Source organism: Dechloromonas sp. H13 (genome assembly GCF_009469615.1).
In the GTDB taxonomy this organism is placed as follows: Bacteria; Pseudomonadota; Gammaproteobacteria; order Burkholderiales; family Rhodocyclaceae; genus Azonexus.
In genome coordinates this window covers 57,279-113,443 of sequence record NZ_SSXX01000006.1, presented here as the reverse complement: position 1 = coordinate 113,443, position 56,165 = coordinate 57,279, and the positions used below count along the sequence as shown (strand labels likewise).

Genomic DNA, 56,165 nt, shown 5'->3' with positions numbered 1-56,165 from the left:
CGCTATCTGCACCATTTCATTTGAATGACTGGTGTTAGCCGGCAACCGGATGAAGGACGAAAAGCTGTTTGCACAAAATTCTGTACATGCTCAACCTTCGGGTTGGCCGTTTTGCTTTTCCAGCGGAATGAATCGCCACGGTTTGTCTAGACACAAAACGACTGCTTTTCCCAGTAACCTGCCCCTGGATCATCGAGACGATGGATGTCTCTTGTAGGTCGATACCACCCGGTGACACCTGTCCGGGTCAGGTATCGCCCGGACAAATCCGAATTTTCTCGGCCAAGGCAAGTGTCGTTCCCGGCGAACCGGAAACGACATTGTCGAATCAGGCTGCCTGCTGCCGGTGAGCAGCGAACTCGCCGTACCAGGCGAGGCATTCCGGGTTGGCCAGGGTGTCCGGGTTGACGACCTTTTCCAGCGGCTGGCCGAGCAGCAGCTTCTTGATCGGCAGTTCCAGCTTCTTGCCGGTCAGCGTGCGCGGGATGGCGGGCACCTGGAAGATATCGTTCGGCACGTGGCGGGCCGAGAGGGCAACCTTGATGCGTTCGCGGATGGTCGCGGTGAGTGTTGCGGTCAACGTCTCGCCGGGGCGCAAAACCACGAACAGCGGCATGTAGGATTCCTTGCCCAGGTATTCGAGGTCGACGACCATGCTGTCGAGTACTTCCGGCAGATCCTCGACCGCACGGTACAACTCGCTGGTGCCCATGCGGATGCCGTGGCGGTTGATCGTCGCGTCGGAGCGGCCGTAGATGATGGCGCCGCCGCGCGGGGTGATGCGCAGCCAGTCGCCGTGGCGCCAGATGCCGGGGTAGGTGTCGAAGTAGCTGTCGATGTAGCGCAGGTTGTCCCTGTCGTTCCAGAAATAGAGCGGCATCGACGGCATCGGGGCACAGCACACCAGTTCGCCGACGGCGTCGGTCAGCGGCTGACCGGCTTCGTCGAAGGCTTCGATCTTCGCGCCGAGACAGCGGCACTGCATTTCGCCGGGATACATCGGCAATGTCGGGACGCCGCCGATGAAGGCGCTGACCAGATCGGTGCCGCCGGAGATCGGGTTGATCCACAGGTCGTTGCGCACGTGGTCGAGCAGCCAGCGGTAGTTTTCCGGCGACAGTGGCGAGCCGGTCGAGCCGAGGCCGCGCAGGCGGGAGAGGTCGCCGGCCTGCGTCGGCTCGATGCCGGCCTTCTGGCACGAGGCGTAGAAGGCGGCGCCGGCGCCGAAGAAGTCGATCCGCTGCTCGGCGACGAAGCGCCAGAGGGCGTTGAGGTCGGGGGTGCCGGGGTTGCCGTCGAACAGGCAGATGGTGCAGCCGGCCAGCAGGCCGCCGACCTGGAAGTTCCACATCATCCAGCCGGTGGTCGAATACCAGTGATAGCGGTCGCCGGGGCCGAGATCGAGGTGGAAGGTGATCGCCTTCAGGTGCTCGATGACGACGCCGCCCTGCGAATGCACGATGGGCTTGGGCAGGCCGGTGGTGCCGGACGAGTACACAACCCAAAGCGGATGGTCGAAGGGCACGTGTTCGGGCGCCAGCGGGGCATTGCCGGCAGTGGCGTCGGCCCAGGTTGTGGCGTTGGCGAAGCCGGTGGTGCCGGCGGCAGGGTCGAGCTGGGACAGTAGGATCAGGTGCTCGACGCTCGGCAGTTCGCCCAGCAGTTCGCCGACCAGCGCGCGGCGGTCGTGCGCCTTGCCGCCATATCGGTAGCCGTCGACGGCGATCATGACCTTCGGCTCGATCTGGCGGAAGCGGTCGAGGACGGCGACACGGCCCATGTCCGGCGAGCATACCGACCAGATGGCGCCGAGGCTGGCGACGGCGAGGAAGGCAATGACCGACTCGGGAATGTTGGGCATGAAGGCGACGACGCGGTCGCCACGGCCGATGCCCTGCGCGCGCAGCGTCGCGGCCAGGGCGCCGACCTGGCGCTGCAGTTCGGCCCACGACACGTCGCGCTCGGCGCCCGACTCGTCGCGGAAGACGATGGCCGGCCGCGCGTCGGTCGCATGGCGGAAGACCTGCTCGATGTAGTTCAGTTCAACGCCGGGGAACCACACCGCGCCGGGCATGCGGGCATCGGCCAGGGCCTGGCCGCGCGGCGTCGCCGACGGGATGGCGAAGTAATCCCACACAGCGCCCCAGAAGGCGTCGATGTCGGTCACCGACCAGCGCCACAAGGCGTCGTAGTCGGCGAGCGCGATGCCGCGCTCGCGGCCGAGCCAGTCGATGAAGGCGGTGACCTTGGCGTCGGCGATCGTTTGCGGCGAAGGGGTCCAGGCGGCGACGGGGTTTTCCATGAGTGTTCTCCTTTGATATTGATGGCGCCGTCTCGGGGTGGGCGGCTGATTCGGTTAAACGGGGTGGGCGGTGGCGGTCGGCAGCAGCGCCTGTTCCATCGCCGCCAGCAATGAGGCCGGTGGGTGGGCGCCGGAAACTGTGAGGCGGTTGTTGAAGACGAAGAACGGGACGCCGGAAATGCCGCTGTCGGTGGCGAGCCGGGCGCGGAAGCGGTCGCCGGCTTCCGGCGTGGCCAGGCGGGCCTCGATGGCGGCGGCCGGGAAGCCCGCTTCGGCAGCGATCGCGAGCAGAACCGGGAGGGCGCCGATGTTGCGTCCTTCCAGAAAGTAGGTGGCGAACAGGCGCTCGATGAGGTAGGCCACCTGTTCGGGGCCGCCGAATTCGCCGGCGCAGTCGATCAGCCGGTGCGCCAGCTGCGTGTTGGGCATCAACGCGATGCGCTCGAAGGCGAACTCGATGCCGGCTGTCCGGGCGGCGGCCTGGACCTGGGCGCGGCGTGCGGCGACGGCCGTCGGGCCGCCGAGGCGCCGTTCGTAGAATACCTGGTAGGGGATGCCGGCGGCAGGAATGTCGGGCAGCAGCTGGTGCGAGCGCCAGGCGACCGTGATTTCCACGTCCGGGTGCAAGGCGCGGAACTGCTCGATGGCGGTGCGCAGGTGGCGCTTGCCGATCAGGCACCAGGGGCAGATCAGGTCGAAATGGACGTCGATGGCGAGGGTGATGGACATGGCGTGGCGGTCAGGTAGTCGGGCAGGGGTGGGCGGGGCGGCGGCGTGCCTCGTAGAGCACGCATCCGGCGCCGATGGCGGTAAGGGTGCCGGTGCCGAGCGCCAGCAGGAACAGCGAGTCCCACAACAGCGGGGCGAGGACGCCGGCGCCGAAGGCCATCACGGCGAACTGCATGAAGGTCTGGCACGAGGCGGCGACCCCGGCGTGTTCGTGCACCGGCGCCAGCGCGCGGTCGATCAGGATCGGCAGGGCCAGCGCCATGCCGTAGGAAAAGACGATCAGGGGGAACAGCTGGAGCGGGCTGGGCGGCAGCAGGCCGCAAAGGACGAGATTGAGCGCGACGGCCAGCGCCAGGATCCGGTAGGCGCGCCCGAGAAGGGCGGCTCCCGCGAGGCGTTTTGCCAGGCGCGGGAAATGGATGAAGCCGGAAACCAGCCCGCCGGTGATCGGCACGAACACCATCCAGACATCGGTCGTTGCGCGTCCGAGATGGTGGATGACGATGGCGGGGGCCGAGAAGGCGTACATTGCCATCGCTACCCAGTTGGCGACGTGGGCCGTCGACAGCCGCAGAAAGCTGCCGTTGCGCGCCACGCCGGCGTAGGCGTGCCAGAGGGCGGCCGGGCGCAGCGGGCGACGCTGCGCGGCCGGGAGCGTTTCCGGCAGCCAGCGCCAGCATACGAACGCCAGCGCCAGCATGAGGCCGGCGATGACGCCGAAGACGGCGCGCCAGCCCCAGGCTGCGGCCAGCAGCACGCCGATCACCGGCGTCGCGACCAGCGACAGCGTCTGCACCATCATGATGTTGCTCAGCAGTTTCTGCGCCGTGGGGCCGATGTGCAGGTCGCGCACGACGGTGCGGCTGATCACCAGGCCGGCGCCCGAGGCCATGCCCTGCAGGGTCCGCAGCGCCCACAGGTGCTCGATCTGACGGACGGCGAGGCAGCCGAGCGCGGTGACGGCGACCACCAGCAGGGCGCCGAGGGTGACGGCACGGCGACCCCAGGCGTCGGCCAGCGCCCCATACCACAGGGACATGAAGGCGCAGGAGCCGAAGAAGAACGAAATGGTCTGCTGCGCCTGCCAGTTGCTGACTTGCAGGTCGTCGCGCAGCGAGGGCAGGGCCGGGATCACCATGTCGGAACAGATGGAGTTCAGGAGGCCGATCACCGCCAGCAGCGCGGTCAACGCCACTGGAGAGAGCGTTTTCACGGGTGGATTCCGGGCGGCGTTCAGCTCAGTTCGCGGATCAGGTCTTCGCCCTGCGCCCACGGGCCGAAACCGGCCGGCGGATTGATGTGGCCGACGGCGCCGACATCGAGCAAGCGGCTGCCCCAGGCGCGGGCGAAATCCTCGGCGCGGGCGAAACTGCACAACGGATCGTTGGTCGAGGCGGCGACGATGCTCGGGAAAGGCAGCGGCCGGCGCGGGATCGGGGTCCAGCCGGCAGCGGCGAGCTGGTCGACGCTCGGGTAGCCGGCGGGCATCGGCGATTCGACATCGGCCGGGGCGGCGAGCAGGGCGCCGATGATGTCGGCGCGGCGGTATTTCTGCGCCCACTGGACGACGATCATGCAGCCGGCGCTATGGGCAGCGAGGACGACAGGCCCGTCGATGTCGGCCAGCGCCACCTGCAGCGCCTCGACGCGGGCGTCACGCGACAGCTTGTCGTGTTCGAGCGGGGCGACGCAGCGGGCGCCGGGGATCTTTTTCTGGGCGTGGGTCTGCCAGTGGTCATCGACGTGGTCGCGCAGGCCGGGGACGAAAAGGACGGTCGGGGTGGGGGATCGGGACATGGGAACTCCGTTGAGGTCTATTGATTTTCCTGCGCCTGCTGGGCGCGGATGCGCGCCAGGTCGCTGGCGTAGTTACGACGGCCGAGGGCGAAGACGGCGGCGGCGGTGAGGCCGACCAGCGGCATCCACTGCAGGGCGCCGAGCAGCCCGATGCGATCGGCGAGGGCACCGGTCAGGAATGGCCCCGGCGCCATGCCGATCAGGTTGTTGGCTAGCGACCAGGTGGCGAAGGCCGTGGCATGGATGGCCGGATGGGTCAAATTGGCGACCATGGCGCCGACCGGTCCGGTGGTGCCGGCGACGAAGAACATGCCGACGGCGAGCAGGGCCAGCTGGGCCGGGCCGTTGGGCAGATGGAAGCCGACGAAAAGGGCGATCGACGAAATCAGCGAATAGGCCATGGCAACGGACCACTTGCGCGTCGCGAAGTCGCGGCTCAGGCGGTCGGTGATGATGCCGCAGCTGGTCATCCCGACGGCGCCCACGAGGACGAAGACGGCGGCGAACAGGCCGGCACGGTCCGCCGGCAGCTCGTAGTAGCGGTTAGCGAAGCTGGGCAGCCAGGCCATCATCGAACCCATCATGAACAGCTGCAGGCCGCTGCCGACATAGGCGCAGCAGACCGAGATCGAGGAAAACAGGCCGGCGAGCAGTCCGCGCAGCGAAGGGAAACGGGCGTTGCCGGCTTTTCCGCCCGGCCGGGCAGGGCCGTCCGGATTGAGCCGCTTCTCGGTCACGACCAGCGCGTAGAGGATGACCAGTGCCACGCCGAACAGCGCCATGGCACCGAAGGCCCAGCGCCAGCCGAACTGGGCGCCGATGACGCCGCCCAGCGCCATGCCGAGCACCGAGCCGAAGGCGCCGCCGGCCAGAAAAGCGCCGCTCAGCGTCGAGCGCATGTGCGGCGGGAAGACGGCGATGATGACGGCAATGCCGACGCTGCCGTAGGCGGCTTCGCCGACACCGACGAAGAAGCGCGCGGCAAACATCTGCCCATAGTTCTCGGCGACAGCGCAGGCGGCGGTGGCCAGGCTCCATAGCGCGGCCATCAGGACGATGCTGCGCACGCGGCCCCAGCGGTCGGCGAGCAGGGAAAGTGGAAAGGTGAGCAGCCCGACGAGCAGCGAGACGATGCTGTTCAGCGAGCCGAGCTGCGTGTCGCTGAGGCCCCATTCGGCCTTGAGCACCGGGAACACGGCGTTGAGGACCTGCCGTGACATGTAGTCGGAGAGCAGCAGGCCAAAGGTGAGGGCGAAGACGATCCAGGCGAAGGTGCGTGACACCTTCGGTGTATATCGGATGTCGATGCCGGCATCGGCGACATGGATGGCCACTGCGATCTCCTCGAATTCTTTGGTCAGGCACCGGCCGGCCGCGTCAGCGGCTGGCCTGGGCCATTTTAGTTATGTCTGGTTGCGGGACGGGCAGTGTTCGCTGCCCGTCCCGAGGGGATGCCGCTCAGGCGGCCTTGGCGTAGTGCGTGAAGCCAATCTGACCCGGCTTGCGGTTCGGCGCGAAGCCGTTGGCCGCCAGGGTCTCGTCGGCGTCCTTGTAGAAGGTGCCGATCTTGTAGATTTCGCGGGCTTCCTTGCCGTTGGCGACCGGACGGCCGAATTCCTTCGCGATGCGCACCAGTTGCTCGATCTGCTCGACCGTGGTCATCTTGCGCGAACGGTCCTGGGTCCAGATGTTGTCCTCGATGCCGCAACGGACGTGCAGGCCCATGGCGATCGCCATCATGTTGATCGGCAGGACGTTGAGCATCGAGGTTTCGAGCGTCAGCACCGAGCCGTCCGGACAGGCGCGGACGAAGTTGGCCAGGTTGTAGATGTTCGGGGCATCGAAACCGCCGCCGATGGCGACCCAGGTCAGGATCAGCGGCACGTTGCAGACATTGCGGCGCATCATGCGCTCGACGGTTTCCAACTGGGTGATGTTGGCCAACTGGAAGTGCGTCTGGATGCCCTTGGCGGAGAGGCGGCGGATATGCTCCTCGACCCACTCCGGACCGGCCGGGATGGTCATCTCGCGGTAGGCGCGGTACATCTCCGGTTCGCCCAGCGAGGTGCCGGCGACGTCGGCTTCGCACATCTGCTCGACGACGTTCATCTGGTTGCTGTTGATGGCGATGGTGACCTGGTCCGGCGTCGGAGTCAGCTCGGCCAGCATGTGGCGAGTGTCGTCGGACAGCCACTTGGCGGCCTCGCCGTCGCTTTCCGGCGCGAAGGAGATGGAGCCGCCGACCTGCAGGATCATGTCCGGCACGCGGGCACGGATGCCGGCCAGCAGTTCGTTGAACATGGACAGGCGCTTCGAGCCCTTGCCGTCGAGTTCGCGGCAATGCACGTGCAGCACGGTGGCGCCGGCGTTGTAGCAATCAACCGCCTTCTGGATCTGCTCTTCCATGGTGACCGGGATGTCCTCCGGGAAATCGGAAGGCATCCACTCCGGCCCGTAGGGGGCGCAGGTGATGACGAGCTTTTGCTGGTTTTCGGGGAAGAGGGAACCGTCGAGGAAATTCATGTGTTGCTCCTTGAGATGATCTTGATATGGATTTGGGTGGTTTTGCCGGGTCGACCGCAACAGCCGGCCCGGGTGTCTGTTTAGAAGGGCTTGTCGCCGATGATGGCGGCGCGTTCCATCTTGCGGTGGCACGGCGGGTAGTCCATGACCGCGTAGTGCTGCGTCGAGCGGTTGTCCCAGATCGCCATGCTGTATGGCTTCCAGCGCCAGCGCACCTGGTACTCGGGGTTGTAGGCCTGGCTGATCAGGTACTGCATCAGGTCGGAACCGCTCTTGTTGTAGTCCTGGCCGAAACGGACGCGCTTTGGGGTGTGGTAATTGACGAAGTGCGTCGTGAAGGCATTGACGAAGAGGACCTTCTCGCCGGTCTCGGGGTGGGTGCGCACGACCGGATGTTCGGCATCCGGATACTGGGCCTTCATCGCCAGGCGCTTGTCCTGCGGCATCGCGGCGGCGAAGGAGGAATTGAAGCTGTGGCTGGCGATCAGGCCGTCGATTTCCTGCTTGACCGATTCCGGCAGCTTCTCGTAGGCCAGCACCATGTTGGCCCACATCGTGTCGCCGCCGACCGGCGGGCACTCGATGCAGCGCAGCACGCAGCCGAGCGCCGGCGTCTCGCGCCAGGTGCCGTCGGTGTGCCAGGCGTTCTCGTAGCGGTCCATCGGGCTGTCCGGATTCTTGTAGATCTGGACGAGGCCGGGTGCCTCCGGATGGCTCGGGGCCATCGGGTGCGTTTCGAGTTCGCCGAGGCGCTGGGCGAAGGCCATGTGATCGACGCGCGACAGCCTGTCCAGCGTCTGGTCGCGCAGGAACAGTACCTTGTGCTTGAGCAGCGCGGCGTAGATCTCGTTGAACAGGCCGTCGTCGCGCACGGCATCGCCGAGATTGACGTCGATCAGTTCGGCGCCGACGGCGCAGGTCAGTTGTTCGATTCTCATTGTGTGTTGTCTCCTCGTCCTTAAATTACGAAAATTGATGACCCGGTCGTCTTGCGCGATTCGAGGTCACGATGGGCTTGCACGGCGTCTTCCAGCGCGTAGCGCTGGTTGATCTCGATCTTGATGCGCCCGGCTGCGACGTGGCCGAAGATCTCGCCGGCCAGCTCGGCCTTCTCGGCTGGGTCGGCGATGTAGTCGGCGAGCGCCGGGCGGGTCAGGTAGAGCGAACCCTTCATCGCCAGCAGTTGCGGGTTGAAGGCGTCAATCGGGCCCGAGGCGGTGCCGACGCAGACCAGCAGGCCGCGCCGCTTGAGTGAATCGAGCGAGGCCATGAAGGTGCTCTTGCCGACGCTGTCGAAGACGACATTGACGCCGACGCCGTCGGTCAATTCGCGGGCGCGCTTCGCCACATCCTCGTGGCTGTAGTTGATGATCTCGTCGCAGCCGTGGGCGCGGGCAACGGCTGCCTTCTCCTCGGTGGACACGGTGCCGATGACGCGCAGGCCGAGCAGCTTGGCCCATTGCGAGACGATCAGGCCGACGCCGCCGGCGGCGGCGTGCAGCAGGATGGTGTCGCCGGCCTTGAAGTCGTGGATGCGGCGCATCAGGTAGGCCGAGGTCAGGCCGCGCATGGTCATGGCGGCAGCGGTTTCGCAGCTGATGCCTTCCGGCAGGCGGATCAGCGGCGCGGCGGCGATGATGCGGGAGGTGCTGTAGGCGCCCAGGGTGTTGAGGAAGCCGGTGTAGGTCACCTTGTCGCCGACGGCGACGTTGCTCACGCCCGGGCCGACGGCTTCGACCACGCCGGCCGCCTCGACGCCCATGCCGGCGGGCAGGGGGATCGGGTAGGTGCCGTTGCGGAAGTAGGTGTCGGCGAAGTTGAGGCCGACCGCGACGTGGCGCAGGCGGACTTCGCCCGGTCCCGGCTCGCCGACGCTGACCTCTTCGAGCTTGAGGACTTCCGGGCCGCCGGTCTGATGGAAGCGTATTGCTTTTTCCAAGGTGTTCTCCTGTTTATGGTCTATGTATATTTGTGCGGTACAGCGCGTCAGTTCGCGGATGACGGGGCCAGATTGACGATGCGCGAGAACAGCCGCTTGAATTCGGCGTCGGTGTCGCCGCCGAAACGCGGGTCCATGTTCTTCTGGAAGGCCTCGTTGATTTCCGTCCAGTCCTCCACCGTCAGGTAGCGTTGTGCCAGCGGCAGGATCACGCCTTCCTCGCGGCCCATGTGTTCCCAGATCGCCTGCGAGTAGTGCGAGACCGCCTGTTCGACTTCGGCGACGGTCGCCGCGCCGCTGGCGTAGCGGTCGACCAGCGCTGCCAGTTCGATGACCTGCTGTTCGTCGCGAACGTGCTGGCGCTCGAGTTCGTCGAGTTCCGGGTTGGCCTCGGCGGTGCGCTCGCGCAGCTTGCGGAACAGGTAGTCGTCTTCCTTCGGGTGGTGCAGGGCGACCGGGAAGGCCTGGATGTAATGGACCATCGCCTGCATCAGCGCCGCATCGGGCTGGACGCCCTTGCCCTGCGCATCCTTGAACAGGTGCTGCCAGGCATGCAGGACGGCGGCCAGCGAACGGTGCTCGTCGCGGATGATGCCGATGGCCTGGGCCGGAACCGGCGGTTCGGCCATCGCCGAGACGAGGACCGGGATTTCGGAATGGGTGAGGACCTTCAGCGTCTGCGAGCCGAGCATCATGCCGAGCGTGCTGCGCCGGCCGTGCGACGCCATGAAGATGAGGTCGCAGCCGGCGGCGCGCGCTGCGGCTACGATCGCGGTGTAAGGCGAATCGCTGACCGTGCTCGCCGACGAACAGGGCACGCCGCGGGCGCGCGCCGCCGATTCGGCCTTGGTCAGCAGTTCGCGGGCGCGGCCGGCGAAGTTGTAGGCGTAATCTTCCGGCGCCGTCATGCGGACGATCTCGGCGTCGCCGGTGATCGACGCCGAGTGATCGGCGCTGGCGTGGAAGAAGGTGATCCGGGCGCCGAGCGCCAGGGCGAACTCGACGGCGCGGCCGATGGTCACGGTGGACAGATCGGAGTTTTCGATGGGGACCAGCAGATGTCGATACATGGCGATTCCTGTAATGAGTGGCGCGATACCGGGTTCAGTTGCCGATGGTGACGAGGACCCTGTCACCGGAAATCTCGACCGGGAAGGACGCGACGCCCAGACACTGCGAACTACCGAGCTTCCCGGTCGTCACGTCGAAACGCCAGCCGTGCGCCCGGCACGTCACCGTGTGGCCGCACAGCTGGCCGCCGCTCAGCGCGGCGCCCTGGTGCAGGCAGCTGTTCTCGATGGCGTAGACGCGACTGTCGACGTTGAACAGGGCGATATCCCGGCCTTCGGCACGCACCGCGCGTGACTTGCCCGGCGGGATCTCTTCCACTGCGCAGACATCGACAAGTTTCATGACTGGTGCTTCCCGGACGAATTGGTATGGAGCGCATGGTAGGAGGTCCGAAGGCCTTTTTCCCCCCTCGAAAAAGGGGGGGATAGGTTGTCGGAAAATCGCGGCCTGTGTTTAAATTTGCCAACCAATTCGGGGTGGTGCGGGGCCGTCGTCGCAGGGGCTTCCGGCCGCAGCCACCGCTGGAATCCTCCAACAACTGGCGCGAGCCAGGCATGAACAGCGGGCATACCGATGACCACCGCACTCCGCCAGGCCGGCGCCATGACGTCCGGACTCGTTCTCCGCACCACGCCGCCAAGGGCGCCGCGGCACCAGTTGTTGCGGCCGCGCCTCGGCCTCGACGCCGAGCAGTTCCGCGATCGACCGGTCCTGGTGGTGCAGGCGCCGGCGGGGTTCGGCAAGACTTCGCTGCTCGGCCAGTGGCGGCGCGAGCATCTGGCGCGCGGGGCGGCGGTGGCCTGGATTTCCGCCGACGATCACGAGGACCCGCAGCATTTCCTGCACGCCCTGACCCTCGCAGTGCGTGTCGGTTGCGGTCGACCGGCCTTTGGACGCTATTTTCTTGAAGGCGGGGGCGCCCCGGGGGGCGAGCTGGAGGGCATTACCGCGTGGCTGGCCGAGGTGGCGCAGACCTCGCTCGACATGGTGCTCATCGTCGACGAGGCGGAACGTCTTCCATCCCGCAACTTCGCGACGCTGGTCTACCTGCTGCACAACCTGCCACCCAATCTGCGCGCGATCATCGCCGGGCGCGGCGACATGTACGACGCCCTGGCCGATCTGACTGCCTACGGTGATTGCGTTTCGGTGGGGCCGGAGATCCTGCGCTTCAGTCTCGACGAAACGATCGCCTTCATGCGCAACCGTTTCGGCCCCAATGTGGATGCCGACGCCTGCGCGCGGCTGCACGAGATCACCGAGGGCTGGCCGCTCGGCCTGCAGCTGGCGCTGGCCGCGGTCGAGGGGTGGGGCGATCCGGGGGTCGCCATCAACATCATGCTGGCGCGCAACGAAGGGCGCAGCGAGCAGCTGGTCGGCGGCCTGCTCGACCATCTTGCCCCCGGGGACGTCGACTTTCTCGTCCGCGTCTCGGTGGTCGACATGCTGCATCCCGACCTGTGCTGCGCCCTGCTCGGGCGCGCCGATGCGCCGGAGCAACTTGCCCGCCTGGCGGGCGACACGCCGATCTTCATGGTCGGCGATGATGGCGAATGGTTCCGCCTGCACGCCCTGGCGCGCGATGCCCTGCGCCAGCGGCTCGCCGGTTTGCCGGAAGCGGAGCTGGCCGACCTGCACCTGCGAGCCATGGAATGGCTGTCCGGACGCGGCATGCTCCAGGAGGCGGCGCGCCATGCGCATGCTGCCGGGCAGCGCCAGCAGGCTTACGACATGGCCGAGCGCTGCATGTACGACGCGGTGACCCAGGGTTACCACGGCACCGTGCTCGAATGGCTCGACGATCTGCCCGAGGCCGATCTCGACAGCCGCCCGCAATTGCGCCTGGCCGCGGCCTGGGCGCTGGCCCTCAGCGAGCGGCAGGAGGAAGCAGGGCGGCTGGTCGCCCGCATTCTTGAAAATCCGGATGTCGACAGCCACCTGCGCTACGAGTGCGCCCTGATCCTCAGCGGCGCCGCCTACTTCGCCGACGAGCCGGACCGCTGCGCCACCCTCTTCGAGCCGTGGGCCGACGCGCCACCGTCGCGCGAGTCGCGCCTGCTCCAGATGCACGCCAATCGCCAGGCGATCCTCTCCATCCTCAAGGGCGACCCGGCGCAGGCGCGGCGCTGCCTGCAGCATGTTCCGCGCGGAAATCTCGGCAAGAGCCACGTCTATGCGGGCCGCTGGGGGGAGTTCGTCACCGGACTCAGCTACATCTGGGAAGGCCAGGTGCTGCTCGGCGAGGAAACGCTGCGGCCGGCGCTGACGCGTGCCGAGTCCGAACTCGGCCGCCGCCACCCGCAGGCCTGCATGCTGGCGGCGCTGCTCGCCGTCGCCGTCTACGAGCGCGACCGGCTGGACGAGGCGGCCGCGCTGCTGGCCAACCGGCTGGACGTCCTCGAACGATTCGGTGCCCCCGAGACGGCGCTGTTCGCCTACCGCACGGTGGCGCGCATCGCCGCCGCCCAGGGCATCGAGCATCGCGCCATCGACCTGCTCGAAGCGCTCGGCGCCGTCGGTGTCGAACGTCATCTGCCGCGGCTGATCGTCGCCAGCCTGGCCGACCAGGTGCGCATCCATGCCGGCAAGTTCCGCAGCGAAACCTGCCGGGTGCTGGCCGATCGCATCGACGAGATCATCGCGCAGAGCGGCCATCCGGAAGGTTCGCTGTGGCATCGCTCGGTGGCGCTGCTGCAGATCATCTCCCATGCCAACGTGGCGATCGCCGCCCAGGACTGGCAGGCGGCCCTCAACCGCCTGGCGCCGGCAGTGGCGCTGGCCGACACGATGAAGCTCGGGCGCCTGCGTATCGAGGTCATGGCCCTGCGCGCCTTTGCCCTCGAACGCCAGGGCGAGAACGGGCGTCCGTTGATGCTGGAGGCGATGAACCTGGCGCAGACCTTCGGGCTGGCGCGGACCTTCGTCGATGCCCACCCGATCATCGCCGACCTGATGCGTCGCCTGGTCGACGAGGAGGGGGGCGGCAGCGGGGCGCCGGGTGCCGTCCAGGTGCCGCGCGCCGTGCGGCCGCGTCCGGCGCGCGAGGCCGGCGCGCCGCGGGCGGTGCCGAGCATGGTCCTGACCCCCAAGGAGCGCGAGGTGCTCGAGTTCCTCGCCCGCAACCTTTCCAACAAGGAAATCGCCCAGGCGATGTCGGTTGGCGAGGAGACGATCAAATGGCACCTGAAAAACCTGTTCGGCAAACTCGACGCCGGCACGCGCAAGCACGCTGTGCGCCGCGCGCAACTGCTCGGCCTCCTCGAAGGCAGCGACTGAGTGCGCCCGACGCCGGCGCCTGATCCGCGCGCGCTGAACGTCCCGGTGCCGGCCCGCGCGGGTCGGCGGTAGCGCCCGTCAGCCGGCGACAGGCCGGCAGCCGACGCCGGTTCAGCACATTTTCGTTTCCGCACCGATCGCTGCGGTCGACCGCTTTTTCAGGGCAAAAATGCCCTGATCTGCCGCATGGCGGCCGGAGAGCGCGCGGCCCGGATCGGCTGAAAGGCGGGTTCGGCGGCTGGCGCGCCTCCTCGTCTGACGGTTTCCCGGCCGGTCTCCAGCGCCCCCCAAGGCCCCCATTTGCGCGACCGCGCATCCCCCCCGTGCAACTCCCCATCCCCCGCTTTTTGGGGGGGGTGCTGGTGAACAGCCTCCGGATAATCCATTCCCGAAGCAGTCGGAAGACGCATCTCTTTCAGTAATTCATCAAATAAGGAAGGAAGACAAAGTAATGACCACCATGGAGAGACAAGGCCAAGGCTGGAAGCAGATCCGCCCGATCGCATTCGCGCTGGCGACCATGTTCGGCGCCGGCGGCAACGCCCTGGCATTCAACATCGACGTCGGCAACGACGATATCGAAATGCGCCTGGACACCACCGTCCGCTACAACGCCGCTGTGCGCGTCAAGAACCGCAGCAACCTGATCGGCAACAACATCGCTTCGGACGAAGGCACCTACCTGTTCGACAAGGGCGATCTCGTCACCAACCGTCTCGACCTCTTCTCGGAGTTCGACTTCGCCTGGAAGAAGATGCTCGGCTTCCGCGTCAGCGGCGCGGCCTGGGGCGATGGTGCCTACGGCACGGCCAGCGGCGCCAATCCCAAGTTCGCCCGGGCCGGCATTTCCAGCTACCCGAACCAGGTGTTCAGCCCCTACGTCGAACAGTATTATCGCGGCCCGTCCGGCGAGATCCTCGACGCCTTCGTCTTCGCCAACTTCGATGTGGGCGACGTGCCCACCAAGGTGCGCGCCGGCCGCCACACCGTGTTCTGGGGCGAGTCCCTGTTCCTCGGCGGCGCCCTGCACGGCATTTCCTATTCGCAGATGCCGCTCGACCTGCAGAAGGGCTTCGCGACGCCGGGTGTCGAGGCCAAGGAACTGTTCCGTCCCCTGAACCAGGTGTCCGGCCAGGTGCAGGTGACCGACAACCTCTCGCTGGCGGCCCAGTATTTCCTGGAATGGGAACCGTACCGCTTCCCGGAAGGCGGCACCTACCTCGGTCCAGTCGACTTCGCCTTCAACGGCCCCGAGCGCATCCTGCTGGCGCCCGGCGTCGGCTATACCCGCGGCAATGCGTTCGAGCCGGCCCAGCGCAACGGCGAATTCGGCCTCAACGCCCGCTGGTCGCCGGACGCGCTCGACGGCACCGTCGGTGTCTACTACCGCCGCTTTGCCGACAAGCTGCCGCAGGGCCTGGTCACCAGCCAGCGGCTGGTGCGCCTGCCCAACGGGCAGTTCGTGCCGGTCGCCAGCGCCAGCCAGTACAACCTGATCTACGCGGACGGCGTCGACCTCTACGGCATCAGCCTGGCCAAGAACATCGGCGGCATCAGCTTCGGCGGCGAACTCTCGTATCGCCACAACACCCCGCTGCTGGCCAAGATCCTCGGCGTGCCGGGCACCAACCCGTTCAACGTGCCGGCGCCGAGCGAAGGCGAGACGACCGGTCCGCGCGGCAACACGATGCACGGTTTGGTCAACGCGGTCGGCATCCTGCCCGACACGCCGGTCTTCGATGCCGCCACCTGGGCGCTCGAACTGGTGTGGAGCCAGTGGCTCGACGTCACCAGCGGCGCCGAAACCTTCCAGGCGGTCGGCTACAAGGGCTGTACCTTCAACAAGCCGACGGCCCAGGCCGGCGACAAGTGGGACGGCTGCGCGACGAAGAACTACGTCGGCATGGGCGCCAGCTTCACGCCGACCTGGTACCAGGTCATGCCCGGGGTCGACATGTCGGCGCCGATGACCTTTTCGATTGGTCTGAGCGGCAACGCGGCGACGACCTTTGGCGGCAACCAGGGCAACGGCAACTTCAGCGTCGGCCTCGGCTTCGACATCTTCCAGAAGCACCGCGTCGATCTCAAGTACATCGGCTACTTCGGCCGCATCAACGACTACGGTGCCAGCGGTGCGCTGGGCGCCGAGAACATCACGCAAAACGGCTTCACCTCGCTGCTGAAGGATCGTGACTTCATCAGCCTGACCCTTAAAACCACGTTCTGAGGAGACAACTCATGCGATTTCAAAAAACCCTTCTGATTGCTGCGCTGACGTCCGTTTCGGGCGCCGCCCTGGCCGGCGTCAGCGCCGAAGAAGCCAAGCAGCTCGGCACCACCCTGACCGCCACCGGCGCCGAGAAGGCCGGTAACAAGGACGGCTCGATTCCGGCCTACGCCGGCGGCCTGACCAAGGCCCCGGCCGAATTCAAGGCCGGCGACGGCCTGCGTCCCGACCCGTTCGCCGCCGACAAGCCGTTGTTCGCAGTCGACGCCAAGAACATGGACAAATACGCTGACAAGCTGACCGAAGGCACCAAGGCGCTGATGAAGAAGAATCCGGATTACCGGATCGACGTCTACCCGACCCAGCGCAGCGTCGCCTATCCCAAGTGGGTTGCCGACAATACGGCCAAGTGCGCGACGTCGGCCAAGACCACGAACGGCGGCCGCTCGATGGAAGGCTGTCATGCCGGCATCCCGTTCCCGATCCCCAAGACCGGCTACGAAGTGATGTGGAACCACCTCGTCCGTTTCCAGGGCGTCGCCTACAACGTCAAGTACCGCAACTGGAACATCGACGCATCGGGCCGTCCGTCCGTGTCGACCGAAGGTTCGATCGTCCAGGAATATCCGTACTGGGATAGCGGCAAGGCCGATTCGGGCGTTTCCTACAAGCAGCGCATCACCTATACCGGTCCGGCCCGCCGTGCCGGCGAGGCGATGATGATCATCGATCCGCTCGACTACGCAACCAGCGACCGCCGTGCCTGGCAGTACCTGCCCGGTCAGCGTCGCGTCAAGATCGCCCCGGATTTCGCCTTCGACACCCCGAACCCGGGCACCGGCGGCACCTCGACCTTCGACGACGTCTTCCTGTTCCTCGGCTCGATGGACCGCTTCGACTTCAATCTGGTCGGCAAGAAGGAAATGTACGTCCCGTACAACACCTACCGCATGGCCTTCGCCTCCAACAAGGATGACCTCCTGAAGCCGAAGTTCATCAATCCGGATCAAGTCCGCTGGGAACTGCACCGCGTCTGGGTCGTCGAGGCCAAGCTGCGCGAGGGCAAGCGCCACATCTACAGCAAGCGCACCTTCTACATCGATGAGGATTCCTGGACCATCCTGGCCTCCGACCAGTACGACGCGCGCGGCCAGTTGTTCCGTGCCGGCTTCGCCTACCAGACCCCGAGTTACGAGGCGTCGGCGCCGTGGGCCGACATGCATGGCCTGTACGACCTGATCGCCGGTTCCTACTCGCTGTCCGGCTACACCGCTGAAACCGGCGGCGTCCGCCAGGGCAAGCCGGCGTCGGAACGCGACTGGTCACCCGACGCGCTGGCCGGCGCCGGCATCCGGTAATTCCTCCCCACCAGGCCGGTTGCGGTCGACCCCGCAACCGGCCCCTTTTTCGACAAGGCAAGCCATGACTTTCCGGAAGATCGTTCCTCCGCTCCTTGCGTTCGTTCTGACGCTGCCCCTGGTAGCCTCCGCCGCCGCGAGCTACCGCGACGTCCTCGACACCCCGGCGCGCGACAGCGCCTTCGCGGCGAAGTCGCTGCTCAACGGCGTCGCCAATGCCGGGCAGCGCATCGTCGCCGTCGGCCAGCGCGGCCACATTGTTCTTTCCGACGACGGTGGCAAGACCTGGACGCAGGCGAAGGTGCCGGTCAGCTCCGATCTCGTGGCGGTATATTTCCCGACGACGGCCAAGGGCTGGGCGGTCGGCCACGACGGCGTCGTGTTGCACAGCGCCGACAGCGGCGCCACCTGGACACGCCAGCTCGACGGGCGCAGCGCCGGCGAATTGATGGCCAACTTCTACGCGGCCGAGGCCGCGAAGGGTTCCCTTGGCCCGGCCGACCGCGCCGCGGCACTGGTCGACGAAACGAAGCGCATCGGCGCCCAGGGGGCCGAGAACGCCTTTCTCGACGTCTGGTTCGCCGATGAGAACAACGGCTTCATCGTTGGCGCATTCAACCAGATCTTTCGCACCGCCGATGGAGGCAAGACCTGGGAACCGTGGTTCCACCGCACCGAGAACCCGTCCCGCCTGCACCTCTACGCCATCCGCCAGGTTGGCGGCGCGCTCTACATCGCCGGCGAGCAGGGCACCGTGCTGAAGCTCGATGCCGGCGGCAACCGTTTCGTCGCGCTCGACACCGGCTACAAGGGCAGTTTCTTCGGCCTTGCCGGCGGTGATGGCGCGGTCCTGGTGCATGGCCTGCGCGGCCACGCCTTCCGCAGCAGCGATGGCGGCAAGACCTGGAAAAAGGTCGAGACCGGCCTGCAGGACGGCATCACCGGCGCCACCAGCTGCGGCGACAAGCGCCTCGTCCTCGTCAGCCAGGCCGGACGTGTGCTGGTCAGCGACGATGCCGGCGCCAGCTTCCGCCCGGTCAAGGTCGAGCAGGCCAGCCCGGCCTCGGCGGTCGCCTGCCTCGGTCGCGAAGGCACAGTGATGGTCGGCGCCCGCGGCGTGCGCACCCAGGCCATCCAGTAAGCAAGCAGAACACCCATACCAAAAAGCAGAGACAGGAGAACCCAGCGATGGCCGTAGCCACAGACCTCATGGATCGCATGCCGATCGTGCGAACCCTGACCGACTTCAACCCCAACTCGGGGACTGCCCTCGAACGGGCGATTTTCAACAACCGCCTGGCCGTCGTCATCGTCTGCGTACTGGTCACCCTGGTGCTCCTGTTCGGGGCGGCCACCCGGCTGACGCTGAATGCCAGCTTCGAGAAGATGATTCCGCAGGGCCAGCCCTACATCAAGAATTACCTCGACAACCGCGCCGAGTTGCGCGGTCTCGGCAACGTGCTGCGCATCGTCGTCGAGAACACCGACGGCGACATCTTCGATCCGAAGTACCAGGAGACGCTGCGCAAGATCAACGACGAATTGTTCCTCACCCCGGGGGTCGACCGCGCCTGGCTGAAATCGCTGTGGACCCCGTCGGTACGCTGGACCGAGATCACCGAGGAGGGCTTCCAGGGCGGCCCGGTGATGCCCGATTCGTACGACGGCTCGCCCAAGGCCACCGAGCAGCTGCGCCTCAACATCGCCCGCTCCGGCATCGTCGGCCGCTTTGTCGGCAACGACTTCAAGTCGAGCATGCTCGTCGTCCCGCTGCTCGACAAGGATCCGACGACCGGCGAGGCGATCGACTACCGTGCGCTGTCCGCCGCCCTCGAGGAGAACATCCGCGACCGCTTCGAACGTGCCGCCAAGGACGGTGCGCCGGGCGTGCGCATCCACATGATCGGCTTCGCCAAGCTGGTCGGCGACCTGATCGACGGTCTGGCCAAGGTGATGACTTTCTTCGCCATCGCCGCCGCCATCGCCATCGCCATCATCTATCTCTACACCCGCTGCCTGCGCAGCACGGCGCTGGTCGTCGCCTGCTCGGTGGTCGCCGTCGTCTGGCAGCTCGGCCTGGTCGCGCTGTTCGGCTTCGAGCTCGACCCGTTCTCGATCCTCGTTCCCTTCCTGATCTTCGCCATCGGCGTTTCGCACGGGGCGCAGAAGATGAACGGCATCATGCAGGACATCGGCCGCGGCACGCACCGCCTGGTCGCCGCCCGCTATACCTTCCGCCGCCTGTTCCTCGCCGGCATGACGGCGCTGCTTGCCGATGCCGTCGGTTTCGCCGTGCTGATGGTGATCGACATTCCGGTCATCAAGGATCTGGCGCTGACCGCCAGCCTCGGCGTCGCAGTGCTGATCTTCACCAACCTGATCCTGCTGCCGGTCCTCCTTTCCTATACTGGCGTCAGCACGGCGGCGGCCGAGCGCAGCCTGCGCGCCGAATCGGATGACGGCCGCGGCGGCTTCGCCGCACTGTGGCGCGGACTCGAGCGTTTCACCGAACGGCGCTGGGCGCTGGGCGCCATCATCGTGGCCTTGGTTCTGGCGGTCGCCGGCTTCATCGTCAGCCTGCAGCTCAAGATCGGCGATCTCGAACAGGGGGCGCCGGAACTGCGCGCCGACTCGCGCTACAACCGCGACAATGCCTATATTTCCGGCAGCTACTCGCTGTCGAGCGACCAGTTCGCGGTCATCGTCAAGACGGCGGCCGAAGGTTGCCTCAACTACCAGACCCTGGTCGAGGCCGACCGCCTGGCTTGGGGCCTGCAGCAGTTACCTGGCGTCCAGACGACGGTCTTCCTCGGCAACGCGGTGCGCCAGATCACCGCCGGCTCCAACGAGGGTAGCCCGAAGTGGCTGACGCTGGCGCGCAACCAGGACATCCTGAACTACGGCGCGCAGCAGGCGTCGGTCAACAATCCCGACCTGTTCAACAACGACTGTTCGGTGATGCCGGTGATCGCCTACCTGAGCGACCACCGGGCGGAAACCCTGAGCCGCGTGGTCGCCGAGTCGGCCCGCTTCGCCGAGGAGCACTCGACGCCGGAGCGCCAGTTCCTGCTCGCCGCCGGCAACGCCGGGATCGAGGCGGCGACCAACATCGTCGTCAAGAAGGCTTGGACCGAGATGCTGGTCTATGTCTATCTCGCGGTCATCGCTCTCTGCTTCATCACCTTCCGCAACTGGCGCGCGGTCGTCGTCGCCATCGTGCCGCTGATCCTGACGTCCATCCTCTGCGAAGCGCTGATGGTGATGCTCGGCATCGGTGTCAAGGTGGCGACCCTGCCGGTCATCGCGCTGGGGGTCGGCATCGGCGTCGATTACGCCCTCTATCTGTTGAGCATCCAGTTGGCGCAGCAGCGCGCTGGGGCATCGCTGGCCGTCGCCTACAAGCGCTCGATCCAGTTCGTCGGCAAGGTCGTCGCCCTGGTTGGCGTGACCCTGGCGGCCGGCGTCGTCACCTGGGCCTGGTCGCCGATCAAGTTCCAGGCCGACATGGGCATCCTGCTCACCTTCATGTTCCTGTGGAACATGATCGGCGCGCTGATCCTGATCCCGGCGCTTTCCCACTTCCTGCTGAAGACGCCGGCGCAGGCCCGCGGCTTCGGCCGCTGAGGGGCTGGCATGAGACTCGCCCATGCCCTGCAGCTGCCCGCCTGGCCGGTGATCTGGCCGGGCGTGCTGACCGCGATCACCATTGCGCTGGCCGCGACCTTCATCGCCGAACACCAGGGCGGGCCACAGCTGCTCTATGCCCTGTTCTTCGGGATGGCGTTCAACTTTGCCGCCAACGGCGAGAAGGTCAAGGCCGGCATCGAATTCGCGTCGCGCCAGATCCTGCGCTTCGGCGTCGCGCTGCTCGGCGCCCGCATCACCGCCGAGCAGATCTCGGGGCTGGGTGCCGTGCCGATCATGATGGTGATTGGCGGCGTCGTGCTGACCATCCTCTTCGGTGCGCTGGTCGGCCGCCTGCTTGGCCGGCCGAAGACCGAGGGCCTGCTCACCGGTGGCGCCGTCGCCATCTGCGGCGCCTCGGCGGCGCTGGCGATCTCCGCGGTGATGCCGAAGAACGAGGAAAACCAGCGTTTCACGCTGTTCACCGTGGTCGGCGTGACGACCCTGTCGACGGTGGCGATGATCGCCTACCCGGCTATCGCTCGCGCCCTGGATCTCGATCCCGGCGCGGCGTCGGTCTTTCTCGGCGGAACCATCCACGACGTCGCCCAGGTCGTCGCCGCCGGCTACATGATCTCGCCGGAAGTCGGCGATGGCGCCACCTTTGTCAAGCTGCTGCGCGTCGCCATGCTGCTGCCGGTCGTGCTCGTCTTCTCGCTGGTCTTCCGCACGCGCGGCGAGGGCGGTGCCCGCCCGCCGCTGCTGCCCGGCTTCCTGATCGGCTTCGCCGTTCTGGTCGTGATCAACAGCCTCGGCATCATTCCCAAGCCGGTGACCGATGCCGCGTCCCACCTGTCGCGCTGGTGCCTCGTCGTGGCGATTGCCGCGCTCGGGGTCAAGACCTCGCTGCAGCAACTGGCCAGCCTCGGCTGGCGCCCGGTACTGATGCTGGCGGTCGACACGGTGTTTCTGGCTGGTCTGATCCTTGGCGGCCTGCTGATATTGCGCTGAACGCACCGGGCTGCCAGGGGGGCATCCGGCCAGCACCCGTTCGCAGGTCGCTCACTGCTGCTCCCGCCCGGTGCCGGGACTCCTCCCGGCGGGCGGCTCGCCTACGAAGCCGATCCCGGGTGTGCGCCGGCCAGCCAGATGCAGGCGCCCTTGGTTTCCTTGTCGATGGCGGCCAGTACCCGCTGGTGGTCGGCCAGCTCGTCATCCGTTGGCCGGCGCACGAGCAGCGGCTTGCGTTCGCCGCGGCGGCCGCCGGCGCCTGCCTGGGCGCGGGGGGCGGCGTCCGGTTCGATCATCAACGTGTTCTGGCCGCGTGTCATCGCCAGGAAGACTTCAGCCAGCAGTTCGGTATCGAGCAGCGCGCCGTGCAGGGTGCGCTGCGAGTTGTCGATCTCGTAGCGCTCGCACAGGGCATCCAGGCTGTTGCGCTTGCCGGGGTGGAGGTCCTTGGCCATGCGCAGGGTGTCGGTGACGCCGTTGCAGATCGTCTCGACCGGCACGCGGTCGAGGCGGGACAGCTCGGCGTTGAGGAAGCCGAGGTCGAACGGTGCGTTGTGGATGACCAGCTCGGCACCGTTGATGAATTCGAGGAATTCATCGGCGATGTCCGCGAACTTGGGCTTGTCGGCGAGGAATTCGAGGCTGATGCCATGCACCGCCTGCGCGCCTTCGTCGATCTCGCGTTCCGGATTGACGTACTTGTGCAGGTGGCGGCCGGTCAGCCGGCGGTTCTCCATCTCGATGCAGGCGACTTCGATGATGCGGTGGCCGTGGCGGGGGTCGAGGCCGGTGGTTTCGGTATCGAGAACGATCTGTCTCATGCGGCGTCCTTGTTGTTCAGTTCGTCGATGCCGCGGTTGGCCAGGGCGTCGGCGCGTTCGTTTTCCGGGTGGCCGGCATGGCCCTTGACCCAGATCCATTCCAGCCGGTGCGGCTGGCGCAGGGCGTCGAGCTGCTGCCAGAGGTCGGCGTTCTTCACCGGCTGCTTCGCGGCGGTCTTCCAGCCGTTGCGCTTCCAGCCGTGGATCCATTCGCTGATGCCCTTGAGCACATATTGCGAATCGGTATGGACGCGCCCGGCGACCGGCCGCTTCAGCGCTTCCAGGGCGCGAATGGCGGCGATCAGCTCCATGCGGTTGTTGGTCGTTTCGCGCTCGCCGCCCCACAATTCCTTCTCGTGGCGCCCCAGGCGCAGGATGGCGCCCCAGCCGCCGGGGCCGGGATTGCCGCGGCAGGCGCCGTCGGTAAAGATTTCCACATTGTCTTCAGTGACCATGATTTTCCTTCTGGGCGATCGGCCGCAAGGCCTTGCCGGCGACCGCATTCTTGCGCCAGGCCGGGGTGATCAGGCGCATGGCATGGGTGCGCTTGATCGCCCGCAGCATGTAGACGCCGCCGGGAAACCCCCACCAGTGTTCGTCGGCGGTTTCCATGAAGCGCCAGCGGCGCAGCCAGGCCTGCCGCTCGCAGGGCGGTACCCGGCAACCGGCGATGCCGCGGTCGACCTCGAAACCGAGCAGCTTCAGCCAGTCCTTGAGGCGCGGCAGCGAGATGTAGGCGCCATGCCACGGAAAGCTGCCGCTGCGATCCAGGCGATTGCGCAGGCCCCACAGCGAAACCGGGTTGAAGCCGAGCACGATCAGCTGGCCCTCGGGGATCAGGATGCGCTCGATTTCGCGCAGGATCTGGTGGGCGTCCTGGCTGAATTCGAGCACGTGCGGCAGCACCACCAGGTCGGTGCTGTGGGCGGCAAAGGGCAGGGCGGTGAGTTCACACAGCGCGTCGACCGGGCCGGCGTCGCCGGCCTTCTGGCGCAGCGGGATGCGGTTGGCGCGGAGGAAGTCGTGGCAAGGCATGCCGAGCTGCAGGGCGTTGAAGCCGAAAATGTCGGCGACGGCGGCGTCGACCCGGGACGACTCCCAGCCCAGCACATAGCGCCCCTGGGCGGATTCCAGCCAGCCCTCGAGGCCCGGAATTGACATCCGCTGCCCTTCGCTCGATAGTTCCGGCATGTTCGAAATCCTGCTCATTCCCGCATTCAAGGACAATTACATCTGGCTGCTGGTCCGCGACGGACGGGCAGCGGTGGTCGATCCAGGCGACGCCGGACCGGTTATCGCCCGCCTGGAAGGTACGGGGCTGCACCTCGAAACCATCCTGATCACCCACCATCACGCCGACCATCAGGGCGGCGTTGCCGAACTCGTAGCGCGCTGGCAGCCCCGTGTCTTCGGACCGGCTGAGGAGTCTATCACAGGCTGCACGGACCCTCTGGCGGGGGGTGAAACGATCGAAGTGCTGGGGCAGCGCGTAACGGTGTTGCCGGTCGGCGGGCATACCCGCGGGCATATCGCCTATTGCGTTCCCGGTGCGGTTTTCTGCGGCGACACGCTGTTCGGCGCCGGCTGCGGTCGTCTTTTCGAGGGCACGCCGGCGCAGATGAGCGCCTCGCTCGGCCGCCTTGCCGCCTTGCCTGACGACACCCTGATCTATTGCGCGCACGAATACACCGAAGCCAACCTGCGCTTCGCGCTGGCGGTCGAGCCGCGCAACGCGGCAGTGCGCGAACGGGTCGAGCGGGTGGCGGCGCTGCGTGCCGCCGGGCATTCCTCCGTTCCCTCGACGCTGCGCGAAGAAAAGGCAACCAATCCCTTCCTGCGTTGCAGCGAGCCGGCCGTGGTTGCGGCCGCGCTCGAACATGCTGCGGTCGACGCCTCGCCGGTGGTCGTTTTCGCGGCGATCCGCCGTTGGCGCAACGACTTCTGAGCAGCAGCCGATAGCGTCGCATGCCGTCGGCAAGGCTAATTCAGGTCCGACGATATGCTAAATTCGACCTGATACAGAACCAGCCGCAGAAAAATCATGACAGCGCAGCCTGACGACAACACTTCCAGCAAATCGAGCAAGGCCATCGCGGCGTTCAAGGGGCCGCGCGCCCGTCGCATAGGGCTCTGGCTCGTGGGCGTGCTGCTGGCTTTCGGCGTGCTCGGCTATTTCGCCGGGCCGCCGCTGATGAAATGGCTGCTGGTCAGGCAGTTGTCGACCGAACTGCAGCGCGAAGTCAGCATCGAGAAGATCGACATCAATCCGTACGCCCTCTCGGCCCGGGTGGCCGGCGTCTCGGTCAAGGCGGAGGGCGGCCGGGAAGTCGCCGGTTTCGACGAACTGTTCGTCAACCTCTCATCGTTCTCGCTGTTCCAGTACGGCGCCGTGGTCGACGAGATTCGCCTGCAGGGGCCGCGCGTCGCCGTGGCGCGGACCGGCGAGGGCCAATACGACATCTCCGACCTGCTCGAAAAATGGCTGAAGCCTTCCGAGCCGTCGCCGACTCCGCGCTTTTCGATCAACAATATCCAGATCGTCGGCGGCAAGGCGGTCTTCGACGACCAGCCGCTGGGCAAGGTCCATACCGTCAGCGACATCAACCTGTCGCTGCCCTTCATTTCCAGCCTGTCGTACCAGGCCGAGCGGCTGGTCGAGCCGAGTTTCTCGGCCACCGTGGACGGTGCGCCGTTCGCGCTCAAGGGCAAAAGCAAGGAAATCTTCGAGGGAAAGCTGGAAAGCGAGCTCAACATCGATCTCGACCGCCTCGATCTGGCGGGCTTCCAGCCTTATGTGCCCAGTTCTTTGCCGCTGCGCCTGAAAGGCGGGTTGCTCGATACCGAACTCCGGGTGGTGTTCAAGGAATTGTCGGAGAAGGTTTTTTCGCTGACTGTCGTCGGTAGCGCGCATATCTCCGATTTCGCGCTCGCGGAGGCGAGCGGCGCGCCGCTGCTGGGCTGGAAGCGGCTGGATGTCGATGTCGCCAATGCCGATCTGATCAACCGGCGGTTTGCCATCCAGCACGTGCTGCTCAATGGTATGGACGCTTATGTGGCGGTCAGCAAGCAGGGCGAAATGAACTGGGTGCGCGTGCTGGAGCAGATCGCCGCGGTGCCGGCGGACGACAAGGCACCGGCCGCAGCGCCGGCCAAGGCGCCCGAATGGGTGATCGAGGAAATTCGCCTGAGCAACGGCAAGATGCACTGGCAGGACGAGTCCACGCTGCGGCCGACGGTGGGCGATGTGCTGGACATCAATGCGCTAATTGGCAAGGTGGACGGAAAGCTTGCCGAGCCGATTGAGGTCAGCGAGGCGTCGTACCGGGTCGATCTTGGGGAACGCTGGCAGATCGGACACATGACGGTGAAAGGCGTGCGGCTCGATCTTCACAGTCACCGCGTCGATGTTACCGAGGCTGGCGCGCAGGCGGTTCGCGCCCTGCTGGTGCGCAACAAGGAAGGCAAGATCGAATGGATCAGCTCGCCGGTCGTGAAGACCCTGCGCGCCGCCAAGGAAGAACTGTCCGACGAGCGCCCGTGGATTGCCAACATCGGCAAGGCGACGGTCGACGACCTGACCCTGCGCCTTGAGGACCAGATGACCCGGCCGGCGGCAGTGCAGGTCATCGATGCCGTCAGCTTGGTCGGGGAGAACCTGTCGACCGAGCCTGGCAAGAAAGGGAGCATTTCGCTGAAGAGCCGGATCAACCAGAAAGGCAGCCTCAAGGTTGATGGCAGCGTGCAGCTGGCGCCGTTCTTGACTTCGCTCAAGGTGGATACGCAGACGATCCCGGTCCTGCCGCTGCAGCCGTATTTCACCGAGTTCCTGAACATCGAACTGACGCGCGGCCAGGTTTCCAACAGCGGCGAGGTGGCGATCGAATTCGGCAAGGATGGCCTGGCCGGCAGTTACAAGGGATCGCTGACGCTGGGCGACCTGATTGCGGTCGACAAGGTAAACAATGCCGATTTCCTGAAGTGGAAATCGCTGTTCCTCGGCGGCATCGACGTCCGCCTGCAACCGATGGCGGTCACTGTCGGCGAGGTGGCGCTGAGTGACTTCTATTCGCGCCTGATTCTCAGCAAGGAGGGCCGCCTGAACCTCCAGGACATCGTGCGGACCGCGGCGGCACCTGCCGCCGCCAAGGGCGCCGAGCCGGTACCGCCGGCCGCACCGCCCAAGGCGACCGAGCCAGCGCCCGCCGCGAAGCCGGCAGCGGTGCCGATCCGGATCGGCAAGATCACCCTGCAGGGCGGCACGGTCAATTTCTCGGACTTCTTCGTCAAGCCCAACTACACGGTGAATGTGACGAAGGTGGCCGGGCGCGTCAGCGGCCTGTCGTCCACCGCCGATACGGTTGCCGACCTCGAATTGCGCGGCAGCTACGCCAATTCGGCACCTGTGCAGGTGGTGGGCAAGCTCAATCCGCTGGCCGCGAAGTCCTTCCTCGACATCAAGGCCGACGTGAAGGGAGTCGATCTGGTGGCCTTCTCGCCGTACTCCGGCAAGTACGCCGGCTACAACATCGACAAGGGAAAGCTCTCGCTCAACGTCGCCTACAAGCTGGAGAACAACCAGCTGTCGGCCGACAACCGCCTGTTCATCGACCAGCTGACCTTCGGCGACAAGGTGGAAAGCCCCGACGCCACGACGCTGCCGGTCAATCTCGCCATCGCGCTGCTCAAGAACAACCGCGGCGAGATCGACCTCAACCTGCCGATTTCCGGTTCGCTCGACGATCCGGACTTCTCGGTCGGCGGACTGATCATCAAGGTCATCGTCAATCTCTTCGTCAAGGCGGTCACGTCGCCGTTCGCGCTGCTTGGCTCGATGTTCGGCGGAGGCGAGGAACTTTCCAACATCGAATTCGGACCAGGGCGCGCGACCTTCGACGACGCCGCGCGCAAACGTCTCGAAGCGCTGGCCAAGGCGCTCAACGAACGCGAATCGCTGAAGCTCGAAATCACCGGCCGCGCCGATCCGGAAGCTGACAAGGAGGGGATCAAGCGGGTGGCGATCGAGCGCGCGGTCAAGGCCGAAAAACTCAAGGACCAGCTGAAGAAGGGCGGCGAGGGTGCCTCGGTCGACTCGATCGAAGTCACTTCCGCCGAATATCCGGTCTATCTGCAGCGGGCCTACAAGGAAGCGAAGTTCCCCAAGCCGCGCAACCTCATCGGCATGCAGAAGGATCTGCCGGTCGAGGAAATGGAGAAGCTGATGCTGACCAACCTGCCGGCGACCGACGAGGATGTCCAGCAACTGGCCTTGCGCCGAGCGGAAAATGTCCAGAGCTGGTTGATCGACGAAGGCAAGGTTCCGCCCGAGCGCGTATTCCTGGTCGAGCCGAAGGCCGAGGCCGGCGACAAGGACAAGGGCAGCCGTGTCGATTTCTCGTTGAGGTAGGTGATGAGCGAGGCATTGACCATGATCCTGCTGGCCGGGATCGTCCTCGTCATCGTGTTGCAGGTGGTCGTCCTGTTGCGCGGCCAGCGGCGCGGCGACGACGAGATGCGCCTGCGCGCCCTGCAGGAGGCGCAGGAAAAGGGGCTCGAACGGCTGGAACGCGAGTTGCGCGAGGAACTGGCGCGTAGCCGGCGCGAGGATGCCGAGGAGGCTTTCCGCGACCGCGAGGAGCGCGCGCAGTCGGCGACCCTTCTCGGGCAGGCGGTGACGACGCAGGTCGGCCAGTTCGGCACCCTGCAGGCGGAACGGCTGGAAGCCTTCGCCCGCGAGCTGAACCGTTTTTCGCTCGGCCTCGACGAACGCTTCGAGCGTCTGAAAATGACCGTCGAAGGGCGGTTGACCGCAATCCAGACCGACAATGCCGGCAAGCTCGAGGAGATGCGGCGGACCGTCGATGAAAAGCTGCACGCGACGCTGGAGCAGCGTCTCGGCGAATCTTTCAAGCTGGTCAGCGAGCGCCTGGAGCAGGTGCATCGCGGGCTCGGCGAAATGCAGTCGCTGGCCGCCGGCGTCGGCGACCTCAAGCGCGTGCTGAGTAACGTCAAAACGCGCGGCACCTGGGGCGAAGTCCAGTTGTCGGCGCTGCTCGAACAACTGCTGACGGCCGACCAGTTTTCCGCCAACGTGGCGACGCGCCCGGGCAGCGGCGAGCGGGTCGATTTCGCCATCCGCCTGCCGGGCAAGGGCGATGGCGCCGTGGTCTGGTTGCCGATCGACGCCAAGTTCCCGATCGAGGATTACCAGCGCCTGATGGATGCCCAGGAAAAGGGCGAGCCGGCGCTGGTCGAGGAGGCGGGGCGGGCGATCGAACTGCGGCTGAAGAACGAGGCCCGCAGCATTCGCGAGAAGTACGTCGCGCCGCCGCACACCACCGATTTCGCGCTGCTCTACCTGCCGACCGAAGGGCTGTATGCCGAGGCCCTGCGCCGCCCCGGTCTGGCCGATACGCTGCAGCGCGACTGGCGGGTCAGCCTGGCCGGGCCGACGACGCTGGCGGCCATGCTCAACAGCCTGCAGATGGGCTTCCGCACGCTGGCCATCGAGCAGCGTTCGGCCGAGGTCTGGGCGGTGCTCGGGGCGGTCAAGACCGAATTCGGCAAGTTCGGCGAGGCGCTGGCCCACACCAAGAAGAAACTCGACGAGGCGAGCAACAGCATCAGCAAGGCCGAGACGCGGACCCGCCAGTTGTCGCGCAAGCTGCGCGAGGTCGAGGCCTTGCCGGCCGGCGAGGCGGAACAACTGATCGGCACGACGGAATTCGATGGCGAAGACGACTGAACTCGAAGCCGCCTACTGCGCGACGACCTATCGCGTCTTCCTGCCCGGCGCCGTCTGCGACCTGCGCCCCGGCGTCGCGTCGGAGACCCTGCGCTGCTGGCTGGAGACTGCCGGGGCGAGCCGCTTCGCGGTCCTGACGGCGCACAATCCGGGCTCGCGGCCGGTCGACGCCGCGCACAATGCGGCACGCCAGGCGCAACTGGAATGCGATCTGCTGGAAGCGGGCTACGAGCCCTATGCCGGCGAGAACGTGGCCGACGACCAAACCTGGATGGACGAGGAAAGCTGTTTCGTCGCCGACATTTCGCTGCCCGAGGCGCTGGCGCTGGGGGAGAAGTACGGGCAGAACGCCATCGTTTGCGGTGGCGACGACGGCGTGCCGGAACTTGTCTGGATCGGTGCGGCGACGACCCCCTAGGCCAGGCAGCCCCGGCCGCCGCGCGGCATCACCTGGTCGTTACCAGAGATGCCACCACTTCTTCTTGCTGCCCAGCCCGACGACATAGTATTCGCTGTTCGGGAAGTTCTTGCGCATCACGCGGTCGGCGTCGTCGCGCAGGTCGGTCATGCCGAGGCGGTCGTAGGACAGGACCAGGATGTACATCGCTTCCTCAATGGCGGGGGCCGAAGGATAGGTCTTGATGGCGGATTGCGCACGGTTGGCGGCGGCGACGTAGGCACCGCGATTGTAGTAGTAGCGCGCCACGTGGACTTCGTGCGAGGCCATCGCGTTGACCAGGTAGTTCATGCGCTGGATGGCATCCGGCGTGTATTTGCTGTCGGGAAAGCGGGTCGCCAGTTCGCGGAAGGCGTCGAATGATTCGCGGGCGGCCTTGGGATCGCGCTCGGTCGGGTCCTGGGTGCTGATGTAGCCGGCCCAGCCCATGTCCTCGTTGAAGTTGATCAGCCCCTTCAGGTAGTAGGCGTAGTCGACCGCCGGATGGGTCGGGTGCAGCTTGATGAAGCGGTCGGTGGCGGCGAGCGCCGAGCCGGTTTCGCCGGCCTTCCAGTAAACATAGCCCAGTTCGAGCTGCGCCTGCTGGGCGAAGCGGCCATAGGGGTAGCGGGCTTCCAGCTTTTCGTAATACTTGGCGGCCTTGTCCCAGGCGCCGTCGGACTGCGCTTCCTTGGCGGCGGCGTACAGCTTGTTGGCCGACCAGCCGGCGGTTTCGTCCTTCGACTCGGGAAAGAGGCTGCAACCGGCGGCAAGCGCTGCGATCAGGAGTGCCGTCAGGAGGCGAAAGAAGGGAGTGAATGCGGGTACACTTCGCATCATGAAAAATCCTTTGGAAGACCGCGCGGATTATAGCCGAACTCCGGCCAATCCCGCCGCCGTTCCCGATCGCTGCGCCGGACGCCGGCTCGACCAGGTGCTGGCGGAACTGTGGCCGCAGCATTCGCGCAATCGCCTGCAGGGGTGGGTGCGCGAAGGGCTGGTGGAAGTCGACGGAAAAGTCGAGCAGGAACCCAAGCGCAAGCTGCTGGGTGGCGAGCGGCTGCGTCTCAACGAGCCGCGCGAAGCGGCGGAACTCGCCGAACAGCCGGAGGACATCCCGCTCGACATCGTGTTCGAGGACGAAGCGCTGCTGGTGATCAACAAACCGGCCGGCCTCGTCGTGCACCCGGGCAGCGGCAACTGGAGCGGCACGCTGATGAATGCCTTGCTGCATCACGTGCCGGCCATCGCCGAAGTGCCGCGGGCCGGCATCGTCCACCGGCTGGACAAGGACACCAGCGGTCTGCTGGTCGTCGCCAAGACGCTGGAAGTGCAGACCGACCTGGTGCGGCAACTGCAGGCGCGGACCGTCAAGCGCCAGTATCTGGCCTTCGTCGCCGGCGTCGTCTTCTACCAGGCGACGATCGATGCGCCGATCGGCCGCCACCCGGCGCAGCGGGTCAAGATGGCGGTGGTGCCGGAAACCCGCGGCGGCAAGGCGGCCGTCACGCACTACCGCGGACTGGAGCAGTTCGCCCACTGCGCGCTGATCGAGTGCACGCTGGAGACCGGGCGCACGCATCAGATTCGCGTCCACATGGCCTCGGTCAAGCACCCGCTGATCGGCGACAAGGTCTATGGCCGGCCCGATCCCCGTCTACCGGCGTTCCCGCGCCAGGCGCTCCATGCCACGCGCCTGGCACTGGTGCATCCTCTGGAGCAGCGGTTGCGCCAGTGGGAGGTGCCGTTGCCTGCCGACATGGCGGAGTTGCTGGAAACCCTGCGCTATGAATGAGTGCTACGTGCCGGACTGGGCCGTTCCGGCAAATGTCCGGGTCTTGCAGACGACGCGCCATGGCGGCGTCAGTCGCGGGCCGTGGGCAGGTTTCAACCTCGGCGACCACGTCGGCGACGACGCGGCGGCGGTGACCGCCAACCGCGCCGCCCTGGCCGCCCGCCTGCCGGGCGAACCGTTCTGGTTGACCCAGGTGCACGGCACGGTTGCGGTCGACGTCGATCAGGGGCCGAAATCCTGGGAGGCCGACGCCGCCGTCGCGCGGCAGACGGGCAACGTCTGCGCGGTGATGACCGCCGACTGCCTGCCGGTACTCATGTGCGACCGCCGGGGTACGGTCGTCGCTGCCGCCCACGCCGGCTGGCGCGGCCTGCACGCCGGGGTGCTGGAGACCACGGTTGGCGCCATGAAGGTGCCGCCTGGCGATTTGCTGGCCTGGCTAGGGCCGGCAATCGGCCCGCGCTGCTTCGAGGTCGGCGAAGAGGTGCGAGATGCCTTCGTCACCGGGGATCCGGCAGCGAGTGCCGGTTTCGTTGCGCAGGGCCCGGGTAAGTGGCTGTGCGACCTTTATTTGCTGGCCCGCCAGCGCCTGCAGCGGCTGGGCGTCACGATGATCGGCGGCGGCGGATCGTGCACCGTGACCGAGGCCGACCGTTACTATTCCTATCGCCGCGACGGCGTCACCGGGCGCATGGCGAGCCTGATCTGGCTGGCGCACCCGGCTTCGGGCGTATAATCCGCGCCTTCCCGCAAACCTGGTTTCCCGTGAGTACCCTTTCCTGGATCATTGCCGTTGCGCTGGCCGGCGGCCTCCTGAGCGTGACGGCAGCCGCCGCCCTGACCTTCGCGGTCGGCACGCATCGCGTCAATGTGCTGATCTCCTATGCCATCGGTGCGCTGCTCGGGGCGGCCTTCCTGGAAATACTGCCGCATGCCCTGGAGCACGGGGAGCCGCACCGGATGGCGGCGACCGTGCTGTTCGGCATCCTGGCCTTCTTCGTGCTGGAGAAGCTGGTGCTGTGGCGGCACTGCCATCACGACCACTGCGAAGCGCACGACGCTCAGGCGCCCGCGCACGATCACGGGCGCTCGGGGTTACTGATCCTGGTCGGCGACACCTTCCACAATTTCGTCGATGGCATCCTGATCGCCGCGGCGTTCCTGGAAAGCACCCAACTCGGGATCGTCACGGCGCTTGCCATCATCGCCCACGAAATTCCGCAGGAAGTCGGCGATTACCTGATTCTGCTCCATTCCGGCTACAGCCGCGTCAAGGCCCTGGCGTTCAACCTGCTGTCGAGCCTGGCGACGCTGGTCGGCGCGATGCTCGCCTACCTCGCGCTGTCGCATCTCACCGAATGGATTCCCACCCTGCTCGGCCTGGCTGCGGCCAGCATGATCTATGTCGCGGTCGCCGACCTGATTCCCGGTCTGCACAAGCGGACCGAACTGAAGGCCACCCTGCAACAGGTGCTACTGATCGGCCTCGGCGTGGCGTCGATCGTCGTCGTGCGTGCGCTGGTCGGCGAGTGATTCCAAGTGCCGCCGGCGTTGCCGGCGCGCCTTGCTGCCGGCCAGCCACAGTAGCAGCCCGCAGGGCAGCAGCCCGTAGAAGAGGAAGGAGATGAGGCCGGCGGCGATGGTGGGCTCGTTGAATGCAACGAGAACGGTCACGTAAAGCCAGCCGATGGCGACGATGTACATTCCGGTAATTATGCATGCAAATCCATTGACAGTCCTCGGACGGGTATGGAGAATCCAAAGGCTCAACCCCCGATTCATAAACAGACACGAGACTGGCCATGACGCAGCAGGGATCAGGCAATAACGACGCTTTCATGGGTTCGGCCATGCAGTTCATGCAGGCTGGCCAGAACATGGCGCAGCAGTTCATGGAATTCATCGGCAAGGCCGGCAATCCCCAGGCGGCGATCGCGCCGGCGCCCGATCCGCAGGCGCTGACCGCCCTGCAGAAGCAGTTCATGGATCAGCAGATGTCGCTGTGGCAGTCGGTGCTGGCCAGCCAGCAGGGCAAGGAGCCGGCCTTCAAGGTCAGTCCGGAGTCGGGCGACCGCCGCTTCGCGGCGCCTGAGTGGCGCGAAAGCCCGATCTACGACTATCTGCATCAGGCCTACCTTCTCAACACGAAATACGTCAACGAAATGGTCGAGCTGATCCCGGCGGCCGACGACAAGGCGCGCAATCGCATGCGCTTCCTGGCGCGCCAGATCGCCGATGCGATGGCGCCCTCGAACTACGCCGCGACCAATCCGGAATTCATCAAGCTGGCGCTGGACACCAAGGGCCAGAGCATCACCGACGGCATCAACAACCTGCTCAAGGATTTCGAGAAGGGCCGCATCTCGATGACCGACGAATCGGTGTTCGAGGTCGGCAGGAATATCGCGACGACCGAAGGCGCCGTGGTGTACGAAAATGAGCTGATGCAGCTGATCCAGTACGCGCCGCTGACGCCCAAGGTCGGTACCCGCCCCCTGCTGGTCGTGCCGCCGTGCATCAACAAGTTCTACATCATGGACCTGCAGCCGGACAATTCGCTGATCCGCTACATGGTCGAGCAAGGCAACACGGTCTTTCTGGTTTCCTGGCGCAATCCGACCGAGGCCCAGGGGCACCTGCAGTGGGACGACTACCTCGAGCACGGCCCGATCGCCGCGCTGCTCGTGGTCCGGGATATCTGTAAGGTCAAGCAGGTCAACGCCCTCGGCTTCTGCGTCGGTGGCACCATCCTGACCTCGGCGCTGGCGGTGCTCAAGGGGCGTGGCGAGGATATCGTCTCGTCGCTGACACTGCTGACGACGCTCCTCGACTTTACCGATACCGGCGAGATCGGCCTCTTCATCGACGAAAACGGCCTGATGGCGCGCGAGTCGACCATCGGCAAGGGCGGCCTGCTGCCGGCGCGCGATCTGCAGAACACGTTTTCCTTCCTGCGCGCCAACGACCTGGTCTGGAACTACGTTACCGGCAACTACCTGAAGGGTCAGAAGCCGCAGGCCTTCGATCTGCTCTACTGGAACGGCGATTCGACCAACCTGCCGGGACCGTTCGCCTGCTGGTACATGCGCAACCTCTACCACGACAACAATCTGCGCGTGCCGGGCAAGCTGGAAATGTGCGGCGTCAAGGTCGACCTCGGCAGCCTCGACATGCCGGTCTATTTGCTGGCGACCCGCGAGGATCATATCGTTCCCTGGCATTCCGCCTACCAGAGCACGCGCATTCTCGGCGGCAAGGTGCGCTTCGTGCTCGGCGCTTCCGGGCATATCGCCGGGGTCATCAACCCGGCCGGCAAGAACAAGCGCAGCTACTGGGTCAACGATGACGTGAAAATCGATGCTGCCGGGTGGTTGACCGCAGCAGAGGAGCGGAAGGGCAGCTGGTGGCCGGACTGGGCGGCCTGGCTCAAGCCGCTGGCCGGCGAACCGCGGGCGCCGCGCAAACCGGGCAATGCAAAATACAAGCCGATCGAACCGGCGCCCGGGCGTTACGTCAAGGAACGCGCGGTTTAACGGAAAAACTCCGGAGGAGGGGGCAAGATGACGAGAGTTGCGTTGGTCACCGGCGGCATGGGCGGCCTCGGCGAGGCGGTCTGCATCAAGCTGGCGGCGCTCGGCTACAAGGTCGTTACGACCTATTCTCCCGGCAACGACAAGGCCGAGGGGTGGCTGAAGAGCATGAACAACATGGGCTTCGGCTTCAAGGCCTATCCCTGCGACGTCACCGACTTCGATTCAGCGCGCGCCTGCGTCGAGACGGTGACCCGCGAGGTCGGGCCGGTCGACGTGCTGGTCAACAATGCCGGCATCACGCGCGACATGACCTTCAAGCGCATGACCAAGGCCGACTGGGACGCGGTCATCCACACCAATCTCGACTCGGTCTTCAACATGACGAAGCAGGTGCTCGACGGCATGACCGAGCGCAAGTGGGGGCGCGTCATCAATGTCTCCTCGGTCAACGGGCAAAAGGGGGCGTTCGGCCAGACCAACTATTCGGCGGCCAAGGCCGGCATGCACGGTTTCACCAAGGCGCTGGCCCTCGAGGTGGCAAAGCAGGGGGTTACGGTCAATACCATTTCCCCGGGCTACATCGGCACCAAGATGGTGACCGCCATCCCGCAGGAAATCCTCGATTCGAAGATCCTGCCGCAGATCCCGGTCAATCGGCTGGGCAAGCCGGAAGAGATCGCCGGCCTCGTCGCCTACCTCGCTTCGGATGAAGCGGCGTTCGTCACCGGGGCCAATATTTCCATCAACGGCGGCCAGCACATGTACTGACCGGCGTATTTTTTTACCCGCTGTATATATCAACAAAGGAAGGAAAGACTATGACGCAACGTGTTGCTCTCGTTACCGGCGCGATGGGTGGTATCGGAACCGCGGTTTGCCAGGAACTGGCCAAGGCCGGCCACAAGGTGGTCGCCGCCTATCACCCGCAGTTCGACAACAAGGACGAGTGGCTGAAGGAACAGGCCGCCGCCGGCTTCAACGATTTCGTCTGCGTGGCGGGCGACGTTTCCTCGCTGGAAGACTGCCAGAAGATGGTTGCCGAAGCCGAAGCCGCTGCCGGCCCGGTCGACATCCTGGTCAACAACGCCGGCATCACCCGCGACCGCATGTTCGCCAAGATGGAAAAGGATCAGTGGGATGCCGTCATCTCCACCAACCTGTCCAGCCTGTTCAACATGACCAAGCAGGTTTCCGCCAAGATGGCCGAGCGCGGCTGGGGTCGCATCATCAACATCGCCTCCGTCAACGGCGTCAAGGGCCAGGCCGGCCAGACCAACTACTCGGCTGCCAAGGCCGGCGTGATCGGCTTCTCCAAGGCGCTGGCCGCCGAGCTGGCCGCCAAGGGCGTGACGGTGAACGTCATCGCTCCGGGCTACATCGCTACCAAGATGGTCATGGCGATCAAGCCGGAAGTGCTGCAAACCATCGTCGATGGCGTGCCGATGAAGCGTCTGGGCAAGCCGGAAGAAATGGGCGCCGCCTGTGTCTACCTGGCCTCCGAAAACGCCGGTTTCATGACTGGCGCCACGCTGAACATCAACGGCGGCCTCTACTACCAGTAATTTTGCAGGGTTTTTGCGCTGCATCAACAACAGGCACCTCAGGGTGCCTGTTTTTTTGAGCTATAATGGTGCGCTGCACACAAACTCGTTCGAGGGTCGCTGGATGTCTGAACAAGTACGCCTGATCAAGAAGTATCCCAATCGCCGTCTCTACGACACCAAGACGAGTGCATACATCACGCTCGGTGATGTGAAGGATCTGGTCCTCAAGTTCGAAGCCTTCAAGGTGCTCGATGCCAAGACGAGCGAAGACCTGACGCGCAGCATCCTCCTGCAGATCATTCTCGAAGAGGAAACCGGCGGTGCGCCGCTCTTTTCCAGCGAACTGCTGTCGGGCTTCATCCGCTTCTACGGCAGCGCCATGCAAGGCATGCTCGGCAAGTACCTGGAAAACAACATGAAGACCTTCGTCGACTTCCAGCAAAAGCTGCAGGAGCAGTCGCGTTCCATGTATGGCGGCGACAACAGCCATCTGCAGGCGGATTTCTGGGCGCAGTTCCTGAATTTCCAGCAACCGGCGATGCAGAGCATGATGACGGCCTACATGGACCAGTCGAAGAAGATGTTCCAGCAGATGCAGGACCAGTTGCAAAGCCAGACGCGCAACATGTTCACCGGCTTCAAGTACAACAACGATTCGTCCGACAAGGCCGAGAAGTAATCACGGCACGCCCTGCCTGCACGGCAGGGCAGATTGCCCGGGGGCACGCCCCGGGCTCCGGAAGCCGGGTCAGCCGCGGAGCGAATCCGGCAATTTTTCCTGAATGATGTTGAGCAGCGGGGCGAAGACCTTCGGCGTGCCGGCGACGATGTTGCCGCTCGTCAGATAACTTGCTTCGCCGCGCAGGTCGCTGACCAGGCCACCGGCCTCGGAGATCAGCAAGGCACCGGCCGCCATGTCCCACGGGGCGAGGCCGAATTCCCAGAAGCCGTCGTAGCGCCCGCAGGCGACATAGGCCAGGTCCAGCGAGGCGGCGCCGGGGCGTCGCTGGCCGGCGGTCTTCTGGGTCAGTTCCTTGAAGATCGCCAGATAGGTGTCGACCAGATCGAAGGCGCGATAGGGAAAGCCGGTGCCGATCAGCGAATCCTGCAACTTCAGGCGGCGCGAGACGCGGATGCGGCGTTCGTTCAGGAAGGCGCCGCCGCCCTTGCTGGCCGTGAACAACTCATTGCGGTTGGGGTCGAAGATGACCGCCTGTTCGACCACGCCGGCTCTGGCCAGGGCGATCGAAACGGCATATTGCGGCATACCGTGAATGAAATTGGTGGTGCCGTCGAGCGGGTCGATGATCCATTGGTATTCCGTGTCGCGGCTTCCGGCACCGGCAGTCTCGCCGGACTCCTCTGCTAGAATCCCGTAATGCGGATAGGCTTCCTGCAGCATCTCGATGATCGCCGCCTCCGCTGCCTTGTCCACCTCGGTCACGAAGTCGTTCGGTTGCTTGGCGGTTACCTTCAGCAGGTCGAGATCGTTCGAGGCGCGGTTGATGATCTGGCCGGCGCGGCGCGCCGCCTTGATGGCAATGTTCAGGGCTGGATGCATGGATTAAAGAACTAACGGGTGGCGCGGGCCACCCGATTTATTTGGAAAGAACGCATTTTACTATGAACCCGGAACTCCTGCTGTCCCGTATCCGCGTCGTGCTGTGCCGGCCCAGCCATCCCGGCAATATCGGGGCAGCCGCGCGCGCCATGAAGACCATGGGGTTGTCGGACCTGCGCCTGGTCGCGCCACGGGCCTTTCCCGATCCGGAAGCCGACGCGCGGGCGACGGGTGCGGTCGACCTGCTGGAAAGGGCAAAAATCCACGACACGCTGCACGAAGCGCTCGCCGGTTCGGTACTGGCGATCGCCCTGTCGGCCAGGCATCGTGACCTCGGGCCGCCGCTCGGGCAGCCACGGGAAATGGCGGCGGAACTGCTGGCGCACGCGAGGCACGGCGAGGTGGCCCTGGTGTTCGGCAATGAAACCGTCGGCCTGAGCAACGAGGAGATTCAGTGCTGCCAGGCCGCGGTGACGATTCCCGCCAACCCGGCGTTCAGTTCCCTCAACCTGGGGGCGGCGGTGCAGGTGCTCTGTTACGAGCTGCGCGTCGCTGCCTACAGCGGGTTGCCGCCGGCGCACGATCCGCTGGTGACGCCGTTCTCGTCGCCGCTGGCGACGCATGACGAAGTCGAGGGTTTGTACGGCCACCTGGAATCGGTGATGACCGAAACCGGCTTTCTCAATCCGGCACAGCCGGGACGCCTGATGCCGAAATTGCGCCGCCTGTTCGGGCGTGCACGCTTGGAGAAGGACGAGGTCAATATCCTGCGCGGCATTCTGGCAGCGACCCGGGTGCGGACAGGGCATGGGCGCTGATGCGAAGCCGGTTAACCGTCCGCACAAAAGAATAGAGCCCCGATAATCGGGGCTCTGCGATATTACGTCTGGTGGGTGCTGAGGGGCTCGAACCCCCGACATTCGCCTTGTAAGGGCGACGCTCTACCAGCTGAGCTAAGCACCCGCAGTCAATTAATTGACGGCATCCTTGAGCGCCTTGCCCGGACGGAACTTCGGGACCTTGGCGGCCTTGATGTTCAGGGTCTTGCCGGTACGGGGGTTGCGGCCGGTACGGGCGGCACGCTCGCCGACGGCAAAAGTACCGAAGCCCACCAGGCTCACGCTGTCGCCGGCCTTGAGGGCAGCCTTGACGGCTTCGACGGTCGCATCGAGCGCACGGGCGGCGGCTGACTTGGAGATTTCGGCGGAAGTGGCGATCGATTCGATCAGGTCGGTTTTGTTCATTGGATCCCCCTTGGGTGGAAAGAAAAGATGACTAAATTTTGTTGAGGACGGATTTATATCTCTGCTGAAATCCTTGTGTCAAGCGGATTCTCGGAGGTTTACCCGTGCTCGCCAAGGGGGCGAAGCATGCCGCCGCTAATACGTCGGCATGCTTTCCTTCTAAATCAATGGGTAAGAAGGACTTGTGCAGGTGCGTTCTCGGCGTTGGCCGTGACGCCTGCGTTTTGCTCGGATTGCTCCGGCAGGGATTCCGGTTTGCGCTCCAGTGCGCGCTCGAGAACTTGGTCGATCCACTTCACCGGTACGATCTCGATCCGGTTCTTGATGTTGTCGGTGATTTCGGTCAGATCCTTGACGTTTTCTTCCGGGATCAGGGCCGTCTTCAGACCGCCGCGAACGGCCGCCAGCAGCTTTTCCTTGAGCCCACCAATGGCCAGCACTTCGCCGCGCAGCGTGATTTCGCCGGTCATGCAGACGTCGCAACGGACCGGGATGCCCGTGTAGGACGAGACCAGGGCGGTCGTCATGGCGATGCCGGCCGACGGACCATCCTTCGGCGTCGCCCCTTCCGGCACGTGGATGTGGATGTCTGTCTTCTCGAACGCCTCGTCCTTGATCCCCAGCCGGCGGGCGCGGGCGCGCACGACGGAGCGCGCCGCCTCGACCGATTCCTTCATGACGTCGCCCAGCGAGCCGGTGCGGATGATGTTTCCCTTGCCCGGCATGTTGGCGCATTCGATGGTCAGCAGTTCGCCGCCAACCTCGGTCCAGGCGAGGCCGGTGACCTGGCCGACCTGGTTTTCCTTCTCGGCCATGCCGAAGGTGTAGCGGCGCACGCCGAGGAATTTGTCGAGATTGCGGGCGTTGACCGCAACCTTGCCGTCACGCTTCTTGAGCACCAGGGTTTTGACCACTTTGCGGCAGATCTTGGAGATTTCCCGTTCCAGCGCCCGGACGCCCGCCTCGCGGGTGTAGTAGCGGACGATATCGCGGATGGCGCTGTCGGCAACGGCGATCTCGGTCTTCTTGAGGCCGTTGTTCTTCATCTGCTTGGGCAGCAGGTAGCGCATCGCGATGTTGACCTTCTCGTCTTCCGTATAGCCGGAGAGACGGATGACTTCCATGCGGTCGAGCAGCGGGGCAGGGATGTTCAGGGTGTTGGCGGTGGCCACGAACATCACGTCGGAGAGATCGAAATCGACCTCGACGTAGTGGTCCTGGAAGGTGTGGTTCTGTTCCGGGTCGAGCACTTCGAGCAGGGCGGAAGACGGGTCGCCGCGGAAATCCTGGCCGAGCTTGTCGACTTCGTCGAGCAGGAACAGCGGGTTGCGTACCCCGACCTTGGTCAGGCTGGAGAGGATCTTGCCCGGCATCGAGCCGATGTAGGTGCGGCGATGGCCGCGGATTTCCGCCTCATCGCGGACGCCGCCGAGCGCCATGCGGACGAACTTGCGGTTGGTCGCCTTGGCGATCGACTGGCCGAGCGAGGTCTTGCCGACGCCCGGGGGGCCGACGAGACAGAGGATCGGCGCCTTGACCTTGTCCACGCGCTGCTGCACGGCGAGATATTCGACGATGCGTTCCTTGACCTTATCCAGGCCGAAGTGGTCGGCGTCGAGAATTTTCTCGGCTTCACGCAGATCCTTGCTGATCCGCGTCTTCTTGCGCCACGGCAGGCCGATCAGGGTTTCGATGAAGTTGCGGACGACGGTGGCTTCGGCCGACATCGGCGACATCAGGCGCAGCTTCTTCAGCTCGCCCTGGGCCTTGGCCAGGCCTTCCTTGCTCATGCCGGCCGCCTTGATCTTCTTGTCCAGCTCCTCGAGGTCGGCGCCTTCCTCGCCTTCGCCGAGCTCCTTCTGGATCGCCTTGACCTGCTCGTTCAGGTAGTACTCGCGCTGGCTCTTCTCCATCTGGCGCTTGACGCGACCGCGGATGCGTTTTTCGACCTGCAGGATGTCGATTTCCGATTCGAGTTGCGACAACAGGCGGTCGATGCGGTCGCGCACGCTTTCCATTTCCAGCACTTCCTGCTTCTGCTCCAATTTGAGCGGCAGGTGGGCGGCAATGGTGTCGGCCAGGCGGCCGGCATCTTCGATCCCGGCGATGGACGAGAGCACTTCCGGTGGAATCTTCTTGTTCAGCTTGACGAACTGGTCGAACTGGGCGACGACGGCGCGCCGCATGGCCTCGATCTCGTGATCCTCGACTCCGGGCTGCGGCAACGGAACGGCGGTCGCCATGAACACCGAGGACTGTACCTCGATGGCTTCGACGCGCGCGCGCTGCGTGCCCTCGACCAGCACCTTGACGGTGCCGTCGGGCAGCTTGAGCATCTGCAGGATGTTGGCCATGCAGCCGATGCGGTAGAGGTCGTCCGGCTCAGGTTCGTCCTTGGCAGCCGATTTCTGGGCCAGCAACAGGATGTTCTTGCCGGCCTCCATGGCCATTTCGAGGGCCTTGATCGATTTCGGACGGCCGACGAAGAGCGGGATGACCATGTGCGGGAACACGACGACATCGCGCAATGGCAGCAGCGGCAGTTCAACGGTTTCCGGGAGCGTGTTGGGGTTCGACATTAGATGCCTTTGAAATAGGTATGTGCCCCCTACGTGGGGGCGGGAAACCGCAATTCAAGCCCCGGCTCAGTTGGAGCCGGAAACCTTCGGCTGGTCGGCGTAGATGAGCAGGGGCGGGGTGTCGCCGGTGATCATGTTCTCGTCGATAACCACCTTTTCGACATTCTCCATGCCAGGTAGTTCGTACATCGTGTCGAGCAGGGCGTGCTCCATGATCGAGCGCAGGCCGCGCGCGCCGGTTTTGCGCTCCAGCGCCTTCTTGGCGATGGCGGAAAGCGCGCCGGAGCGGATTTCGAGTTCGACGTCCTCCATGCCGAACAGCTTCTGGTACTGCTTGACCAGCGCGTTCTTGGGCTCGGTGAGAATCTGCACGAGGGCCGACTCTTCCAGTTCCTGCAAGGTGGCGACGACCGGCAGGCGGCCGATCAGTTCCGGAATCAGGCCGAACTTGATCAGGTCTTCCGGTTCGGCGTCGAGCAGGATCTTGCCGACGTTCTTGCCGTCGTCCTTGCTCTTGACCTCTGCGCCGAAGCCGATGCCGCCGCGTTCGGAGCGGTTCTGGATGACCTTTTCCAGGCCGGCGAAGGCGCCGCCGCAGATGAACAGGATGTTGGTGGTATCGACTTGGACGAAGTCCTGGTTCGGATGCTTGCGGCCGCCCTGGGGCGGAATTGAGGCGGTGGTGCCCTCGATCAGCTTGAGCAGGGCCTGCTGCACGCCTTCGCCCGAGACGTCGCGGGTGATCGACGGGTTGTCGGACTTGCGGGAAATCTTGTCGATTTCATCGATATAGACGATACCCTGCTGCGCCTTCTCGACATCGTAGTCGCACTTCTGCAGCAGCTTCTGGATGATGTTCTCGACGTCCTCGCCGACGTAGCCGGCTTCGGTCAGGGTGGTGGCGTCGGCCATCACGAAGGGGACGTTGAGCAGGCGGGCCAGCGTCTGGGCGAGCAGGGTCTTGCCCGAGCCGGTGGGGCCGATGAGCAGGATGTTGCTCTTTGCCAGTTCGACGTCGCCGGTGTTCTTGGCGGTGTGGCGCAGGCGCTTGTAGTGGTTGTAGACCGCCACGGCAAGGATGCGCTTGGCGACGTCCTGGCCGATCACGTACTGGTCGAGGATGGCGCTGATCTCGCGCGGCGTCGGCAGGTCGGAACGGCCGGCTTTGGCCGCTTCTTCCGGCAACTCGTCGCGGATGATGTCGTTGCAGAGTGCGATGCACTCGTCGCAGATGAACACCGACGGGCCGGCGATCAGCTTCTTGACTTCGTGCTGGCTCTTGCCGCAGAAGGAGCAGTAGAGCAGTTTTTCCTGGCCGCCTTTAGACATCTGGATCTCCTTGCTTAAGCCGCATCGCGGCGGGTCAACACCTTGTCGATCAAACCATATTCCGTCGCTTCGGCCGCGGACAGGAAGTTGTCGCGATCGGTGTCCTTTTCGATGCGGTCCAACGGCTGGCCGGTATGCTCGGCCATGATCCGGTTGAGCTTGTCCTTGATCGACAGGATTTCCTTGGCGTGGATCGCGATGTCCGAGGCTTGGCCCTGGAAGCCGCCCAGCGGCTGGTGGATCATGACGCGCGAGTTGGGCAGGGCGAAGCGCTTGCCCTTGGCGCCGGCGCAGAGCAGGAAGGCGCCCATCGAGGCGGCCTGGCCGATGCACAGCGTCGACACGTCCGGCTTGATGAACTGCATGGTGTCGTAGATCGACATGCCGGCAGTCACCGAACCGCCCGGGGAGTTGATGTAGAAGTAGATGTCCTTGTCCGGATTTTCCGCTTCGAGGAACAGCAACTGGGCGACCACCAGGTTGGCGCTGGCGTCGTTCACCGGGCCGACAAGAAAGATCACCCGCTCCTTCAACAGGCGCGAATAGATGTCGTACGCGCGCTCGCCGCGTCCGCTCTGTTCAACCACCATCGGGACGAGGCCCAGCGCCTGCGGGTCCCAGTTGCCTGCGTTGTCGATATTCATGTCAGCCCTTGTGTGTTGCGGTTTCGTTACATTCGAGACGTTTGTCGTTTTTGCGACAAGGTCCAGATTACTGCTTTTGGCCCATCAATTCATCAAAAACTGCCGCCTTGTCAGTCACCTTGGCCTTGCCCAGGACCCAGTCGACCACGTTGTTCTCGATCGCCACCCCTTCGACTTCGCCCAGGCGCTGCGGTTGGGCGTAGTACCAGCGGATGACTTCCTCGGGCTGCTCGTAGCTCTGCGCGGTTTCCTCGACCATCGCGCGAATCTGTTCCGGCTTGGCCTGCAGCTTTTCGGTCTTGACCAGTTCAGCAAGAATCAGACCAAGTGTGACGCGGCGCTTGGCTTGGTCGGCGAACCACTCGGGCTGGATCGGCATGTCCTTGACCTTCATGCCGCGCTGCTCCATGTCCTGGCGGGCAGCCTGCATCAGGCGCTGGATTTCCATCTCGACCAGGGCGTTCGGGATCGCGATCTGGTTGGCCTTGATCAGGGCTTCCATGACCTGGTCCTTGACCTTGCCTTCGATGCGGCGCTTCACTTCGCGTTTCAGGTTGGCTTCGATCTCGGCGCGCATCTTGGCCACGTCGCCGTCGGCGATGCCCATGCCCTGGGCGAATTCGGCGTCGACCTCGGGCAGTTTCGGTGCCTGGACCTGCTTGACGGTGATGTCGAACTGGACGGTCTGGCCGGCAAGATCCTTGGCGAAATAGTCAGCCGGGAAGGTCAGGTCGAAAGTCTTGGCCTCGCCAGCCTTGCTGCCTTCGACGGCGTTTTCGAAGTCGGGCAGCATCTGGCCCTGGCCGAGCACGAACGGGTAATCGCTGGCCTGGCCGCCCTGGAACGGCTCGCCATCCTTCTTGCCGAGGAAGTCGATGACGACGCGGTCGCCCTTGGCGGCAGCGCGGTCGGCGTCCTCATAGGAAACACGCTGCTGGCGCAGGATGTCGACGGTCTTGTCCACTTCGGCAGCGGTGACTTCGAGCACCGGGCGCTCGATTTCCGCGGTCGACATGTCGGCGGGGGTGAAATCCGGGTAGACCTCGAAGATCGCATGAAACTCGAGGTGGGTGGTGCTGTCGCTGGTCTTCGGCTCGATGCGTGGATAGCCGGCGACGCGCATTTTCTGTTCGGTGACGGTTTCGCCGAAGACGCGGTCGAGCGCTTCGGACAGCACTTCGTGGCGCGCCTGGTCGCCATGCTGCTGCTTGATGATGCTGAACGGCACCTTGCCCGGACGGAAGCCGGCCATCTTGATGTTTTTACCCATCCGCTTCAGGCGCTGTTCCATCTCTTTCTCGACATCGGCGATGGCGATGGACAGGTCGATGCGGCGTTCCAGTTCGTTGGCTTGAGCGGTGGTTGCTTCCATGAGATTTCCTTGTGGCGCTGGGCGAAAAATAAAGCTGGTAATTCTATCACGGTGCCGGCGGCGGCAATGCCTTGGCGGATTCAAGGATGTATAGACAGAGCCGGGAAATGTTCGCTACAATGCGCGCCTTCTTCGACGGCGGCTGTAGCTCAGTTGGTAGAGTCCCGGATTGTGATTCCGGTTGTCGTGGGTTCGAGCCCCATCAGTCGCCCCAGATTCAAACCCCCGCAACCCGCAAGGTTGGCGGGGGTTTTCTCTTTGGAGCCACGCCATGTCCGATTTGTCGCCGCAATCCGTGTTTTCCGGCCTCGCGCCGGCGATCGTCTGGAAGCACTTCGCGACCCTCTGTGAAATTCCACGGGCCTCCAAGGAAGAAGGGCGGTTGCGGCAGCATCTGCAGGACTGGGCCGCCGCCCGCGGCCTGACGGCGACGGTCGATGCCGCCGGCAACCTGCTTGTCCGCAAGGCGGCCAGCGCCGGGCGGGCACATCTGCCGGGCGTCGTCCTGCAGGCGCACCTGGACATGGTGTGCCAGAACAACGCCGATACGCCGCACGATTTCTCGCGCGATCCGATTCGCCCGGTGCGCCGCGACGGCTGGCTGGCGGCCGAGGGTACGACGCTGGGCGCCGACAACGGCATCGGCGTGGCGCTGATGCTGGCCGTGCTCGAGGATGACCAGTTGCAGCACGGACCGATCGAGGCGCTGTTCACGGTCGATGAGGAGGCGGGCATGGGCGGCGCGCGCGGCTTGGCGGCGGATCGGCTGCAGGGGCGCCTGATGCTGAATCTCGATACCGAGGAATGGGGGGAGTTCTACCTGGGTTGCGCCGGCGGGCTGGACGTCAATGTCGCACGTCCGGGCGCTGGCGTAGCGGTGCCCGACGGTTTCGCCACCTGTCGTGTCAGCTTGCGCGGCCTGCGCGGCGGACATTCCGGTGTCGATATCCACGAACAACGCGGCAATGCCATCAAGCTGCTGGTCCGCGTCCTGCGCGAGCTGGAAAGGGCGATGCCGCTGCGCCTCGCCGAGCTGCGCGGCGGCTCGGCGCGCAACGCGCTGCCGCGGGAGGCGGAGGCGACCATTGCCGTGCCGGCCGCCGAGCTGGCCCGGGTGCCGGATCTGCTGAATCGGGCGGAGTCCGCGCTGCGCGACGAACTGGGCGGCGTCGACGACGCCGTGGCGCTGCAGGTGACGCGTTGCGACGTGGCCCGGGTGATGGCGCCGGCCGACCAGGCGGCCTGGCTGGCGTCACTGCATGCGGCGCCGCATGGCGTGCGGCGGATGAGCCGGCGGGTGCCCGGCGTCGTCGAAACCTCGAACAATCTCGGCATGGTCGATCTGCACCCGAATGGGGGATCGTGCAACTTCATGGTGCGTTCACTGCTCGACAGCGGCAGCCTGGCGCTGGCCGAGGAGATCGTCAGCCTTTTCGCGCTGAGCGGCACGTCGGCCACGCTGGCGGGGTATTACCCGGGCTGGGCGCCGAATCCGGATTCCCCGCTGCTGGCCCTGTGCCAGTCGGTCTATCGCCGGGAGTTCGGTGCCGAATCGAAGGTACAGGTCATCCACGCCGGCCTGGAGTGCGGGATCATCGGTGCCAAGTACCCGGGGCTGGACATCGTCTCCTTCGGCCCGACCATCCGGGGGGCGCATGCGCCGGGGGAATCCGTGGATATTTCGTCGGTCGACCGCAGCTGGCACCTTCTGCGGGCCATCCTGGCTGCGGTAAGCTGAACGGAACGATAACGGGAGATGCCGACGATGAAAGCATGGCTGGGATGGATTGCCATAGCGGCCTTGAGCGCTTGCGGCGTGGAAACCGCAAGCACGGCGGCGACCGGGGCGGCGCTCAAGAAGCAGGAACTGGAACAGGGCCGGAAAACGATGGACCAGATGCAGCAGAAAATCGATCAGGCTAATCTGCAAGTCCAGCAGCGGGCCGAGCAGGCCGGCGGCGACAAGTAGGCTTCAGCGACCGCGCAGGGCTTCGCGGCGGGCGAGTCCGAGTTTGGTCGCGCGCTCCATCTTTTGCGCGAAGGCCGCGAAATCGAGGCCGTAGTTGGCGCGCAGTTCCTTCGCGAAGCTGTGCAGCCAGCGCCAGCGCGGCTCGAACCAGCGTTCCTTGAAGGCGTAGAGGACGTGGTTGCCGTCGTCGGGTACCGAAATCACGATGACCTGGTCGTCGAAGGCGTGCATGGCCTCGCCGATGACGCCGGCGTAGCTTTCCCGGTCGCCGGCCAGGTTGATGACCAGGACGCCGTTGCCGGCCAGCCTGGCGTAGGCGTTTTCGAAGAATTCGCGGTTGGCCAGGCCGGGCGCGAAGCCGGTCTTGTCGAAGGCATCGACGAGCAGGACGTCGATGCCCTTTGCGGCCTGTTCGAGGTATTCGGCGCCATCGCCCTGCAGGATTTGCAGGCGCGGGCCGTCGGGCGGCAGCATGAAGGTGTCGCGCCAGGCGATGACGTCGGGGTCGAGTTCGACGGCGGTCATGTGGGCGCCGGGCAGACGATGGTGGCAGAACCGGACCAGCGAGCCGCCGCCGAGGCCGATCAGCACGATGCGTTTCGGGCGCGGATGGAAGAGCAGGAAGGCCATCATCTTCTGCGTGTAGCGCAAGGCCAGGTCGTTCGGCGCCTTGAGCGACATTTCGCTCTGCATCAGGCGGACGCTGAAATAGAGGAAGCGCGATTTGCCGTCGTCGATGACGAAAGGTTTCGGGTAGCTCTCGTCAAGCAACCGGGCGCGCAGCTCGCCGGCCCTGGCCCAGGGCGGTTCGAGCAGCAGGACGATGCCCTTTTCGACTTCGAACGGGCTGGGTAATTCGTAGGGCTGGATCAAGCAGGGAGGTCGGCGGCGTGCAGCAGGAAGACGAATTCGTCGCCGGCGGCGGTATCGAGCCAGGTGAAGGGTAGCGTCGGATAGGCGGCTTCCAGTTCGGCGCGGTTGTGGCCGATCTCGACGACGAGGAGGCCGTCCGGGGTCAGGTGACGGCGGGCTTCGCGCAGGATGATGCGGGTGAAGTCGAGGCCGTCCTTGCCGGAGCCGAGGGCCATGACCGGTTCGTGGAGATATTCCGGCGGCAGCGCGGCGACCGATTCGGCGTTCACGTAGGGCGGATTGGAGATGATCAGGTCGTAGCGGCAGCCTTGCAGCTTGGCGAAGGCGTCGGACTGGATGATCTCGATGCGTTCGCCGAGGCCGTATTCCTCGACATTGCGCTCGGCGACGGAAATTGCCTCTTTTGAGAGGTCGACCGCAGCAACCTGCGCCTGCGGGAAAGCGAGTGCGGCGAGGATGGCCAGGCAGCCGGAACCGGTGCACAGGTCGAGCACCGAGCCGACGGCCCACGGGTCCTCGACCCACGGCGTCAATTGCTCGTGCAGCAGTTCGGCGATGAAGGAGCGCGGCACGATGACGCGCTCGTCGACATAGAAGCGATGCTCGCCGAGCCAGGCCTCGTTGGTCAGGTAGGCGGCGGGCAGGCGGTCTTCGCAGCGCCGGCGATAGATGTCGAGCAGTGCGGCGCGCTCGTGCGCCAGCAGACGCGCGTCGAGAAAGGGCTCGAGGCGGTCGAGCGGCAGGTTGAGGGTATGCAGGGTCAGATAGACGGCTTCGTCCCAGGCGTTGTCGCTGCCGTGGCCGAAGAACAGGCCGGCGGCGTTGAAGCGGCTGACGGCATAGCGGAGATAGTCGCGAACCGTCGCCAGTTCGCCTTGGGCGGCGTTATCGGTCATGCGCTTAGCAGTTGCTCGAGGATGCGGGTGTAGATGGCGGAAAGCTGCGGCAGGGCAGCGATGTCGACGCATTCATCGATCTTGTGGCTGGTCGCGTTGACCGGGCCGATTTCGAGCAGCTGGTCGCAGATCTCGGCGATGAAACGGCCGTCGGAGGTGCCGCCGGTTGTCGATAGTTCGGTGTCGATGCCGCAGACCTCGCGGATCGCGCTGCTGGCAGCCGCGGCCAGCGGCCCGCGGCCGGTCAGGAAGGGACGGGCGCCGAGCGTCCAGTCGATCTCGTAATCCAGTTCGTGCTTGTCGAGAATGGCGGTCAGGCGCTGCTGCAGGCTTTCCGGCGTGCTGGCGGTGGAAAAGCGGAAGTTGAACTTGATCTCGACGCTGCCCGGCACGACGTTGGTGGCGCCGGTGCCGCCGTGGATGTTGGAGATTTGCCAGGTGGTCGGCGGAAAATACTCGTTGCCCTGGTCCCATTCGGTGTCGCCCAGTTCGGCGAGGGCCGGAGCGGCTTCGTGGATCGGGTTGCGCCCGAGGTGCGGGTAGGCGATGTGGCACTGGATGCCCTTGACCGTCAGCCGGCCGGACAGCGAGCCGCGGCGGCCGTTCTTGATCATGTCGCCGAGTGTGTCGACCGAGGTCGGCTCGCCGATGATGCAGAAGTCGAGGGTTTCGCCGCGCGCCTTGAGGGCTTCGACGACGATGGTCGTTCCATCGACGGCGTCGCCTTCCTCGTCGGAGGTGAGCAGGAAGGCGATCGAGCCCGGATGTTGCGGATGGGTGGCGATGAAGGCCTCGGTTGCGGTCAACATCGCCGCGAGGGAGGATTTCATGTCGGCGGCGCCGCGCCCGTAGAACATGCCGTCGCGGATTTCCGGGGCGAACGGCGGCGAGGTCCATTTGTCGAGCGGACCGGTCGGCACGACGTCGGTGTGGCCGGCGAAGACGAACAGGGGCTTGGCCGTCCCGCGCCGCGCCCACAGGTTGGTGACGCCGTTGCGGTTGATGAATTCGCAGGCAAAGCCGAGCGGCTCTAGACGGGCGGCGATGATTTCCATGCAGCCGGCATCGTCCGGCGTGACCGAAGGACGGGCGATGATCTGGCGGACCAGGTCGAGGGTGGGATCGGACATCAGTTCTGCGAGGCGTCGTGGTCGCCCAGGCTGAGCGTGAATTCCTTGAACGAGGCGCCGCCGGCGTTGGTGCTGTCGAATTCGAGCGCGGCGTCGGGTTTGCGTTCGTCCCTGCTGCCGGTGGGGTTGATCTCGGCGTTGTTGATCAGCCACGAGAGGTTGGTCGGCGAATCGGCATTGCCCAGGGCTTCCTCGAGGGAGATCAGGCCCTCGCGATAGAGGCGGAAGAGATCCTGCTCGAAGGTCTGCGATCCCGGGGCCAGGGTCTGTTCCATGGCGTCCTTGATGCCCTGGACTTCGCCGCGCTCGATCAGCTCGCTGATATGGCGCGTGTTGAGCATTACCTCGCAGGCCGGCGTCCGCTTGCCCTCCGGCGTTTTGACCAGGCGCTGCGAGATGATGGCGCGCAGGGCGACGGAAAGGTCGAGGAAGAGGGCCGGCCGGTTTTCCAGCGGGAAGAAGCTGATGATGCGGTTGAGCGCGTGGTAGCTGTTGTTTGCGTGCAGCGTCGCCAGGCACAGGTGGCCGGTCTGCGCGTAGGCGATGGCGGCCTGCATGGTTTCCTTGTCGCGGATTTCGCCGATCAGGATGCAGTCCGGCGCCTGGCGCATGGCGTTCTTCAGCGCGGCGGCCCAGTCCAGCGTGTCCATGCCGATTTCGCGCTGGTTGACGATCGATTTCTTGTGCTTGAACAGGAATTCGATGGGGTCTTCGACGGTCAGGATATGGCCGGCGCGGTTGCTGTTGCGGTGATCGAGCATCGACGCGATGGTTGTCGACTTGCCGGAGCCGGTGGCGCCGACGATGAGGATCAGGCCGCGTTTCTCCATGATCAGGTCGCCGAGCACCGGTGGCAGCTGGAGGGCGCCCAGTTGCGGGATGTTGCCGAGGATGAAGCGGACGACGATGCTGATCGAGCCGCGCTGGCGGAAGATATTGACCCGGAAGTTGCCGATGTTCGGCACGCCGAAGGAGAGGTTCATCTCCATCGTCGCCTCGAAGGTCTTGACCTGGTCCGGCGACATCAGCTCGTAGGCGATTTTCTCGATCATGTCCGGCAGCATCGTCTGCTGGTTGACCGGCATGGTGTTGCCCTGGATCTTGATGTGGATCGGCGTGCCGGCGGAGATGAAGATATCCGAGGCCTGCTTTTCCGCCATCAGCTGGAACAGTTTGTCGAGGATCATGCGCGATCTCCGGGTTCGTTATGCGTCGCTCAGGCGCGCAGCAGTTCGTTGATGCTGGTCTTCGAGCGGGTCTGCGCGTCCACCTTCTTGACGATGATGGCGGCGTAGAGGCTGTACTTGCCGTCGGCCTTGGGCAGGGTGCCGCTGATCACGACGGAACCCGGGGGTACGCGGCCGTAAGTCACTTCACCAGTTTCGCGGTCGTAGATCGGGGTGCTCTGGCCGATGTAGACGCCCATCGACAGCACGGAGTTTTCGCCGATGACGACGCCTTCGACGACTTCCGAACGGGCGCCGATGAAGCAGTTGTCCTCGATGACCGTCGGGTTGGCCTGCAGCGGCTCGAGCACGCCGCCGATGCCGACGCCGCCGGAAAGGTGCACGTTCTTGCCGATCTGCGCGCAGGAGCCGACGGTGACCCAGGTGTCGACCATCGTGCCCTCATCGACGTAGGCGCCGATATTGACGAAGGACGGCATCAGCACGGCGTTCTTCGCGACGAAGGAACCCTTGCGGACGATGGTGCCCGGCACGACGCGGAAGCCGCCCTGGCGGAACTGTTCCTCGGTCCAGCCCTGGAACTTGGTGTCGACCTTGTCGTAGAAGCGAACGTCGCCGCTTTCCTGGACGCGGTTGTCGCGCACGCGGAAGGAGAGCAGCACGGCCTTCTTGATCCACTGGTGGGTAAACCATTCGCCGGCGATCTTCTCGGCGACGCGCAACTTGCCTGAATCGAGGTCGCCGATCACCGACTCGATGGCGGCGATGGTCGTCGGCGCGGACTGCGGCGACAGTTCGGTGCGGCGTTCCCAGAGTTCTTCGATGGTGGCTTGCAGGGGATGGGTCATGGCGTGTTCTCTCTCAGGTTACAGTTGTTGTGCGAATTGACGGAGGCGCGCGGTCGCTTCGAGACACTCGTCGAGCGAAGCCACCAGCGCGATACGAACGAAATTGGCGCCCGGATTGACGCCATCGACCTCGCGGGCCAAAAAGCTGCCGGGCAGGACCACGACATTATAGTGTTCGAGCAGGCCGCGGGCGAAGTCGGTGTCGGCGATCGGCGTCCTGGCCCACAGGTAGAAGCTGGCGTCCGGCATGCCGGTGCCGAGCACTTCGCCGACCAGCGGCGTGCAGGCGGCGAATTTCTCCCGGTACTGGTTGCGGTTGTCGAGGACGTGCGCCTCGTCGTTCCAGGCGGCGACCGAGGCCGTCTGCACCGGGGGCGCCATCGCGCAGCCGTGGTAGGTACGATAGAGCAGGAATTTTTTCAGGATGGCCGCGTCGCCGGCGACGAAGCCGGAGCGCATGCCCGGCACGTTGGAGCGCTTGGACAGGCTGGAGAACATGACCAGCCGTTCGTTCGTGCGGCCGAGCAGCTTGGCCGCCTGGAGGCCGCCGATTGGCGGATTGGCCTCGTCGAAATAGATTTCCGAATAGCACTCGTCGGAAGCGATGATGAAGCCGTACTTGTCGGAGAGGTCGAACAGTGTCTTCCAGTCGTCGAGCGACAGCACCTTGCCGGTCGGGTTGCCCGGCGAGCAGACGTAGAAAAGTTGGACGCGCGCCCATTCCTCGGGCGACAACTGGTCGTAATCGAAGGCGAAGCCGTTTTCCGGCAGGTTGTTCAGGAAACGCGGCTCGGCGCCGGCCAGGTAGGCGGCGCCTTCGTATATCTGGTAGAAGGGGTTCGGGCTGACGACCAAGGGCACGTGACCGCGGATCGGGTCGATGACCGTCTGGGCGAAGGAGAAGAGCGCCTCGCGCGAGCCGTTGACCGGCAGGATCTCGGTTTCCGGGTTCAGCGCCAGATCGTAGCGACGCTGGCACCAGGCGGCGATCGCCTGGCGCAGGGCCGGGATGCCCTGCGTCGTCGGGTAGTTGGCCAGCCCTTTCAGGCCGTTGGCCAGCGCTTCGATGATGAAGGCCGGGGTCGGGTGCTGCGGTTCGCCGATCGAGAGCTTGATCTCCCGGTATTGCGGATTCGGGGTGACGCCGGCGAACAGGGCGCGCAGCTTTTCGAAGGGGTAGGGCTGGAGTTGGGCGAGGTGCGGATTCACGTCGGACGTCGAATGGGTGTCAAAATGCCGATTATCCCTGAAAAAGCCTGCGCTGCCTCGTGAACAAACCCGCGTTGATCGCTGCTCTCATTGCCCCGGCTGTCTTGGCGGCCTGCGCCTTCGGCTACCAGGCGCGCGGCAGCCTGAGCGACGTGCCGGGCGAGATGAGCGGCAAGGGCTATCCGGGCAACCGCGGCGGCGGGCGCTTCGTGCTGGTCGACCGGGAGGGGCGCCTGAGCTGCGATGGCCTGGCCTTGCCGCCCAGGGTGTCGCCGACGCCGGACAGTTGCGCCGGCGAGGCCGGCGACGGCGTGGTGCATTGCTCCGACGGCCGGGAAATTCCGGTGCGCTGGGAGGCGATCACCTGCCGTTCGTTCCGCGGCAGTGGCGAGGATCAGCGTGGAAATCGGCTGATTTTTCGCGTCGACCGCAACCGGTAGTTCAGTAGGCCACGCGCGTCGGGTTGCTGGCCCAGTTTTGCAGCGGCAGCAGCGAGCCCGGCAGCGGGTGGTGTTCCATGACGATGCTGCGCGCCGAGAAATGGCGGCCCAACTCGCAATAGAGTTCGTCGTCGCAAAAGCCGATGGCGGCCGCCTCGGCGCGGCTGTTGGCGAAGACGATGCGGGTGATGCGCGCCCAGTAGGCGGCGGAAAGGCACATCGGGCAGGGTTCGCTGGAGGCGTAGAGCGTGGCGGCGGGCAGGTGGAAGCTGTCGACCGCGGCACAGGCGGCGCGGATGGCGCCGATTTCCGCGTGCGCCGTCGGGTCGCGGCTGGCCACCACACGGTTCCAGCCCTCCGCGACGATCCTTCCATCGCACACGATGACGGCGCCGAAGGGGCCGCCCTCGCCGCGTTCGCTGCCCATGCGCGCCAGTTCGATGGCGCGGGCGAGGAAGAGATCGTCCTGGTTCATCAGCCCCGGGTGTTGGAGTCGCTGTCGAAACTGCTCAGGTCGACGCGCGGCGCCGGCTGCCAGCCCGCCTTGCGGTGTTCGGCGACGACATTGGTGAACACGCCACCACGCACGTAGAACTTGGCGGTCAGGCGCATGAAGCGCGGCTGGGTGGCGGCGACCAGGTCGTCGAGGATGCGGTTGGTGACGGCTTCGTGGAAGGCGCCCTCGTTGCGATAGGACCACATGTAGAGCTTGAGGCTCTTGAGCTCAACGCACAGCTGGTCGGGGATGTAGTCGAGGATCAGCGTGGCGAAATCCGGCTGCCCGGTCTTCGGGCACAGGCAGGTGAATTCCGGAATCTGCATGTGGATGTGAAAATCACGGCCGGCGGCGGGATTCGGGAAGGTTTCGAGGGTCTTGGTCGGTTGGCTGGACATGCTGGGCGTCTTCAAAAGTAGGTCGATGTTATTATACGGCCCCCGTCAAGGCAGGGCTTTCTCGCCGCTGCCGCCATCCGCATGCGCCTGACCAAACTCAAACTCGCCGGCTTCAAGTCCTTCGTCGATCCGACCGCCGTGGCCGTGCCCGGGCAGCTGGTCGGCGTCGTCGGCCCCAACGGCTGCGGCAAGTCCAACATCATGGATGCCGTGCGCTGGGTGCTGGGGGAGTCGAAGGCCTCGGAACTGCGCGGCGAGTCGATGATGGACGTCATCTTCAACGGGACGACCGGGCGCAAGCCGGTGTCGCGCGCCTCGGTCGAGCTGATCTTCGACAACGCCCTCGGGCGGGCGCTTGGCCAGTGGTCGCAGTACGCCGAACTGTCGGTCAAGCGGACGCTGACGCGGCAGGGGCAGTCGGATTACTTCATCAACAACCTGAAGGTCCGGCGCAAGGACATCACCGACCTCTTCCTCGGCACCGGCCTCGGGCCGCGCGCCTACGCCATCATCGGCCAGGGAATGATCTCGCGCATCATCGAGGCCAAGCCGGACGACCTGCGCATCTTCCTCGAGGAAGCGGCCGGCGTCACCCGCTACAAGGAGCGGCGCAAGGAAACCAACGGCCGCCTGGAGGACACGCGGGAGAACCTGTTGCGCGTCGAGGACATCCGCCTCGAACTCGGCAACCAGATGGAGAAGTTGGAAGCGCAGGCCGAGGTTGCCCGCCGCTATCATGCGCTGAACGAACAGCTGGTGCGCCGCCAGCAACTGCTCTGGCTGCTGCGGAAGCGCGAAGCCGAGGGCGAGCGCCAGCGCCTGTCGCTGGACGTCGAGCGCGCCGTCACCGAACTGGAAGCGCAGAGCGCCGCCCTGCGTGAAACCGAAGCGCGCGCCGAGGAAACGCGGGAAGCGCATTTCGCCGCCGGCGACGCCCTGCACCAGGCGCAGAGCGACATGTATGCCGCCAATGCCGAGGTGGCGCGGCTGGAAGCCGAAATCCGCCACCGCCGCGAATCGCGCCATCAGCTGGAGACGCGCCTCGCCCAGCTGGAGGGCGAACTGGCCCACTGGGGGCAGACGGCGGAAAGGCTTGCGGTCGACCGGCAGAAATGGGAGGAATTGCAGGAAATCACCCGCCTGCGCGTCGAGGAAGCTGCAGACCGGTTGCACCAGCAGATGAACATCGCACCGCAGGTCGAGGAAAGCCACGCCCAGGCCCAGGAGGAACTGCAGCGCCTGAAGGCGCGCACCGCCAACGG

At 65.3% G+C, this 56,165-nt stretch carries 51 protein-coding genes and 2 tRNA genes (1 of these 53 only partly in view); 23 read left to right on the top strand and 30 right to left on the bottom strand.

The window, feature by feature from the left end:
• Positions 1–328: 328 nt before the first annotated feature.
• The 10 genes from GH660_RS13715 to GH660_RS13670 all read right to left on the bottom strand — a co-directional run bounded on the left by GH660_RS13715 (position 329) and on the right by GH660_RS13670 (position 10,703).
• A complete protein-coding gene (locus GH660_RS13715; protein WP_153147242.1) occupies positions 329–2,302 on the bottom strand; it encodes an acetoacetate--CoA ligase in 1,974 nt (657 codons plus the stop codon).
• A gap of 54 nt (positions 2,303–2,356) precedes the next feature.
• On the bottom strand, positions 2,357–3,031 hold the full coding sequence (locus GH660_RS13710; RefSeq protein ID WP_153147241.1) for a DsbA family oxidoreductase: 675 nt from the start codon (positions 3,029–3,031) through the stop codon (positions 2,357–2,359).
• 10 nt (positions 3,032–3,041) lie between these two features.
• Positions 3,042–4,244 carry an MFS transporter gene (locus GH660_RS13705; protein WP_153147240.1) on the bottom strand — a complete coding sequence of 401 codons (1,203 nt, stop codon included), beginning with the start codon at positions 4,242–4,244 and terminating at the stop codon, positions 3,042–3,044.
• Between the two features lie 20 nt (positions 4,245–4,264).
• Positions 4,265–4,828 carry an alpha/beta hydrolase gene (locus tag GH660_RS13700; protein ID WP_153147239.1) on the bottom strand — a complete coding sequence of 188 codons (564 nt, stop codon included), beginning with the start codon at positions 4,826–4,828 and terminating at the stop codon, positions 4,265–4,267.
• Between the two features lie 17 nt (positions 4,829–4,845).
• Complete coding sequence (locus GH660_RS13695) at positions 4,846–6,162, bottom strand: MFS transporter (RefSeq protein ID WP_153147238.1); 1,317 nt, start codon at positions 6,160–6,162, stop codon at positions 4,846–4,848.
• A gap of 124 nt (positions 6,163–6,286) precedes the next feature.
• Complete coding sequence (locus GH660_RS13690) at positions 6,287–7,351, bottom strand: 3-keto-5-aminohexanoate cleavage protein (RefSeq protein WP_153147237.1); 1,065 nt, start codon at positions 7,349–7,351, stop codon at positions 6,287–6,289.
• An 80-nt stretch (positions 7,352–7,431) separates the two neighbouring features.
• The gene (locus tag GH660_RS13685) at positions 7,432–8,289 is read right to left on the bottom strand and encodes a TauD/TfdA family dioxygenase (protein ID WP_153147236.1); all 858 of its coding nucleotides are present in this window, start codon (positions 8,287–8,289) and stop codon (positions 7,432–7,434) included.
• A 20-nt stretch (positions 8,290–8,309) separates the two neighbouring features.
• Complete coding sequence (locus tag GH660_RS13680; RefSeq protein WP_153147235.1) at positions 8,310–9,290, bottom strand: quinone oxidoreductase; 981 nt, start codon at positions 9,288–9,290, stop codon at positions 8,310–8,312.
• Positions 9,291–9,337: 47 nt separating this feature from the next.
• On the bottom strand, positions 9,338–10,360 hold the full coding sequence (locus tag GH660_RS13675) for a universal stress protein (protein WP_153147234.1): 1,023 nt from the start codon (positions 10,358–10,360) through the stop codon (positions 9,338–9,340).
• A 34-nt stretch (positions 10,361–10,394) separates the two neighbouring features.
• Complete coding sequence (locus GH660_RS13670) at positions 10,395–10,703, bottom strand: Rieske 2Fe-2S domain-containing protein (protein ID WP_153147233.1); 309 nt, start codon at positions 10,701–10,703, stop codon at positions 10,395–10,397.
• Positions 10,704–10,934: 231 nt separating this feature from the next.
• Here GH660_RS13670 and GH660_RS13665 point away from each other — a divergent pair, with 231 nt between their 5' ends.
• The 6 genes from GH660_RS13665 to GH660_RS13640 all read left to right on the top strand — a co-directional run bounded on the left by GH660_RS13665 (position 10,935) and on the right by GH660_RS13640 (position 21,857).
• Complete coding sequence (locus GH660_RS13665; RefSeq protein ID WP_153147232.1) at positions 10,935–13,637, top strand: LuxR C-terminal-related transcriptional regulator; 2,703 nt, start codon at positions 10,935–10,937, stop codon at positions 13,635–13,637.
• Between the two features lie 451 nt (positions 13,638–14,088).
• The gene (locus tag GH660_RS13660; RefSeq protein ID WP_228276499.1) at positions 14,089–15,864 is read left to right on the top strand and encodes a DUF1302 domain-containing protein; all 1,776 of its coding nucleotides are present in this window, start codon (positions 14,089–14,091) and stop codon (positions 15,862–15,864) included.
• 11 nt (positions 15,865–15,875) lie between these two features.
• Positions 15,876–17,222 carry a DUF1329 domain-containing protein gene (locus GH660_RS13655; protein WP_153147231.1) on the top strand — a complete coding sequence of 449 codons (1,347 nt, stop codon included), beginning with the start codon at positions 15,876–15,878 and terminating at the stop codon, positions 17,220–17,222.
• Between the two features lie 64 nt (positions 17,223–17,286).
• On the top strand, positions 17,287–18,363 hold the full coding sequence (locus tag GH660_RS13650) for a YCF48-related protein (protein ID WP_153147230.1): 1,077 nt from the start codon (positions 17,287–17,289) through the stop codon (positions 18,361–18,363).
• Positions 18,364–18,410: 47 nt separating this feature from the next.
• The gene (locus GH660_RS13645; RefSeq protein ID WP_153147229.1) at positions 18,411–20,846 is read left to right on the top strand and encodes an RND family transporter; all 2,436 of its coding nucleotides are present in this window, start codon (positions 18,411–18,413) and stop codon (positions 20,844–20,846) included.
• Between the two features lie 9 nt (positions 20,847–20,855).
• Positions 20,856–21,857, top strand: a complete 1,002-nt coding sequence (locus tag GH660_RS13640) for a YeiH family protein (RefSeq protein ID WP_153147228.1) — start codon at positions 20,856–20,858, stop codon at positions 21,855–21,857.
• A 101-nt stretch (positions 21,858–21,958) separates the two neighbouring features.
• Here GH660_RS13640 and dnaQ read toward each other — a convergent pair whose 3' ends face one another.
• The 3 genes from dnaQ to GH660_RS13625 are packed head-to-tail and all read right to left on the bottom strand — an operon-like array spanning position 21,959 to position 23,869.
• Positions 21,959–22,678 carry a DNA polymerase III subunit epsilon gene (gene dnaQ, locus GH660_RS13635; RefSeq protein WP_153147227.1) on the bottom strand — a complete coding sequence of 240 codons (720 nt, stop codon included), beginning with the start codon at positions 22,676–22,678 and terminating at the stop codon, positions 21,959–21,961.
• A complete protein-coding gene (rnhA, locus tag GH660_RS13630) occupies positions 22,675–23,133 on the bottom strand; it encodes a ribonuclease HI (protein ID WP_153147226.1) in 459 nt (152 codons plus the stop codon). Before rnhA ends, dnaQ begins: the two co-directional genes overlap by 4 nt.
• Positions 23,123–23,869: a class I SAM-dependent methyltransferase gene (locus GH660_RS13625; RefSeq protein ID WP_368666119.1), complete on the bottom strand. Its 747-nt coding sequence runs from the start codon at positions 23,867–23,869 to the stop codon at positions 23,123–23,125. The genes rnhA and GH660_RS13625 overlap by 11 nt, the downstream gene beginning before the upstream one ends.
• Here GH660_RS13625 and gloB point away from each other — a divergent pair.
• The 4 genes from gloB to GH660_RS13605 all read left to right on the top strand — a co-directional run bounded on the left by gloB (position 23,868) and on the right by GH660_RS13605 (position 29,838).
• Positions 23,868–24,623 carry a hydroxyacylglutathione hydrolase gene (gene gloB / locus GH660_RS13620; protein WP_153147225.1) on the top strand — a complete coding sequence of 252 codons (756 nt, stop codon included), beginning with the start codon at positions 23,868–23,870 and terminating at the stop codon, positions 24,621–24,623. The two genes, GH660_RS13625 and gloB, sit on opposite strands and share 2 nt — an antisense overlap.
• Before the next feature lie 96 nt (positions 24,624–24,719).
• Entirely contained in the window at positions 24,720–28,082 is a 3,363-nt protein-coding gene (locus tag GH660_RS13615) for a DUF748 domain-containing protein (protein ID WP_153147224.1), read from the top strand.
• A gap of 3 nt (positions 28,083–28,085) precedes the next feature.
• A complete protein-coding gene (locus tag GH660_RS13610; protein WP_153147223.1) occupies positions 28,086–29,420 on the top strand; it encodes a DNA recombination protein RmuC in 1,335 nt (444 codons plus the stop codon).
• Positions 29,404–29,838, top strand: coding sequence for a DUF3293 domain-containing protein (locus GH660_RS13605; protein WP_153147222.1), 435 nt, complete (start codon positions 29,404–29,406; stop codon positions 29,836–29,838). Before GH660_RS13610 ends, GH660_RS13605 begins: the two co-directional genes overlap by 17 nt.
• Positions 29,839–29,877: 39 nt before the next feature.
• Here GH660_RS13605 and GH660_RS13600 read toward each other — a convergent pair whose 3' ends face one another.
• Positions 29,878–30,696 (bottom strand): outer membrane protein assembly factor BamD, encoded by an 819-nt coding sequence (locus tag GH660_RS13600; RefSeq protein ID WP_304523166.1) that lies wholly within the window; start codon positions 30,694–30,696, stop codon positions 29,878–29,880.
• On the opposite strand from GH660_RS13600, the gene rluD reads away from it, so the two are divergent.
• Genes rluD through GH660_RS13585 form a run of 3 tightly spaced genes read left to right on the top strand, consistent with a single transcriptional unit; the run spans position 30,695 to position 33,184 of the window.
• Positions 30,695–31,651, top strand: coding sequence for a 23S rRNA pseudouridine(1911/1915/1917) synthase RluD (gene rluD / locus GH660_RS13595; protein WP_153147221.1), 957 nt, complete (start codon positions 30,695–30,697; stop codon positions 31,649–31,651). The genes GH660_RS13600 and rluD overlap by 2 nt on opposite strands.
• Positions 31,644–32,387 carry a peptidoglycan editing factor PgeF gene (gene pgeF / locus GH660_RS13590; protein ID WP_153147220.1) on the top strand — a complete coding sequence of 248 codons (744 nt, stop codon included), beginning with the start codon at positions 31,644–31,646 and terminating at the stop codon, positions 32,385–32,387. The genes rluD and pgeF overlap by 8 nt, the downstream gene beginning before the upstream one ends.
• Positions 32,388–32,416: 29 nt before the next feature.
• Positions 32,417–33,184 (top strand): ZIP family metal transporter, encoded by a 768-nt coding sequence (locus GH660_RS13585; RefSeq protein WP_153147219.1) that lies wholly within the window; start codon positions 32,417–32,419, stop codon positions 33,182–33,184.
• Here GH660_RS13585 and GH660_RS13580 read toward each other — a convergent pair.
• Entirely contained in the window at positions 33,125–33,355 is a 231-nt protein-coding gene (locus tag GH660_RS13580; RefSeq protein ID WP_153147218.1) for a hypothetical protein, read from the bottom strand. The genes GH660_RS13585 and GH660_RS13580 overlap by 60 nt on opposite strands.
• 98 nt (positions 33,356–33,453) lie before the next feature.
• Here GH660_RS13580 and phaC point away from each other — a divergent pair, with 98 nt between their 5' ends.
• From phaC to phaR, 4 genes are all read left to right on the top strand, one after another.
• On the top strand, positions 33,454–35,184 hold the full coding sequence (gene phaC, locus GH660_RS13575) for a class I poly(R)-hydroxyalkanoic acid synthase (RefSeq protein WP_228276498.1): 1,731 nt from the start codon (positions 33,454–33,456) through the stop codon (positions 35,182–35,184).
• Between the two features lie 27 nt (positions 35,185–35,211).
• Positions 35,212–35,952, top strand: coding sequence for an acetoacetyl-CoA reductase (gene phbB / locus GH660_RS13570; RefSeq protein WP_153147217.1), 741 nt, complete (start codon positions 35,212–35,214; stop codon positions 35,950–35,952).
• Positions 35,953–36,002: 50 nt separating this feature from the next.
• Positions 36,003–36,746 (top strand): acetoacetyl-CoA reductase, encoded by a 744-nt coding sequence (gene phbB / locus GH660_RS13565; protein WP_153147216.1) that lies wholly within the window; start codon positions 36,003–36,005, stop codon positions 36,744–36,746.
• 103 nt (positions 36,747–36,849) lie between these two features.
• Entirely contained in the window at positions 36,850–37,407 is a 558-nt protein-coding gene (gene phaR / locus GH660_RS13560) for a polyhydroxyalkanoate synthesis repressor PhaR (RefSeq protein WP_153147215.1), read from the top strand.
• A 69-nt stretch (positions 37,408–37,476) separates the two neighbouring features.
• Here the strand turns inward: phaR and GH660_RS13555 are convergent, their stop codons facing one another.
• The gene (locus GH660_RS13555; RefSeq protein WP_153147214.1) at positions 37,477–38,289 is read right to left on the bottom strand and encodes an inositol monophosphatase family protein; all 813 of its coding nucleotides are present in this window, start codon (positions 38,287–38,289) and stop codon (positions 37,477–37,479) included.
• Between the two features lie 62 nt (positions 38,290–38,351).
• On the opposite strand from GH660_RS13555, the gene GH660_RS13550 reads away from it, so the two are divergent.
• A complete protein-coding gene (locus tag GH660_RS13550) occupies positions 38,352–39,107 on the top strand; it encodes an RNA methyltransferase (protein ID WP_153147213.1) in 756 nt (251 codons plus the stop codon).
• 69 nt (positions 39,108–39,176) lie between these two features.
• On the opposite strand, the gene GH660_RS13545 is transcribed toward GH660_RS13550, so the two are convergent.
• The 6 genes from GH660_RS13545 to tig all read right to left on the bottom strand — a co-directional run bounded on the left by GH660_RS13545 (position 39,177) and on the right by tig (position 45,457).
• Positions 39,177–39,252 (bottom strand) — tRNA-Val (locus GH660_RS13545).
• Positions 39,253–39,260: 8 nt separating this feature from the next.
• On the bottom strand, positions 39,261–39,533 hold the full coding sequence (locus GH660_RS13540; protein ID WP_153147212.1) for an HU family DNA-binding protein: 273 nt from the start codon (positions 39,531–39,533) through the stop codon (positions 39,261–39,263).
• A 164-nt stretch (positions 39,534–39,697) separates the two neighbouring features.
• Positions 39,698–42,112 (bottom strand): endopeptidase La, encoded by a 2,415-nt coding sequence (gene lon, locus GH660_RS13535; RefSeq protein ID WP_153147211.1) that lies wholly within the window; start codon positions 42,110–42,112, stop codon positions 39,698–39,700.
• Between the two features lie 66 nt (positions 42,113–42,178).
• Entirely contained in the window at positions 42,179–43,441 is a 1,263-nt protein-coding gene (clpX, locus tag GH660_RS13530) for an ATP-dependent Clp protease ATP-binding subunit ClpX (RefSeq protein ID WP_153147210.1), read from the bottom strand.
• Between the two features lie 14 nt (positions 43,442–43,455).
• A complete protein-coding gene (gene clpP, locus GH660_RS13525) occupies positions 43,456–44,085 on the bottom strand; it encodes an ATP-dependent Clp endopeptidase proteolytic subunit ClpP (RefSeq protein WP_153147209.1) in 630 nt (209 codons plus the stop codon).
• A 67-nt stretch (positions 44,086–44,152) separates the two neighbouring features.
• On the bottom strand, positions 44,153–45,457 hold the full coding sequence (gene tig, locus GH660_RS13520) for a trigger factor (RefSeq protein WP_153147208.1): 1,305 nt from the start codon (positions 45,455–45,457) through the stop codon (positions 44,153–44,155).
• Between the two features lie 138 nt (positions 45,458–45,595).
• On the opposite strand from tig, the gene GH660_RS13515 reads away from it, so the two are divergent.
• The 3 genes from GH660_RS13515 to GH660_RS13505 all read left to right on the top strand — a co-directional run bounded on the left by GH660_RS13515 (position 45,596) and on the right by GH660_RS13505 (position 47,426).
• Positions 45,596–45,671: transfer RNA gene (locus GH660_RS13515), tRNA-His, on the top strand.
• Between the two features lie 57 nt (positions 45,672–45,728).
• Complete coding sequence (locus GH660_RS13510) at positions 45,729–47,195, top strand: aminoacyl-histidine dipeptidase (RefSeq protein ID WP_153147207.1); 1,467 nt, start codon at positions 45,729–45,731, stop codon at positions 47,193–47,195.
• A 27-nt stretch (positions 47,196–47,222) separates the two neighbouring features.
• Entirely contained in the window at positions 47,223–47,426 is a 204-nt protein-coding gene (locus GH660_RS13505) for a hypothetical protein (protein ID WP_228276497.1), read from the top strand.
• Between the two features lie 3 nt (positions 47,427–47,429).
• Here GH660_RS13505 and GH660_RS13500 read toward each other — a convergent pair whose 3' ends face one another.
• From GH660_RS13500 to dapC, 6 genes are read right to left on the bottom strand one after another with little or no spacing between them, the layout of a single operon-like run.
• The gene (locus GH660_RS13500) at positions 47,430–48,299 is read right to left on the bottom strand and encodes a fused MFS/spermidine synthase (RefSeq protein WP_153147205.1); all 870 of its coding nucleotides are present in this window, start codon (positions 48,297–48,299) and stop codon (positions 47,430–47,432) included.
• Positions 48,296–49,195, bottom strand: coding sequence for a 50S ribosomal protein L3 N(5)-glutamine methyltransferase (gene prmB / locus GH660_RS13495; protein ID WP_153147204.1), 900 nt, complete (start codon positions 49,193–49,195; stop codon positions 48,296–48,298). Before prmB ends, GH660_RS13500 begins: the two co-directional genes overlap by 4 nt.
• Positions 49,192–50,325 (bottom strand): succinyl-diaminopimelate desuccinylase, encoded by a 1,134-nt coding sequence (dapE, locus tag GH660_RS13490; protein ID WP_153147203.1) that lies wholly within the window; start codon positions 50,323–50,325, stop codon positions 49,192–49,194. Before dapE ends, prmB begins: the two co-directional genes overlap by 4 nt.
• A complete protein-coding gene (locus GH660_RS13485; RefSeq protein WP_153147202.1) occupies positions 50,325–51,512 on the bottom strand; it encodes a PilT/PilU family type 4a pilus ATPase in 1,188 nt (395 codons plus the stop codon). Before GH660_RS13485 ends, dapE begins: the two co-directional genes overlap by 1 nt.
• 29 nt (positions 51,513–51,541) lie before the next feature.
• Positions 51,542–52,360: a 2,3,4,5-tetrahydropyridine-2,6-dicarboxylate N-succinyltransferase gene (dapD, locus tag GH660_RS13480; RefSeq protein WP_153147201.1), complete on the bottom strand. Its 819-nt coding sequence runs from the start codon at positions 52,358–52,360 to the stop codon at positions 51,542–51,544.
• An 18-nt stretch (positions 52,361–52,378) separates the two neighbouring features.
• Entirely contained in the window at positions 52,379–53,569 is a 1,191-nt protein-coding gene (gene dapC / locus GH660_RS13475) for a succinyldiaminopimelate transaminase (RefSeq protein WP_153147200.1), read from the bottom strand.
• A gap of 74 nt (positions 53,570–53,643) precedes the next feature.
• Here dapC and GH660_RS13470 point away from each other — a divergent pair, with 74 nt between their 5' ends.
• Positions 53,644–54,009 carry a hypothetical protein gene (locus GH660_RS13470; RefSeq protein WP_153147199.1) on the top strand — a complete coding sequence of 122 codons (366 nt, stop codon included), beginning with the start codon at positions 53,644–53,646 and terminating at the stop codon, positions 54,007–54,009.
• Position 54,010: 1 nt separating this feature from the next.
• Here GH660_RS13470 and GH660_RS13465 read toward each other — a convergent pair whose 3' ends face one another.
• Positions 54,011–54,484, bottom strand: coding sequence for a nucleoside deaminase (locus GH660_RS13465; protein WP_153147198.1), 474 nt, complete (start codon positions 54,482–54,484; stop codon positions 54,011–54,013).
• The gene (queF, locus tag GH660_RS13460) at positions 54,484–54,903 is read right to left on the bottom strand and encodes a preQ(1) synthase (RefSeq protein WP_153147197.1); all 420 of its coding nucleotides are present in this window, start codon (positions 54,901–54,903) and stop codon (positions 54,484–54,486) included. The genes GH660_RS13465 and queF overlap by 1 nt, the downstream gene beginning before the upstream one ends.
• Positions 54,904–54,984: 81 nt before the next feature.
• On the opposite strand from queF, the gene smc reads away from it, so the two are divergent.
• Positions 54,985–56,165, top strand: the 5' end (the start) of a protein-coding gene (smc, locus tag GH660_RS13455; protein WP_153147196.1) for a chromosome segregation protein SMC. Its footprint extends 2,332 nt past the window's final position; the window shows 1,181 of its 3,513 coding nt (coding positions 1–1,181); its start codon is at positions 54,985–54,987; its stop codon lies off the right edge, out of view.

What these genes read in the sequence shown, in the direction of transcription:
- GH660_RS13715 (WP_153147242.1), bottom strand. Translation starts at nt 2,302, where the DNA reads ATGGAAAACCCCGTCGCCGCCTGGACCCCTTCGCCGCAAACGATCGCC.
- GH660_RS13710 (WP_153147241.1), bottom strand. Translation starts at nt 3,031, where the DNA reads ATGTCCATCACCCTCGCCATCGACGTCCATTTCGACCTGATCTGCCCC.
- GH660_RS13700 (WP_153147239.1), bottom strand. Translation starts at nt 4,828, where the DNA reads ATGTCCCGATCCCCCACCCCGACCGTCCTTTTCGTCCCCGGCCTGCGC.
- GH660_RS13690 (WP_153147237.1), bottom strand. Translation starts at nt 7,351, where the DNA reads ATGAATTTCCTCGACGGTTCCCTCTTCCCCGAAAACCAGCAAAAGCTC.
- GH660_RS13685 (WP_153147236.1), bottom strand. Translation starts at nt 8,289, where the DNA reads ATGAGAATCGAACAACTGACCTGCGCCGTCGGCGCCGAACTGATCGAC.
- GH660_RS13675 (WP_153147234.1), bottom strand. Translation starts at nt 10,360, where the DNA reads ATGTATCGACATCTGCTGGTCCCCATCGAAAACTCCGATCTGTCCACC.
- GH660_RS13670 (WP_153147233.1), bottom strand. Translation starts at nt 10,703, where the DNA reads ATGAAACTTGTCGATGTCTGCGCAGTGGAAGAGATCCCGCCGGGCAAG.
- GH660_RS13665 (WP_153147232.1), top strand. Translation starts at nt 10,935, where the DNA reads ATGACCACCGCACTCCGCCAGGCCGGCGCCATGACGTCCGGACTCGTT.
- GH660_RS13660 (WP_228276499.1), top strand. Translation starts at nt 14,089, where the DNA reads ATGACCACCATGGAGAGACAAGGCCAAGGCTGGAAGCAGATCCGCCCG.
- GH660_RS13655 (WP_153147231.1), top strand. Translation starts at nt 15,876, where the DNA reads ATGCGATTTCAAAAAACCCTTCTGATTGCTGCGCTGACGTCCGTTTCG.
- GH660_RS13650 (WP_153147230.1), top strand. Translation starts at nt 17,287, where the DNA reads ATGACTTTCCGGAAGATCGTTCCTCCGCTCCTTGCGTTCGTTCTGACG.
- GH660_RS13645 (WP_153147229.1), top strand. Translation starts at nt 18,411, where the DNA reads ATGGCCGTAGCCACAGACCTCATGGATCGCATGCCGATCGTGCGAACC.
- GH660_RS13640 (WP_153147228.1), top strand. Translation starts at nt 20,856, where the DNA reads ATGAGACTCGCCCATGCCCTGCAGCTGCCCGCCTGGCCGGTGATCTGG.
- dnaQ (WP_153147227.1), bottom strand. Translation starts at nt 22,678, where the DNA reads ATGAGACAGATCGTTCTCGATACCGAAACCACCGGCCTCGACCCCCGC.
- rnhA (WP_153147226.1), bottom strand. Translation starts at nt 23,133, where the DNA reads ATGGTCACTGAAGACAATGTGGAAATCTTTACCGACGGCGCCTGCCGC.
- gloB (WP_153147225.1), top strand. Translation starts at nt 23,868, where the DNA reads ATGTTCGAAATCCTGCTCATTCCCGCATTCAAGGACAATTACATCTGG.
- GH660_RS13625 (WP_368666119.1), bottom strand. Translation starts at nt 23,869, where the DNA reads ATGCCGGAACTATCGAGCGAAGGGCAGCGGATGTCAATTCCGGGCCTC.
- GH660_RS13615 (WP_153147224.1), top strand. Translation starts at nt 24,720, where the DNA reads ATGACAGCGCAGCCTGACGACAACACTTCCAGCAAATCGAGCAAGGCC.
- GH660_RS13610 (WP_153147223.1), top strand. Translation starts at nt 28,086, where the DNA reads ATGAGCGAGGCATTGACCATGATCCTGCTGGCCGGGATCGTCCTCGTC.
- GH660_RS13605 (WP_153147222.1), top strand. Translation starts at nt 29,404, where the DNA reads ATGGCGAAGACGACTGAACTCGAAGCCGCCTACTGCGCGACGACCTAT.
- rluD (WP_153147221.1), top strand. Translation starts at nt 30,695, where the DNA reads ATGAAAAATCCTTTGGAAGACCGCGCGGATTATAGCCGAACTCCGGCC.
- GH660_RS13600 (WP_304523166.1), bottom strand. Translation starts at nt 30,696, where the DNA reads ATGATGCGAAGTGTACCCGCATTCACTCCCTTCTTTCGCCTCCTGACG.
- pgeF (WP_153147220.1), top strand. Translation starts at nt 31,644, where the DNA reads ATGAATGAGTGCTACGTGCCGGACTGGGCCGTTCCGGCAAATGTCCGG.
- GH660_RS13580 (WP_153147218.1), bottom strand. Translation starts at nt 33,355, where the DNA reads ATGTACATCGTCGCCATCGGCTGGCTTTACGTGACCGTTCTCGTTGCA.
- phaC (WP_228276498.1), top strand. Translation starts at nt 33,454, where the DNA reads ATGACGCAGCAGGGATCAGGCAATAACGACGCTTTCATGGGTTCGGCC.
- phbB (WP_153147217.1), top strand. Translation starts at nt 35,212, where the DNA reads ATGACGAGAGTTGCGTTGGTCACCGGCGGCATGGGCGGCCTCGGCGAG.
- phbB (WP_153147216.1), top strand. Translation starts at nt 36,003, where the DNA reads ATGACGCAACGTGTTGCTCTCGTTACCGGCGCGATGGGTGGTATCGGA.
- phaR (WP_153147215.1), top strand. Translation starts at nt 36,850, where the DNA reads ATGTCTGAACAAGTACGCCTGATCAAGAAGTATCCCAATCGCCGTCTC.
- GH660_RS13555 (WP_153147214.1), bottom strand. Translation starts at nt 38,289, where the DNA reads ATGCATCCAGCCCTGAACATTGCCATCAAGGCGGCGCGCCGCGCCGGC.
- GH660_RS13550 (WP_153147213.1), top strand. Translation starts at nt 38,352, where the DNA reads ATGAACCCGGAACTCCTGCTGTCCCGTATCCGCGTCGTGCTGTGCCGG.
- GH660_RS13540 (WP_153147212.1), bottom strand. Translation starts at nt 39,533, where the DNA reads ATGAACAAAACCGACCTGATCGAATCGATCGCCACTTCCGCCGAAATC.
- lon (WP_153147211.1), bottom strand. Translation starts at nt 42,112, where the DNA reads ATGTCGAACCCCAACACGCTCCCGGAAACCGTTGAACTGCCGCTGCTG.
- clpX (WP_153147210.1), bottom strand. Translation starts at nt 43,441, where the DNA reads ATGTCTAAAGGCGGCCAGGAAAAACTGCTCTACTGCTCCTTCTGCGGC.
- clpP (WP_153147209.1), bottom strand. Translation starts at nt 44,085, where the DNA reads ATGAATATCGACAACGCAGGCAACTGGGACCCGCAGGCGCTGGGCCTC.
- tig (WP_153147208.1), bottom strand. Translation starts at nt 45,457, where the DNA reads ATGGAAGCAACCACCGCTCAAGCCAACGAACTGGAACGCCGCATCGAC.
- GH660_RS13510 (WP_153147207.1), top strand. Translation starts at nt 45,729, where the DNA reads ATGTCCGATTTGTCGCCGCAATCCGTGTTTTCCGGCCTCGCGCCGGCG.
- GH660_RS13505 (WP_228276497.1), top strand. Translation starts at nt 47,223, where the DNA reads ATGAAAGCATGGCTGGGATGGATTGCCATAGCGGCCTTGAGCGCTTGC.
- prmB (WP_153147204.1), bottom strand. Translation starts at nt 49,195, where the DNA reads ATGACCGATAACGCCGCCCAAGGCGAACTGGCGACGGTTCGCGACTAT.
- dapE (WP_153147203.1), bottom strand. Translation starts at nt 50,325, where the DNA reads ATGTCCGATCCCACCCTCGACCTGGTCCGCCAGATCATCGCCCGTCCT.
- GH660_RS13485 (WP_153147202.1), bottom strand. Translation starts at nt 51,512, where the DNA reads ATGATCCTCGACAAACTGTTCCAGCTGATGGCGGAAAAGCAGGCCTCG.
- dapD (WP_153147201.1), bottom strand. Translation starts at nt 52,360, where the DNA reads ATGACCCATCCCCTGCAAGCCACCATCGAAGAACTCTGGGAACGCCGC.
- GH660_RS13465 (WP_153147198.1), bottom strand. Translation starts at nt 54,484, where the DNA reads ATGAACCAGGACGATCTCTTCCTCGCCCGCGCCATCGAACTGGCGCGC.
- queF (WP_153147197.1), bottom strand. Translation starts at nt 54,903, where the DNA reads ATGTCCAGCCAACCGACCAAGACCCTCGAAACCTTCCCGAATCCCGCC.